Here is a 55,458-nt window from a genome sequence, read left to right on the forward strand (position 1 = left end):
GAAAGGCGCCACGCTCGGCACGGTTGACCCCGAATTCGAGCACCGCGGCCCAGCGAGGTGCCACCATTTCCATGAACGCCATTTCGGGCTTGCCCGCACCACCGCACATGTATTCGACGCCGTCGGCCACCCGAATCGGCGGATTGGTCAATGCGTGCGCCGAGGTCAGCGTGCCCAGGAGCGTTGCGCCCCCCACCGCCAGGACCGCCAAGGGCCGGGCAAACCGGAATGTGTTCATTGCTGGATTCCTGCTCAGAAGAAGTGCGAAAGAAGGCCGATGCATTCTGCTTAGCAAGAGTCGGGCAAGGTATGGCGTTTACGTGGGGGTGTTACAGCTTAAGTCGTGGAAATGACAGTGAAATGGCGGCGGGGTGACGCGAAGGTCGCCGGCGCCGCCTCGGCGCCCGCGTCATCACATCGGCTTGACTTCAAGCTCGTTGTCGACCGAACTGACACCGCTCACGGCCTTGGCAATCTGCGTCGCGCGGTCCTTGGCTGCGCTCGTGGGAGCCGGCCCCTGGAGGCGAACCACGCCGTCCTTGGTGTCGACGTCGATCTTGATGGCGCTCAGATCCGCGTCCTTGGCCAGGCCGGCCGACACGCGGGCCGTGATGGCGGCGTCGTCGACCGCGTTCTTGGCGTCTGCGGCGCCCTGCTTCATCGACGACTCGCCCGCGGCGGTCGACGAAGCGATCTTCTCGCGCGCTTCGCCGCCGAGTTCCTTGGCCTTGGCCATCGTCTCGGTGCCGGCCTGTTCGGTGCGGGCGAGCGCCGCATCGACCTTCTGCCCGGCGGTCTGGTTCTTGTCGCCGCAGGCGGCAAGCGTCAGCGCGGCGCCGGCTGCAATCGCTGCGAGCCAGATGCGCGACGGGCGGGTGGATACGTTGGAATGAATGGAACGGGTCATGGCAAACCTCTCTGTCTCAAAGATTTGCACATTAGCGGCCCCGCACGGATGCGCTGGCCGACGGCGTTGACGATGGCTGTCGGACGCCGGCTTGCGCGGGTGCCATGCGTTGACGCACGGCATCCGCGCTGCGGTCACACGTCGATGTTCGCCGCCCGCAGTGCGTTCTGCTCGATGAACTCGCGCCGCGGTTCGACCTCGTCGCCCATCAGCATCGTGAACACGCGGTCGGCTTCAATGGCGTCGTCGATCTGCACGCGCAGCAAGCGGCGAACGTTCGGGTCCATCGTGGTTTCCCAGAGCTGTTCCGGGTTCATCTCGCCCAGTCCCTTGTAGCGCTGGCGCGAGGTGGTGCGCTCGGCTTCGCCGATCAGCCACTTCATCGCCACACGGAAATCGGCAACCTTCTCTTCCTTCGCGCGTTCGCCTTCGCCGCGCTTCACCACGGCGCCGTCGCCGAGCAGCCCGCGGAAGGTGTCGGCGGCGGTGGCCAGCGCCGCGTAGTCGGCGCCATGGACGAAGTCCTGCGTGATCACGCTGCTCTTGATGTTGCCGTGATGGCGGCGGCTGATGCGCAGGATCGGCTTGTCGGTGCGCACGTCGAACTCGCTCGCGACCTCGGCGGGTGCACCGGTGTCGTTGAGTTCGCGCAGCTTGGCCTGCAACGCCACGGCCGAGGCTTCGGCGCTCTCGGTGGTGTCGAGGTCGAGCGACACGCCATCGGCGATCGCGCGCAGCGCGGCGGCGTCCAGGAACACGCCGAGACGTGCGATCACGGCCTGCGCCAGCTGGTGCTTGCGCGCCAGTTCGGCCAGCGTGTCGCCGGAGAGCGTAGTCGGGTTGGCGCCGCCGGTCTCGATGCTGGCGTCCTTCAGTGCGACCTTGAGCAGGAAGGCGTCGAGCGCGGGGCCGTCCTTCAGGTATTGCTCTTCCTTGCCGACCTTGACCTTGTACAGCGGCGGCTGCGCGATGTAGATGTGGCCACGCTCGACCAGCTCCGGCATCTGCCGGTAGAAGAAGGTCAGCAGCAGCGTGCGGATGTGGGCGCCGTCGACGTCGGCGTCGGTCATGATGATGATGCGGTGGTAGCGCAGCTTGGCGACGTTGAAGTCGTCCGCCCCGCCGCCCGCGGTGGTCGCGCCGGCGCGACCGATGCCGGTGCCCAGCGCGGTGATCATCACGAGGATTTCGTTGCTGGTCAGCAGCTTCTCGTAGCGGGCCTTCTCGACGTTCAGGATCTTGCCGCGCAGCGGCAGGATGGCCTGGAACTTCCGGTCGCGGCCCTGCTTGGCGGAGCCGCCGGCGGAGTCACCTTCCACCAGGTAGACCTCGCACAGCGCAGGGTCCTTTTCCTGGCAGTCGGCCAGTTTGCCGGGCAGGCCCATGCCGTCGAGTACGCCCTTGCGGCGCGTCATCTCGCGGGCCTTGCGCGCGGCTTCGCGCGCACGGGCGGCTTCGATGATCTTGCCGCAGATGATCTTGGCGTCGGCGGGACGTTCCTGCAGGTAGTCGCCGAGCAGGCGGCCGACGATGTCTTCCACCGGGGCGCGCACTTCGCTCGACACCAGCTTGTCCTTGGTCTGGCTGGAGAACTTGGGCTCGGGCACCTTCACGCTCAGCACGCAGCACAGGCCTTCGCGCATGTCGTCGCCGGTGACCTCGACCTTGGCCTTCTTGGCCAGCTCGTTCTCTTCGATGTACTTGTTGATGACGCGCGTCATCGCGGCGCGCAGGCCGGTCAGGTGGGTGCCGCCGTCACGCTGGGGAATGTTGTTGGTGAAGCACAGCACCTGCTCGCTGTAGGCGCTGTTCCACTGCATCGCCACTTCGACGCCGATGTGCGTGCCCGGGATGCCGCCATAGGTGTCTGCGGGCTTCTCGCCGGCCGCGTAGAACACGTTGGGATGCAGGATCGTCTTGCCCTTGTTGATGAACTCGACGAAGCCCTTCACGCCGCCGGCGCCCGAGAAGTCGTCTTCCTTGCCGCTGCGCTCGTCCTTCAGGCGGATGCGCACGCCGTTGTTCAGGAAGCTCAGCTCGCGCAGGCGCTTGGACAGGATCTCGTAATGGAAGTCCGAGTTCTCCTTGAAGATCTCGGTGTCGGGCAGGAAGTGGACTTCGGTGCCGCGCTTGTCGGTGTCGCCGACGATCTTCATCGGCGAGACTTCGATGCCGTTGACCTGGTCGAGCAGACGGTTCTGCACGAAGCCGCGGCTGAATTCGAGTTCGTGGATCTTGCCTTCGCGGCGCACGATCAGGCGCAGCTTGACGCTCAGCGCGTTCACGCAGGACACGCCCACGCCGTGCAGCCCGCCGGACACCTTGTAGCTGTTCTGGTTGAACTTGCCGCCTGCGTGCAGTTCGGTCAGCGCGATCTCAGCCGCCGAGCGCTTGGGCTCGTGCTTGTCGTCCATCTTCACGCCGGTCGGAATGCCGCGGCCGTTGTCGGTCACCGAAATGGAGTTGTCGGTGTGGATGGTCACGACGATGTCGTCGCAGTAGCCGGCCAGCGCCTCGTCGATCGAGTTGTCGACCACTTCGAACACGAGGTGGTGCAGCCCGGTGCCGTCGGAGGTGTCGCCGATATACATGCCGGGGCGCTTGCGCACGGCTTCCAGGCCTTCGAGGATGGTGATCGAGCCTTCGCCGTACGAGGTATCCGGCGGCGTGACTTCAATCGGAATCGCGCTCTCGATTTCGGGCGTGTAGACCGGTTCGGTGTGCGGGGCTTCCGGCTTGTTTTCTTCGCTCATTGGGGACACATCCTCTCTGGGGAAACTGGTTTTCTGGGTCTCTTGAAAGACCCAACCCGCGGCGGCCGCGGGTTGTGGGTGCAAAAGCTGTTCGGGACCGCGCTCTAGATCCGCATCGGCATGACGACGTACTTGAAGTCGGCGTTGTCGGGAATGGTCAGCAGCGCCGAGCTGTTGGCGTCGGCCAGATCGAGCTTGACCATGTCCTGGCTCATGTTCGACAGTGCGTCGATCAGGTAGGTCACGTTGAAGCCGATCTCGATCGCGTCGCCGCCGTAGTCGATGTCGAGTTCGTCCTGCGCTTCTTCCTGCTCGGCGTTGTTCGACGCCACGCGCAGCGTGCCCGGCTCGATGTTCAGGCGCACGCCCTTGAACTTCTCGCTGGTCAGGATCGCGGTGCGCTGCAAGCTGGCCAGCAGCGTTGCGCGGCCCAGCGTCACGCTGTTCTTGTGGTTCTTCGGAATCACGCGGTTGTAGTCGGGGAACTTGCCTTCGACCAGCTTGGTGACGAACTCCATGCCGCCGAAACTGAACTTGGCCTGGTTGTTCGCGAACTGCATCTCGATCGCGCCTTCGGCATCGGACAGCAGGCGCTGCATTTCGATCACCGTCTTGCGCGGCAGGATGACTTCCTGGCGCGGCACTTCGACGTCGAGCGTGGCCGATGCGAAGGCCAGCCGGTGGCCGTCGGTCGCGACGAGGCTCAACTGCTTGCCTTCGGCGACGAACAGGATGCCGTTCAGGTAGTAGCGGATATCGTGCACCGCCATCGCGAAGGACACCTGGCCGAGCAGGTCCTTCAGCGTCTTCTGCGGCACGCTGAACACCGGGCCGAAGTTCGCGGCTTCCTGCACCAGCGGAAAGTCTTCCGCGGGCAGCGACTGCAGCGTGAAACGGCTCTTGCCGCCCTTGAGCACCAGCTTGCTCGCGCTCGATTCGAGGCTCACGGTCTGGTCCGCCGGCATGGTGCGCAGGATGTCGATCAGCTTGCGCGCGCCGATGGTCGTCGTGAAGTTGCCTTCGTCGCCGCCGAGCTCGGCCACCGTGCGGATCTGGATCTCCAGGTCGCTCGTGGTCAGCTGCAGCTGGCCGCCGGTCTTGCGGATCAGCACGTTGGCCAGGATCGGCAGCGTGTGGCGCCGCTCCACGATGCCGGCAACGGATTGCAGCGCGGCCAGGACTTTGTCTTGTGTTGCCTTCAGGACGATCATGTCTTACCTCTCTCGTTTATCGCTTCGATTCTTGGCCACCGCCGGCCCGGGTCGGACCGCACGTGTTATCCCTTCAGCGTCTGCTCGAGCACGTGCAGCTGCTGGTTGAGTTCGCTCATCTGCTGGCGCTCACCGGAAATCTTGCGCACGGCGTGCAGAACGGTCGTGTGGTCGCGCCCGCCGAACAGTTCGCCGATCTCGGGCAGGCTCTTCTGCGTGAGTTCCTTGGCGAGGTACATGGCAATCTGGCGCGGCCGCGCGATGCTCGCCGGACGCTTCTTCGAATACATGTCGGCGACCTTGATCTTGTAATAGTCGGCCACCGTTTTCTGGATGTTTTCCACCGAGATCTGCCGGTTCTGGATCGACAGCAGATCGCGCAGCGCCTCGCGCGCCAGGGCGATCGAGATCTCTTTCTGGTTGAAGCGCGAGTACGCGAGGATCTTGCGCAGCGCACCTTCGAGTTCGCGCACGTTGGAGCGCACGTTCTTCGCCACGAAGAACGCGACTTCTTCCGGCATTTCGGCCGATTCGGCACGCGCCTTGTTGATCAGGATGGCCACGCGCATCTCGAGCTCGGGCGGCTCGATGGCAACCGTCAGGCCCGAATCGAAGCGTGACACCAGACGTTCGTGGATGTCGGCCAGACCCTTCGGATAGGTGTCGCTCGTCATCACGATGTGTGATTTTTTCGCGAGCAGCGCCTCGAAGGCATTGAAGAATTCTTCCTGCGTGCGGTCCTTGTTGGCGAAGAACTGGACGTCGTCGATCAGCAGCAGGTCGAGCGAGTGGTAGCGGTCCTTGAACTCGTCGAAAGTCTTGCGCTGGTAGGCCTTGACCACATCCGACACGAACTGCTCGGCATGGATGTAGAGAACTTTGGAATCGGGCCGGTCGGCCAGCAGCCGGTTGCCCACCGCGTGCATCAGATGGGTCTTGCCCAGGCCGACGCCACCGTAGATGAACAACGGGTTGTAAAGGTGCCCCGGCATGCCCGAGACATGCATGGCTGCAGCGCGCGCCATGCGGTTGGCGGTGCCCTCCACGAGCGTGTCGAATGTCAAGCCGGAATTGAGCCGGTTCTTGAAGCCGGCGGCCGATTGCTCTTCGCCCGGACCGGCCACGTCGCGTGGCACATCGGTGTCGACCATCACCGTCATCGGTGAAGGTCTGACGGGGATATCCCGCGGAGCGAGCGCTAACTCGACGATGACCGGCTGGCCATACATCTTCTCCGCCATCGCCGCGATCTTGCTCGCATACTGGGCGCGGATCCAATCGAGCTTGAAGCGGTTGGCGACGAACACCGTCATCCGCGAGAGGTCGTCTGCAACCTGTGCTGTCAGGGGTTTGATCCAGGTGTTGAACTGCTGTTCGGACAGCTCCTGTGCGAGCTGGTCGACACAGGCCTGCCAGAGGCTGTCGCCGATGCCTTCACCCGCCATGGGTGCGCGGAAAAGAGATGTGTCCCTCGGCCATTTGTAGTTGTCGTGTTGTGGATAGTCGCGGCTGCAATGCCTCGGCGATTCTAACTTGTCAAAACCTTATCCACACCGCTGCGTGTGCCCGGCGAAGGGGCATGGAATGCCCTGCAAATCCGCTCCAGTTTGATCGAAGCCACAAATGTTGCGATAATCGCGGGTTTCCCTGAAAACCTTCTTTGTGTGTTTCGGGGGCTCTCCTTCCAGAATCTCTCTGGACACTCGGAAATCTCATCATGAAACGCACTTACCAAGCATCCAAAGTCCGCCGCGCCCGCACCCACGGTTTTCTCGTTCGCATGAAGACCCGCGGTGGTCGCGCTGTGATCAACGCACGCCGCGCCAAGGGCCGCAAGCGCCTCGCTGTCTGACGACAGACGGCAGCCGCAGCTCGAAGTCGCCGCAAGAGCCAACCCTTTCGGACGGCGTGCAGCGGTCGGCTTCCATGCAGCGGCTCAAGACCCGCGCGCAGTTCCAGGCCGTACTCGCAGGTGCCACCGTTGCCCGGACAGCGCACTTTGCATTGCACCGTTGCGCGTTGGAGGCAGCGGCCGGTGCTGAGCCCTTGTTCGGCGCGCGCGAGGTCTGGCTGGGCGCCATGGTGCCCAAGCGCTGGGCTCGCCGTGCGGTCACGCGCAATGCCATCAAACGACAGATCTATGCCATGAGCGCCGCGCCGGAGGTTTCGCTTCCGCTTGCAGCGCACGTGGTGCGCCTGCGCTCGGGCTTCGACCGCAAGGAATTCGTGAGCGCGACCTCCGACAAACTCAAATCCGCCGTGCGCCGCGAGCTCCAGCAACTGCTGGCGCGCGCGGCGTCGGTACGCACATGATCCGGCAAGTGCTGATCGGTCTCGTGAAGGCCTACCGGTTGCTGCTGAGCCCATGGCTCGGGCAATCGTGCCGCTTCGAACCGACCTGTTCGGCGTACTCGATCGAGGCGCTTGAACGCCATGGCGCAGCCGTCGGCAGCTACCTCACTTTGAAACGCATCGCCCGTTGCCAGCCCTGGTGCGAGGGCGGCCACGACCCGGTCCCGCCGAAGCGGCCGCGCGGGACGAACAAGGCGATGTTTTCCTCTCTCTTTTCCGACAAGAAGTCTTCTTCATGAACGATATTCGCCGCACCATCCTGCTGGTGATCTTTGGTTTCTCGCTGGTGCTTCTGTGGGACCAGTGGCAGGTCCACAACGGAAACAAACCCACATTCCTGCCGTCGGCCAAGACCGCCGCCGCGCCAGCGCCTGCCGCCAGCGCACCAGGGGCCGCGGGCGCATTGCCGGCGGCTGCGACCGGGGCAACTGGCAATTCCGCTGCGGTACCGACGCAGGCTGCAGCCGCTCCGGGCGAGAAGATCGCCGTCACGACCGATCTGTTCAAGGCCGTGATCGACGGCCAGGGCGGCACGCTGTCGGAGCTGCAGTTGCGCGAATACGTCGACCAGACCAACAACGGTGGCCTGGTCGAATGGTTCCATACGCTCATCGGCCAGGCGCCGACGCCGAACGTCGTCAAGCCTGTCATGCTGATGGAAGACGGCTCGCCGGCCACGCTGTACGTGGCGCAGACCGGCCTGCTGAACACCGTTGATACGGGTGACCGCTTTCCGAATCATCTGACGCCCATGAAGTCGACGGCCGGCCCGCGTGAGCTGGCAGACGGCCAGAACACGCTGGAAGTGTCTTTCGAGTCGCAACCCGTCGGCGGCCTGAAGTACGTCAAGACCTACCTGTTCACGCGCGGCGACTATTCGATCCGCGTCAAGCACCAGGTCGTGAACGTGAGCGACCAGCCGCGCGACGCGCAGCTCTACCTGCAGCTGGTGCGCCACGGTACGGTTGCGTCCAGCACGATGTTCGGCACCAATACCTTCACCGGTCCGGCGGTCTACACCGAAGAGAAGAAGTTCCACAAGGTCGCGTTCACCGACATCGCCAAGAACAAGGTCGAGCTGCCGCCTGCGGCCAACAACGGCTGGGTGGCAATGGTGCAGCATTACTTCGTGTCGGCCTGGCTGCTCAATGCGCCGGGCAGCGAAGCCTACAAGCGCGAATTCCGCGTGGCCGATCTCGGCAACAACCTCTATTCGGTCGCGATGGTCGTGCCGCTGTCGACCCTGGCACCCGGCGCCAGCAAGACGATCGACAGCAGCCTGTTCGCCGGCCCCGAGGAAGAAAAGAAGCTCGAGGCATTGGCGCCGGGCCTCGACCTGGTGAAGGACTACGGCATCTTCGCGATCATCTCGAAGCCGCTCTACTGGCTGCTCAACCAATTGCACGGCCTGCTGGGCAACTGGGGCTGGTCGATCGTCGCGCTGGTGGTGCTGCTGAAGGCTGCGTTCTACTGGCTCAATGCCAAGGCCTACGCCAGCATGGCGAAGATGAAGGCGATCAATCCGAAGATCACCGAGATGCGCGCGCGCCTGAAGGACAAGCCACAGGAAATGCAGCAGGAGATGATGCGGATCTACAAGGAGGAAAAGGTCAACCCGATGGGTGGCTGCTTCCCGATCGTGATCCAGATCCCGGTGTTCATCGCGCTCTATTGGGTGCTGCTGTCGTCGGTCGAGATGCGTCATGCGCCCTGGATCGGCTGGATCCATGACCTGTCGGCACCGGACCCCTGGTTCATCCTGCCCGTGGTCATGACGGCGACTTCGCTGTTCCAGACCTGGCTCAATCCGACGCCGCCGGATCCGATGCAGGCCAAGCTGATGTGGATCATGCCGCTGGCCTTCAGCGTGATGTTCATCTTCTTCCCGGCCGGCCTGGTGCTGTACTGGATCACGAACAACACGCTGTCGATCGCACAGCAGTGGTTCATCAACAAGCGCCTCGGCGTCATCGGGAAGTAGTCTCCCGACAAAGGGGGCAGACCCCGTCTCCGAAGGGCCGCCGACGCGGCCCTTTTTCATGGGCCTCTGAAACAATAGCCACCATGCTTGCACGCACTTCCGACCCGATCGTCGCCATTGCCACAGCGCCCGGACGGGGCGCGATCGGCATCGTTCGCGTGTCCGGCCGGAACCTCGCACCATTGGTCGAGGCGCTCTGTGCGCGACCTCTCAGGCCGCGTGAGGCGACATACCTGCCGTTCCGCGATGCGGCGGGCGAGCCCGTCGACCACGGCCTGGCCATCCACTTCCCCGGCCCGAACTCCTTCACAGGGGAGGATGTGCTCGAACTTCAGGCGCACGGCGGCATGGTCGTCTTGCAGTTGCTGATGGCGCGTTGCCTCGAAGCCGCAGCTACCGCCGATCTGGCGACCGGTCGGCCGCTGCTCGACGGCCTGCGGGTCGCCGAGCCTGGCGAGTTCAGCCAGCGCGCCTTCCTCAACGGCAAGATCGACCTGGCGCAGGCCGAGGCGATCGCCGACCTGATCGATGCCAGCACCGAGGCCGCCGCGCGCAGTGCGGGCCGTTCGCTGTCCGGTGCGTTTTCGCGCGAGATCCATGTGCTGCGCGACGCGTTGATCCATCTGCGCATGTTGGTCGAGGCCACGCTCGACTTTCCGGAAGAGGAGATCGACTTCCTGCAGAAAGCCGATGCGGCCGGCCAACTGGCCGCGCTGGAGGCGCAGGTCGTGGCCGTGCAGCAGCGCGCGCGCCAGGGCGCGTTGTTGCGCGAGGGCATCAAGGTAGTGATCGCCGGGCAGCCGAACGCAGGCAAGAGCTCGTTGCTGAACGCGCTGGCGGGTGCCGAACTGGCCATCGTCAGCCCGGTCGCCGGCACTACACGCGACGTGGTGTCGCAGACCATCCAGATCCAGGGCGTGCCGTTGCATGTCGCGGACACCGCTGGCCTGCGCGACAGCACCGACGAGGTCGAGCAGATCGGCGTGGCGCGTGCCTGGGGCCAGATCGAGGGTGCCGACGCCGTGCTCTTCCTGCACGACCTCACGCGGGCCGATGCGGCCGACTACGCCGCCGATGACGCGGAGATCCTGCGAACCCTGCAGCGCAAGCTGCCCGCGTCCGTGCCGGTGCTCGATGTCTGGAACAAGCAGGACGCCGCCCCCGAAGCGGCGGCGCGCCCCGGCATCGCGCTGTCGGCGCGTACCGGTGCCGGTGTCGAGGACCTGCGGCAGCGTCTGCTCGAACTTGCAGGCTGGCAGGCGGTGCCCGAGGGGCTGTACCTGGCGCGCGAGCGCCATGTTCAGGCGCTCACGCGGGTGGCGCGGCACTTGACGCTCGCTGGAGCCCATCTCGCCAGCCGCGCGCAGGCACTCGACCTGCTTGCCGAGGAGCTTCGGCTCGCGCAGAACGCACTCAACGAGATCACCGGCGAGTTCGGTTCCGACGATCTGCTGGGCGTGATCTTTTCGCGCTTCTGCATCGGCAAGTAGCTGCCACGCTTCGGCCGGTTCAACCTTTTTGCAGCTTGTCGATGGCCCGCGCCAGCCCGTCAGGCTTGCCGGACAGCACCAGCGTGTCGCCCTCGTGCAGCACGAGCGCGCCATTCGGCTCCGCGGCGCTGCCGTCCTTGCGTCGCAGGCTGGCCACGCGCACGCCGATCGCATCCAGCGCGAGCTGTGCGAGCGGCTGATCGATTGCGCGAGCGCCTGCGTTCAACGTGAAGGTGTTGAGCCGTGCATGGTCGAGCTCGTCGACCTTGTCGTCGTCGGCGCCGTGGAAGTAGCCGCGCAGCAGGTTGTAGCGCGCATCGCGCAGGTCCTGCACCACGCGGATCACGCGGCGCATCGGCACGCCGACCAGCGCGAGCGCATGGCTTGCCAGCATCAGCGAACCCTCGATCGCCTCGGGAACGACCTCGGTCGCGCCGGCAGCCTGCAGCTTCTCGAGATCGAGGTCGTCCTGCGTGCGCACGATCACCGGCACCTGCGGTGCATGGGCACGCGTGTGGGCCAGCACCTTGAGCGCCCCGGGCACGTCGAGGTAGGTCACGACCACCGCACTCGCGCGCGCCAGGCCGGCGGCCATCAGCGCCTGCAGGCGCGCCGCGTCGCCGAACACGACCGAGTCGCCGGCGGCCGCGGCCTGCCGCACGCGGTCGGGGTCGAGGTCCAGCGCCATGTACGGAATGCCTTCGCGCTCGAGGATGCGCGCCAGGTTCTGGCCGCAGCGGCCGTAGCCGCAGATGATCACGTGCTTCGAGGTGTTGATCGTCTTGCGCGCGATGGTCGTCATCTGCAGCGATTGCTGCATCCAGTCGCTCGCCACCAGTTTGCGCACGATCGCGTTGCTGTACATGATGATGAAGGGCGTGGCCAGCATCGACAGCACCATCGAGGCGAGTACCGGATTGGCAAGCCAGGGCGGCAGGAGGCTGCGGTCCTGCGCGAGCGTCAGCAGCACGAAGCCGAATTCGCCGGCCTGCGCCAGATAGAGGCCGGTGCGCAGCGACACGCCGGTGGTTGCGCCCAGTCCGCGTGAAAGCAGCATCACCAGCAGCAGCTTGAAGGCCAGCGGCAGCACCAGCAGCAGCGCCACCAGTGCCCAGCGTTCGATCACGATATGCCAGTCGAGCGACATGCCGATGGTGATGAAGAACAGCCCAAGCAGCACGTCGTGGAAAGGCCGGATGTCGGTTTCCACCTGGTGCTTGTATTCGGTCTCCGACACCAGCATGCCGGCGATGAAGGCGCCGAGCGCGAGGCTCAGGCCGGCCAGCTCTGTCATCCACGCAAGCCCCAGCGTGACCAGCAGCAGGTTGAGCATGAACAGCTCTTCGCTGCGGCGACGCGCGACCAGCGTGAGCCACCAGCGCATCACGCGTGGACCGCCATAGAGCAGCACGCCGACGAGGAAGGCCGCCTTCAGCAACGCAATCGACAGCGCCTTGAACAGCGCCTCGGGCGGCGCACCCAGTGCGGGAATGATCACCAGCAACGGAACCACTGCCAGATCCTGGAACAGCAGCACACCCATCACGCGCTTGCCATGCTCGCTCTCGAGTTCGAGCCTTTCGGACATCAGCTTGACCACGATGGCCGTGCTGCTCATCGTGAGCGCGCCCGACAGCGCCAATGCGGTCTGCCAGCCCAGGCGCCAGGCCGGTGGCAGCTGCGTGGCGACGATCAGCGCGGCGGCGGTGGCGATGCCCATCGTCAGCAGCACCTGAAGCAGGCCGAGCCCGAACACGTGGCGCCGCATCGCCCGCAGCTTCGGCAGGCTGAACTCGAGTCCGATCACGAACATCAGGAAGACCACGCCGAATTCGCCCAGGTGGCGAATGCCCTCGCTGTTGTCGGCCAGCGCCAGCGCATGCGGTCCGATCAGCACGCCGGCCGAGAGATAACCCAGCATCGGCGGCAGCTTCAGCAGCCGGCAGGCCACCACCCCGATCACCGCGGCCAGCAGGTACAACAGCGTGAGATCAAGGGAAGACATGACCCGATGCTAGCAAGGGTCTTCATTCGGCGGGAAAGGGGCTTTCCGGGCGCGCGACGGCGGGGTGTGGGGGCATCGGTGCGACCGATAAAATCCCTGCGATGAGTTCCCGCCCTCCCCTGGCCTTCACGGCCGATCCCGACAAAGCGCTTGCGCGGGCCCGCCTGACCTTCGACATCGAAGCCGAAGCGGTGCTGGGCCTGAAATCGCGTGTCGGCCCCAGCTTCGTCGAAGCCGTGCAGAAGATCCTCGACGTGCGCGGACGCGTGGTGGTCATGGGCATGGGCAAGAGCGGCCACGTGGGGCGCAAGATCGCGGCCACGCTGGCCTCGACCGGCACGCCCGCGATGTTCGTGCACCCGGCAGAAGCCAGCCACGGCGACCTCGGGATGATCAAGTCGGTCGACCTCGTGCTGGCGATTTCCAACAGCGGCGAAGTCGAGGAACTCACCACCATCCTGCCGGTCGTCAAGCGCCAGGGCGTGCCGCTGATCGCGATGACGGGTCGCGCCGAGTCGACGCTCGCCCGCCATGCCGACATCGTGCTGGACAGCGGCGTCGAGAAGGAAGCCTGTCCGCTCAACCTCGCGCCCACGGCCAGCACCACCGCGCAGATCGCGCTGGGTGACGCGTTGGCCGTGGCCCTGCTCGACGCGCGCGGCTTCGGCACCGAAGACTTCGCACGGTCCCATCCCGGTGGCGCGCTGGGCCGCAAACTGCTGACCCACGTCAGCGACCTGATGCGCACCGGCGACGCGGTGCCGCGCGTCGTGCCGTCGGCCGGCTTCAGCGAGCTGATGCGCGAGATGAGCAACAAGGGACTGGGCGCGGCGGCGGTGGTCGACGACGGCGGGCGGCCGATCGGCATCTTCACCGACGGTGACCTGCGCCGCCTGATCGAGACCGGCGCCGATCTGCGCGCCCTGACTGCGGCCGATGCGATGCACCGCGCACCGCGCACGCTGCGCGCCGATGCCCTGGGCGTCGAGGCGGCAGAGTTGATGGAAGAGCATCGCATCACCAGTCTGTTGGTGGTCGATGCCGATGGCTTGTTGATCGGCGCCATCACCATCAACGACCTGATGCGTGCAAAGGTCATCTGATGCCGATGACCTTTGCACCCGAAACGCTGCTTGCCGCCCAGGATGTGCGCGTCGCTTTCTTCGACGTCGACGGCGTGCTGACCGACGGCGGCGTGTATTTCAGCGAGCACGGCGAAACGCTCAAGCGCTTCAGCATCCTCGATGGCTATGGACTCAAGCTCTTGCGCACGGCCGGGATCGTGCCGGCCGTGATCACCGGGCGCGACTCCAAACCTCTGCGTGTACGTCTCGAGGCGCTCGGAATCGAACATGTGCGCTACGGCACGGAGAACAAGCTGCCCGCGGCCGAGGCGATGCTCGCATCGCTCGGGCTGAACTGGACCCAGGCCGCCGCCATTGGTGACGACTGGCCTGATCTGCCGATCTTGCTGCGGGTCGGTTTCGCCGCAGCACCGGCCAACGCGCACGCCGAGGTGCGCGCCGTGGCCCGCCACGTGACGACTGCACGCGGCGGCGAAGGTGCCGCGCGCGAATTCTGCGACCTGCTGCTCACGGCAGGCGGCCATTACCGTCGCCTGCTGGACGTGGCGCGAGGCATGGCTTCATGAGTCGGCCCGTTGGCGCGTTGCTGCGCAAGGGTTTCGACCGTGTCACGATCTATCTGCCGATCATTCTGACCTTCGCGTTGGCTCTGGGCACCTATTGGCTGGTCCGAAATGCCCCGAGGCTGCTCGAAGCTTCGGCACCAGCGGCGCCGGTGCATGAGCCCGATTTCTTCATGCGGGGCTTCGTCGTCAAGAATTTTCTGCCTACGGGCGTATTGCGCAGCGAGCTGTTCGGCAAGGAAGGCCGCCATTTTCCGGACACCGACACCTTGGAGGTCGACCAGGTCAGGTTGCGCGCGGTTTCGGACGAAGGGCTGGTCACGCACGCGACGGCCGATCGTGGCCTGTCGAACGGCGATGGCAGCGAATTGCAGCTGTTCGGCAACGCGGTGATCGTGCGCGACGCTGCGACCTCGTCAAGCGGCCGGCCGGTCCCACGGCTCGAATTTCGCGGTGAATTCCTGCACGTTTTTGTCGATACCGAGCGTGTGACTTCGCACTTGCCCGTGGCGCTAAAGCGTGGTGATGATCAATTCACCGCAGACAAGCTCGACTATGACAATCTCACTGGCGTGGCGAATCTGCAAGGGCGCGTGCGCGGCTTGCTGATGCCTGCGCCAGGGGCCGCTGCGACTCCGCCGCGCGCCAAACGCTGACGGGAGATTCCGACGATGCGGCCTCTGGTTTTCATCACGGGTGCGTCCAGCGGAATTGGCCAGGCCCTTGCCCAACGATTCCACCAGGCGGGTTACAGCCTGGCGTTGGTCGCCCGTCGCACCGCCGACATGGAGGCATGGGCAACTGAGCGCGGGATCGATCCTGCCGATTACCGGATCTACGGCGCCGATGTGGCGCAGATCGACAGCATCGTTGCGGCCGGAAAGGCATGCATCGCGCAGCAGGGCGTACCGGACGTCGTGGTGGCGAATGCCGGCATCAGCATCGGCATCGATACCGCCGAGCGCGCAGATCTCGATGTGCTGGCACAGACACTCACGGTCAACAACGTGGGTTTGGCCGCTACCTTTCATCCCTTCATCGACGCGATGGTGGCGCGCGGTAGCGGACGGCTTGTCGGCATCGGCAGCGTTGCCGCCATCCGCGGCTTGCCGGGCCACGGCGCCTATTGCGCCAGCAAGGCAGGCGTTGTCGCCTATTGCGAGAGCCTGCGTGGCGAATTGAGGAGTCAAGGCATTCGGGTCGTGACGATCTGCCCTGGCTACATCGACACGCCGCTGACGCGCGGCAACCGCTACAGCATGCCTTTTCTGATGAAAGCCGATGACTTTGCAGACAAGGCATTCGATGTCATCGAATCCGGCATCAGCTACCGCGTGATCCCGTGGCAGATGGGCGTTATCGCGAAACTGATGCGCATGCTGCCCAACGCCCTGTTCGACAAAGCTGTCTCGGGGCGCGGCCGCAAGAAGCGAAAAGGCGAATGACAAAAGGCTCCCGCAGGAGCCTTTCATCGTGTCTTGAGGATCAGGTCGACGGATCAGTAGCCGCTGTTGCCACCACCACCGTAGCCACCGCCGCCGCCGCTGCGACCACCGCCACCGCCGCGAGGACCGGCTCCGTACGGGCTGCGGAAACCACCGTCACCGCCGCCGCCACCGCTGCGACCACCACCACCGCCGCCGCCATAACCGCCGCCACCACCACCGCCGTAGCCGCCACCACCGCCGCTGCGACCACCGCCGCCGCCGCCGTAACCGCCGCCACCACCACCGTAACCACCACCACCGCCGCCGAAACCGCCACCACCGCTGCGCGGCGGACGAGCTTCCATCGGACGCGCTTCGTTCACAACAACGCTGCGGCCGCCGAGCGGCTGGCCATTCATGCCATTGATGGCGGCTTGCGCCTCGGCATCACTGCCCATCTCGACGAAGCCGAAGCCCTTCGAGCGGCCGGTGTCGCGTTCCATCATGACTTTTGCGCTGGTCACCAGACCGAACTGGCCAAAAGCCTGTTCGAGGTCGCCATCGCGCACGGAATACGGCAGATTGCCGACGTACAGTTTGTTGCCCATCAAGGGACTCCTAATAAACACACCAAGAAAAGCGATGGAGTCCCGAGAGCACCACCCAAACCGCTGAGCGCGCGAAACTAGCCGATCACCGAACTTGCCTCCCCCCATGGAAAAATTTGAATGGAGGCTCGTGCATTATGGGTGAAATATTTCTGGTGCAAACGGGAATTTTCCTCATGGTCGGCGCGTTTTGAAAATTAGTGTAAGCCGACGATGTTCTCGAATCAGGGTAAACACTGGCTAGAATCCGCGGGTCATTGGGGAGTAGCCGCCTTCCATCTTGAGAAGGGTGTGCGTCAACAGACTTGATCGGCCTCGTGCCGGACATGGCTCACACGGTTCGACTTGGCGAGACCTTTGATCATGCAGCTTCGGATAAATGGCCGAAGGCGCTGCATGGTCAATTGCGTCATGTCCTTCGGCCCAAAGGATCCCCACGTCATGGAAGCTTTTCTCGTCGCCACCGGCATCGTCGCGCTGGCGGAAATGGGTGACAAGACCCAACTGCTCGCGCTCATCCTCGCTGCGCGTTTTCGAAAACCCTGGCCGATCGTCCTCGGCATCTTTGTCTCGACGCTCGTCAACCATGCGTTGGCCGGTGCGGTCGGCAGTTGGGTTACGCATGTGCTTGGCCCGGTGGCGTTGCGCTGGATCCTCGGTGGCTCTTTCATCGCGATGGCGGTCTGGATGCTGATTCCCGACAAGCTGGACGAGGAAGACTCGCCGAAGTCCTCGCAGTTCGGCGTGTTCGGCACGACCGTGATCGCCTTCTTCCTGGCAGAGATGGGCGACAAGACCCAGATCGCCACGGTGATGCTCGCCGCCCGCTTCGTCGGCGACTACGTCTGGGTCGTCGCCGGCACCACGCTGGGCATGATGCTGGCGAATGCACCCGTCGTCTGGCTGGGCGACAAGCTCGTGAAGCGCGTGCCCATCAAGCTGGTTCACGGCATCTCCGCCGTGATCTTCCTGGTGCTTGGCGTCATCATGATCATCGGCCTGTAATCCAACGGCCGCCCCCATAGCCCCCTCATAGTCAGTCCCTCCTCCCTGCCTCCTTCCAGAAACACGGCGGAGCCGGCTTTGCCGGGCCGCTCGTGTTGCCTCCGGCAGGGGGTGGCGAGAGCGACACGAAGTGCGCGAAGCCTGGGGAGAGCCAAGTGACATGAAGCCTGGGGGATATACTTGCTCTGCGCCGATTTGCTACAGCTTGCGGGCGCTTTATAAATCCAGCTAAAGACAGAAGCCGACCCGGCTCGTTTTTGGCGAGGCCGGGTTTTTGCTGTCCATGTCTTTCGAAGTCCTTCCCCAATCGATGTCCTTCGCCGGCCCGCTGCCGTTGCGAAGCGGCGCCTCGCTCAGCGACTACACGCTGGCCTACGAGACCTACGGTACGTTGAATGCCGACCGCAGCAATGCGGTGCTCGTCTGTCACGCGCTCAATGCGTCGCATCACGTGGCCGGCGTCTATGCAGGCCAGCCAAAGTCCGAGGGGTGGTGGGACAACATGATCGGGCCGGGCAAGCCGGTCGACACCAACCGCTTCTTCGTCATCGGCATCAACAACCTCGGCTCCTGTTTCGGTTCCACCGGTCCGATGCACACGAACCCTGCGACTGGCCGTGTGTACGGCGCCGATTTCCCCGTGGTCACGGTCGAGGATTGGGTCGACGCGCAGGCCGCACTGCTCGATGCGCTGGGCATCGACACCTTGGCCGTGATGGGTGGCAGCCTGGGCGGCATGCAGGCCTTGTCCTGGACGCTGCAATACCCGGCGCGCGTGCGGCACGCGGTGGTCGTCGCGAGCGCGCCGAACCTCACTGCGGAGAACATCGCCTTCAACGAGGTTGCCCGGCGCGCCATCGTGACCGATCCGGATTTCAACGGTGGCCACTTCTACGAGCACGGCGTGATCCCGAAACGCGGCCTGCGCATCGCACGGATGATCGGCCACATCACCTACCTCAGCGACGACGTCATGAACGCCAAGTTCGGCCGTGCGCTGCGCAGTGCGGTCGAAGGCGAACTGGCCGGCACCGACTACCGCTATTCGACGCAGGAGATCGAGTTCCAGATCGAAAGCTACCTGCGCTACCAGGGCGACAAGTTCAGCGAATATTTCGACGCCAACACCTACCTGTTGATCACCCGCGCGCTCGACTACTTCGATCCGGCGCGCGTCCATGGTGGTGACCTCACGGCCGCATTTGCACGGGCCCAGGCGAAGTTCCTGCTTGTCAGCTTCACCACCGACTGGCGTTTCTCGCCCGCGCGCAGCCGGGAGCTGGTCAAGGCGCTGCTCGACAACCGCCGCAGCGTGAGTTACGCCGAAATCGACGCGCCGCACGGGCACGATGCCTTCCTGCTCGACGATGTGCGCTACATGGGCGTGGTGCGCTCCTATTTCGACCGCATCGCCGCGGAGCTGTGACATGAGCGACCTCGACACCCAACGACTCATCGCCAACCTCGTGCCGCATGGCGCCCGCGTGCTCGATCTGGGCTGCGGCGACGGTGCGCTGCTGGATCTCCTTCAGCGCGAGCGCGGCTGCACCGGCTACGGCGTCGAGATCGCCGACGGCAACGTGCTGCAATGCATCCGCCGCGGCGTCGACGTGATCCAGCTGAACCTCGATGAAGGCCTGGCGATGTTCGACGACGCCAGCTTCGACGTCGTGCTGCAGATCGACACGCTGCAGCATCTGCGCAATGCCGAGATCATGCTGCGCGAGACCGCGCGCGTCGGTCGTGCCGGCATCGTCGCGTTCCCCAATTTCGCGCACTGGCCGAACCGGCTGAGCATTGCGCGCGGCCGCATGCCGGTCACGCGGCGGCTGCCTTACCAGTGGTACGACACGCCCAATATCCGCGTCGGCACCTTCCGGGATTTCGGTGCGCTGGCCGAGAAGAACCGGCTGCGCGTGATCGACGCGTTCGGCCTGCAGGAAGGCCATGAAGTGCGCTGGCTGCCCAACCTGCGCGCCTCGACGGCGGTCTTCAAATTCGAGCGCGCCTGAGCCGCCGCCGATGCCGCGATGGCGCTGACCCTGGCCGAGCCCGCGCACAGCGAGCTCGTGATCAAGAAGAGCCGCTTCATCGGCTGCGTGCAGCCGGTGGCCGATCGCGCGGCGGCACTCGCCGTCGTGGCGGGTCTTCGCGCCGAACATCCTTCGGCCGCGCACGTCTGCTGGGCGCTGATGGCCGGTGGCCAGTCCGCTGCCAACGATGACGGCGAGCCCGGCGGAACCGCCGGTCGCCCCATGCTGGAGGTATTGCGGCATCAGGAGCTCGAAGGCGTCCTGGCCACCGTGGTGCGCTACTTCGGCGGCGTAAAGCTCGGCGCGGGTGGCCTGGTGCGCGCCTACACCGATGCGGTTGCGCAGGCGCTGATCGGCGCACGCAAGCTCCCGCTGCAGCGCCTGCGAACCCTGGTCTGCAGCGTGCCCTATGCGATGGAGGGCATGCTGCGGCGCGAGATCACCGCAGCGGGCGCGACGCTCGGCGAGGTTGCGCACGGCAGTCTGGTGCAGACCGTGTTCACCGTCATCGAGGCCGATGCCGATGCGCTGCGGCGTCGCATCGACGATGCGAGCCAGGGCCGTGCGGTCTGGGCCGACCCGGCACTGGCCGAACGCTGACGGTGTGTCGCCGGGCCGTGTCAGGCCAGCGGCTGGCCGCAGCGCCTGCAGAAGTTCGCGTCCGGTGCATGGTCGCCGATACCGCAGGCCGCGCATGACGCCACGGCCGTGGCGCCCATTGCATCGGCCAGCAGGCCGCGGCCGATCGATGCCTGCGCCGCGTCGTCCGATGACGGCAACGCCCGCCCGTCCCGTCCATGGCGCACCATTTCGGCAGACACGATGCCGGTCGGCACGGCCAGCACGCCCCAGCCCAGCAGCATCATCACGGAGGCGATGCCGCGCCCGATGTCGGTCTTGGGCACCAGGTCGCCGAAGCCGACCGTGGTCATGGTCGAGATCGCCCAGTACACGGCGACGGGGATGCTGGTAAAGCCGTACTGCGGACCCTCGACCACGTACATCAGCGTGCCGAGCACCAGCACCACCATGAATACGAAGCCCACGAACACCATGATCTTTCGGCGGCTCGCCGCCAGCGCGGTCGCGAGCGCGCGGTACTCGGCTGCATAGTGCGACATCTTGAAGATGCGGAACACGCGCAGCAGCCGCAGAATCCGCACGTCGATCAGCACCGACAGCGCGGGCATGAGGATCGCGAGATAGGTCGGCAGCAGCGCGAGCAGGTCGATCACGCCATAGAAGCTGCGTGCATAGCGCGCTGGCCGGCCCAGGCACGCAAGCCGCGCGATGTATTCCAGCGTGAAGATGGTGGTGAAGCCCCATTCGAACCAGGTGAACACGTGGCCCCAGCGGGCACGGATGGACTGCACGCTGTCGAGAACCACGACGGTGACGCTCAGCAGGATCACGGCGATCAGCAGCAGGTCGAATAGGCGACCCGCACGGGTCTCGGATTCGAAGATCACCGAATACAGGCGAAGGCGCCAGCCGTGCGTCGGCTTGCCGAAGCTCGGATCGAGTCCGGCGCCGGGTGGTGTGGAGGCAGGATGCGGTGCCTGAGGCTTGGGCATGGGAGGAAAACCGGAAGGCGATGAATGCAACATGGAAGCGCCTGCATTGTTGTCCGACGGCGCCGACAACATCGCGAGCGATTTGCTTACTACTCTTGCGCAATGAAGCGGCAGACGACCCTGTTGCCTCCTACGATAGGCCCTTTGCAGAGGAGCAGCCCATTGGCTTCACAGTCCCCCTTCTTCGGTAAGCGCACCAGCGACGTCGACACCCTTCCTTCCCGCACGACCCCCCTGGGTGGCACGAGCACTGGCTCACCGGTGCCTTCGGCTCATTCATTGAATGGCGGCGGCAGCCCATTGACCGCTGCGCCTGCTGCAGCGGCGCCCGCCAAGGAGAGCGGCAGCAAGCTCACCGTCGGTCCCAACATCAAGCTCAAGGGTGTGGAGATCACCGATTGCGACACGCTCGTGGTCGAAGGCACGGTCGAGGCCACGATGGACTCGCGTGTGATCCAGATCTCGGAACAGGGCGCTTTCAAGGGTTCGGCCGACATCGACATCGCCGAGATTCGCGGCATGTTCGACGGCAACCTGACGGTGCGCGACAAGCTGGTCATCCACTCGACCGGCAAGGTCACGGGCAAGATCCGCTACGGGAAGATCGTGATCGAAGAAGGCGGCCAGCTTTCCGGCGAGATCAGCTTCGGCACCTCGCCCGCGTCTGCCGCCAAGCCGACGCCGCTGCCCGAAGCCTGAGCGACGGGCGGGCTCACAGCCGCGTGAGCAGCGCCTGCGCCGCAGCAGGCGCTTTTTCCTTCGCGCCATTGATGAAGAAAACGAAGACGTCACGCCGCGATGCCGCGGGGTCGCCGTTGCTCTCGACACGCGGCAGTGCATCGGGCGCATGGCCCGCCGCCCAGGACTTGGCGGCTGCGGCCCAGCCGTCGAGCGCCTTCGGCGCATAGCCGTTCTTCAGTTTCGCGCTGCTGGCCATCAGCCGCGCATAGGCGAAGTCGCCGGTCAGGTCGGCGAAGGACGGAAACTTGTCCGAGTCGGTGAACACCGTCGCCACGCCGTAGCGGCGTGCAAGCGCCAGGTACTCGGGCGTCTTGAAGCTGTCGTGCCGCACGTCCACCACGTGGCGCAGCGGACGGCTGCCCTCCTTCTTCGGCAGCAGCGCGAGGAAGGCTTCGAAATCCTCCGCGTCGAACACCTTCGTCGGCATGAACTGCCAGACGATCGGCCCCAGCTTGCCCTGGAGTTCAGCGATGCCGCTGCCGACGAAGCGCGAGATCGAATCGCCTGCCGTGGCGAGCAGCTTGCGATTGGTCGCGAAGCGCGAGGCCTTGAGCGAGAACACGAAATCGTCGGGCGTCTCGTCGTGCCACTTGCGGAAGCTCTCGGGCTTCATCGTGCTGTAGTAGGTGCCGTTGACCTCGATGGCCGTCACCTGCCGGCTCGCGTGGTACAGCTCCTGTTTTTGCGGCAGGCCGGCTGGGTAGAAGTTGTCGCGCCACGGCTCGTAGGTCCAGCCGCCGATGCCGACGCGGATGTTCGTCGCGGATTGGCTCACATCGTTCTCCGGTTTTAGGTCCGTTCACTCTACGCGGCAGCGTGTGCGGGCGCAAAATGCTTTTTCCCCTCGTTTCCACCCATGCCATCCAGCGGAGATTGCCGATGAACGCCCCCCTGCACCGCGAGATTCCTGCGGGCTTGCTCGACGCCGAGCGCGCCCTGTCCGATGTCACCAAGCAATGGGACACCGACATCGTCAGGCAACTGACCGACTACATCGCGATCCCCGCCAAGTCGCCGGGTTTCGACAAGGACTGGTCGGCGAACGGCTATCTCGAGACGGTGCTGCGCAATGCGGCGCAGTGGGTCGAGGCGCAGAAGGTCGAGGGCCTGAAGCTCGAGATCGTTCGGCTCGAAGGCCGCACGCCGGTGCTGTTCTTCGAAGTGCCGGCCACCGGCACCACCATGACCGACACCGTGCTGATGTACGGCCACCTCGACAAGCAGCCCGAGTTCACCGGCTGGCGCAACGACCTCGGTCCGTGGACGCCCAAGTACCAGGACGGCCTGCTCTACGGCCGCGGCGGCGCCGACGATGGCTACGCGGTGTACGCGAGCATCGCGTCGCTGCAGGCGATCAAGGCGCAGGGCGTGGCGCATCCGCGCATCGTCGGCATCATCGAGACCTGCGAGGAAAGCGGCTCCTACGACCTGCTGCCCTATGTCAATGCGCTGCGTCCGCGGCTGGGCGAGGTCGCGCTGGTGATCTGCCTCGACTCCGGCGCCGGCAACTACGACCAGCTCTGGCTCACGACCTCGCTGCGCGGCCTGGCCGGCGGCACGCTCAAGGTCGAGGTGCTGACCGAAGGCATCCATTCCGGCGATGCGTCCGGGCTCGTGCCGTCGAGCTTCCGGATCATGCGGCAGGTCCTCGACCGGCTTGAGGACAGCAAGACAGGCCGTCTTCTGCCGGCGAGCTTCCATTGCGAAGTCCCGGCCGATCGATTGGTACAGGCCAAGGCCACCGCAGCGATCCTCGGCGACGAGTTGTTCAAGCGCTTTCCATGGGCGCACTATGACTGCGACGGCGCGACCGCTTTCGCGTTGCCGACCACCACCGACCCCGTCGAGGCGCTGCTCGCCCGCACCTGGAAGCCGACCCTGTCGGTGACGGGCGCCGAAGGCTTTCCGGCGCTCAAGGACGCCGGCAACGTGCTGCGGCCGTACACGGCCTTCAAGCTGTCGCTGCGGTTGCCGCCGCTGGTCGACGCCGACAAGGCCGTGCAGGAACTCAAGCATCTGCTCGAAGACAACGCGCCGTACCAGGCCAAGGTCACCTTCGACGGCGGTGGCGGCGCCACGGGCTGGAACGCGCCGACCATCACGCCCTGGTTCGAACGTGCGCTCAACGCCGCGTCGCAGGCGCATTTCGGTGCACCCTGTGGCTACATCGGCCAGGGCGGCACGATCCCGCTGATGAACATGCTGAGCGAAGGCTTCCCGACCGCCCAGATGATGGTCTGTGGCGTGCTGGGACCGAAGAGCAATGCCCATGGTCCCAACGAATTCCTGCACGTGCCCTATGCAAAGAAACTCACGGCGGCGGTCGCCGAAGTGATCGCGGCGCTGCCCGTGGCGCAATCCATGGCGAAACAGGAGCCGGTCGCGGCCTGAACAGGTCGACGGCTGCATCCTGCGCGTCACGAATCCTCGTGGCGTTGCAGGCGCCGGGTGCAAAAAAAAGCGCCCCGCAGGGCGCTCGCGGCCATGGGGCCGAGGCTGGTGCCGGCGCGTATCGTCTGAAGAGATCGATGCGCCGACCTTGTCGCTTTTCCTTGTTCTCGCCGCAGCGGTGCTCGTGTGTGACAGAACGGCAATTCTGCGTGTCGAGGGACGACCGGCGTGTGGGCCGGGGCCGCATTCGTGTCAATGCGTGTGCAAAATTACCGCTTTGCACCCACGTTGCGCTTGACGAGTACCGGCGTACTCACGCCGTCGACGCCCACCAGGCCGAGCACCGTCACCAGTGAGTTCTGCGCGCCCTTCCAGGCGTCGGTCAGGTCGATCCATTCGGACAAGGCGTGGAAGCCGCCCGTCTTGCCACCGCCGCCGATGATGATGGCCGGGATGCCCAGCGACATCGGCACGTTGGCATCGGTGCTGGCGCCCGACAAGAGCGTCTTCTGGCCGAATGCCGCGTTGGCGCGCGTCGCGGCTTCGACGATCACCGAATCGGAGGGCGTGCGACCGCCCGGGCGGTCGCCGATCAGCTTGGTCGTCACGCTCAGCGTGTCGACGCCCCAGCGCTTGTTCTCCTCGGCCACGCCGGCATCGATCGCGGCGAGGATCTGCTTTTCGGTCTCCAGCAGCGGGCCCATTTCGTCGGAACGGATGTCGACAGCCATGCGCGCGTCGGGCGCGATCGTGTTCACCGATGTGCCGCCGCCTACCGTGCCGACCGTGAAGGTGGTCTTGGGAAAGGTCGGCGTGCGGATGTCGCCGATCTTGGCGATCGCGCGGCCCATGCCGTGGATCGCACTCGGCACCTGGCCGAAAGCGCCGTAGCTGTGGCCGCCCGGCCCCTTGAAAGTCACTTCGTAGCGGTGGCTTGCCGTGCCGAGTACCAGCACCGCTCCCTGGGGCGCGGGTTCGATGCCGACCATACCGTCGATTTCGGGATGCTCGGCGAACAACCGCTTCATGCCGCGCAGGTTGCCGAGTTCTTCTTCGCCGACGTTGCCCACGAACAGCAGGTCACCGGTCGTGCGGATCTGGCGATCGTTCAGTACCTTGAGCCACGACAGCAGCACGGCCAGGCCGCGCGTGTCGTCGGAGATACCCGGCGCGTAGAGCTTGCCATCGCGTTCCTTGATCTTCACGTCGGTACCGGCCGGGAACACGGTGTCCAGGTGCGCGGAGATCAGCAGCGTCGGGCCGTTGCCCGTGCCCTTGCGCAGTCCGACGACATTGCCTTCGGCGTCGATCTTCGCGTCGGGCAAGCCCAGCGCTTTCATGCGCGCCAGGAAGGCTTCGGCGCGTGCCTGTTCCTTGAAGGGCGGTGCCTCGATCTCGGTGAGCAGGCGCAGGTCTTCGATCGAGCGCGTGTGGTCGGCCTTCACGGCTTCAAGCAGTTCGGCGATGGCCGGTGCCGCCATCAACTGCGCGTAGGCCTGATCGACTTCCGGCCGCACCTGTACCGGCGTCGGCGCCACTGCGTTGCTGCCCTGAGCCTGTGCGATGCCCGCGCTGCACAGCGCGGCAAGAACGAGGGGAGCGAGGGGAGCGAGGGGAGCGAGGCAGGGACGGAAGGAGCGATGCATGGTGATGGAGGCGGTTCGGGACAAAGACAACCAGCTATTCTTTCGCTTTTCGATGACGCTCGCTCTTGTTTAATCTGGTGAGCATTCAGTTTTTCTTACATGCGACGCCATATTCCCACCACCCGCGCACTGCTGGTCTTCGACGCTGTCGCACGCCACCACGGCGTCGGCAAGGCAGCGGAGGCGCTGTGCCTCACCCACAGCGCCGTCAGCCAGCAACTGCGCCTGCTGGAGGCTCAACTGGGCGTGCGGCTGGTGCAGCGGACCGCGCGCGGATCGGGCCTCACCGATGCCGGTCGCCGGTATCACGCGCAGATCGCTGCCGACCTGCTGCGGCTCGAGAACCACACGCTCGAGGCGATGGCCCAGCGGCCCGATGGCGTGCGCTTGCTGGTGGGCGCCGTTCCGGCATTCGCCGAGCGCTGGCTGGCGCCGCGTCTGCCGGCTTTTCTTGCGCTGCAGCCGTCCTGCAGCCTGCATCTGCAGGTCTTCCCGACGCAGGTCTACATGGAGGAGCCGGCGTTCGACGTCGGCATTCAATACGACGACGCGGTCTGGCCGCATGCGGTGACGGAGCCGCTGATGGACGAACGCTGCGTCGCCGTGTGTGCGCCCACCACGCAGGGGCGAGAACTGATGGCGAACGGAGATTTCTGCCAGGCCAGTCTCCTGCAGTTGAGTTCCCGCCTCGGCGACTGGGAGGATTGGATGGCGCAAGCCGGCATTGACAAGAAGCCGGCCAATACCGTGGCGGGCCATCGTTTCGACCTGTTCTCGATGCTGGTCGAGGCCGTGCGCGCCGACCTCGGCATCGGATTGGTGCCGCGCTATGTGGTGGCACGCGAACTCGCCGCCGGCGAGCTGGTTCTCGCCCACGCGCACGTCGGTGTCGGCCCGCGTGGCTACAGCGTTTTCGTTGCGCCGCACAAGGCGCAGGATCCGATGACGATGACCTTCGTGCGATGGCTGCACGCCGCCGTGGACGCCATCTAGTCGCTATTTATCTTCGACAGGCGCATTCCTGTTGGTGGTGGTGCCCGCAACGTGTGGGGTGCGTGCGGAGGACATATGGGATGCCACTACGGCTTTCGCGCTTTGCAGCGTGCCGTCGATAACTTTCTTTGACGTCTCCATGCGTTCCGCCAGAACCAGGTCCATTGACTTGCTCTGCAGGACTTCGAGCTGTTTCTGTACACCCTTGGCCGCGGCGACGAAGGCCACGTAATCGGATAAGAATTTCGCGGCTTCCTCGTCGCTAGGTGCCCGGCGGATGTGCGTGGCGCTTTCCAAAGCGCGCCCAGCGCATATCCGTTGCCTATTCAGGAGCAAGTCACCCGCCTTCTGAGTGTCAAAAGGTTGTGCGTCGGGTGAAAAGACCTCGGGATGCTCCTCGACAACGTTGAACTCCGGTTGGGTCAGTTCCTTCTTGAGTGAAGCGACGCTTTGCTCGATTTCAGCGATCAACTTCTTGGTCTGCAGCAGTTCCGTCTTGACGACCCGATGGGCCTTCGCAAAAGTTCGGTTCATCTTGTCCGTTTCTTCAGGCGTCAAGTCCTCTTCAGCCGGTAGCTTCAGGCGAGTGAGGGCCGCTTTGGCATCCCCAAGGGACGCGACAGTGTCAGCGAACGAATTTTCAAAAGAGCCCAGTTGTTTCAGCGAATCAATCAGGCCCAGGTCAACGGAAAGGCCGTTCCGGAGGTAATGCGCCGCATCGGATGCCTTCTTGGCAATGGCCAGCGCATTCTCCAAGGCGTCGGCAAGCGGTGAGCCGGGCTGCACGATGACAACCGGCGTGGCAGTTGTGCTGGGCTGCGCGCTGCGGACACGCCCCGCTTTTTCTGCGTCCTCCTTGTCATGCTGTTTAAGGTGAAACGTCCTTGCCGCAACCAATGGGGTTGCGAGGCCTTCTGCTAAGTGTCTCCCCAGTCCCTGCGTTCGGCTCAGCTTTTGTTCCGGGAGCAGCGAAGGTCCCGAGAACATCGCAGCTCGTTGCGCGGTAGATGGATCGCGATGGCCAGGATTGCGATTGCCATTCACCCAGTCGCGGAAGAATTGACCGAGGCTTCTGTGTGCGTGCCGCGGTGGATCGGCTCCGGCTTCGACTGTCGACCTCGGCTCCCCACCTTGATTCACATCGTGAACCAGAGATGCATCCGTGGTCGCCGTTACCGGCTTGTCTGCACCAATATTTCCCATTGCCATGATGGCCTCGCGATCATGAGAGCCGTCCGACTGGCGGCGAAGACCGGAGTTTTGCGATCCTGTGCTCCGTAGAGAGCCAGACAAGCGAAGCCCCGACCGTCATCACGAAGGCCTTCGAGCCTCCGGCGCATTTCCGCGCATTGAAGTCGTTCGCGCAGAACAGGCTTTCTGCCTGCCTGCCCGGCATCGCGGAGTGGTGGCGTGTCGCTCCGCAGCCGCGGCTTGGTGCCCTAGGCGGCGAGCATCACCAGCGCTGCCAGCGCGGCCGTTTCGGCGCGCAGGACGCGATGGCCCAGCGTCAGCGGCACGAAGCCGGCGCCTAGCGCCAAAGACTCTTCCTGCGCACTGAGTCCGCCTTCGGGGCCGCTCAGCATGTATGCCGTGCGCAAGGCGCCGCTCGCCACCTCCGCGCAGGCACGCGTGCCCGGCGCGAGACTGAGCACGCCGCGAAGTTCGTCCGGGCTACTTTCCTGGGGAATCGTGGGCAGCCAGTCGGCCAGGGACCGCACGGCGTGAATCACCGGCACCCGGTTCTGGCCGCATTGCTCGCAGGCCGACACGGCAATTGCCTGCCAGTGTGCGACCTTCTTGTCGGCCCGCTCGCTGTTCAGGCGCAACACGCCATGCGCGGTGTGCAACGGCTGGATGCTGGCCACGCCGAGTTCCGTGGCTTTTTCGACCAGCCAGTCCATGCGGTCGTTGGCCGGCATGCCAACGGCCAAATGCACTGCACGGCCGGCCGTGCGTTCGACCGGATCGTGCGTGCCGACCTCGACGACCACCTCGCTGCGGCCCATGCGCACGACGGTTGCCGCGTATTCGCCGCCCGTCCCATCGAACAGCGTGAGCGCGTCGCCGGGTTGCAGCCGCAGCACCTGCACGTGGCGCGCGGCGCCCGCCGGCAGGGCCAGCGTGGCGCCTGCCGTCAGCGCAACGGAACAATGAAAGCGTGGCACTGGCCTAGACCCGGCCGTAGGCGAAGCCGGTCAGGGCCTGTGTGCCCTCGACTTCGTCGATCACACGCAGCAGGGGCGTGAGCTCGCTGTAGCGGCTGGCTGTCGCGCGGATGTACGCGATGAAGCGCGGCGTGTCCGGCAGGTAGCGCGGCTTGCCGTCGCGCAGCGTGATGCGCGCGAAGATGCCGGCGACCTTCAGGTGCCGCTGCAGCCCCATCCATTCGACAGCGCGATAGAAGGCGCCGAAGTCCTCGTCCACCGGCAGACCGGCCTTGCGCGCGCGCTCCCAATACCGGATCGTGATGTCGAGCACGAAATCTTCGTCCCAGCTCAGGAACGCATCGCGCATCAGGCAGGCGATGTCGTAGGTGATCGGCCCGTACACGGCATCCTGGAAATCCAGCACGCCGAGCCGGCCGTCTGCACCCAGCATCAGGTTGCGCGGCATGAAGTCGCGGTGCACGTACACGCTGGCGACCGACAGGTTGCTGTCGACGATCGCCTTGAAGCTGCGCGCCAACCGCTCCTTCAACTGGCCCTCGATGGCCATGCCGCGGTGCCGGCCGATGTACCACTCGGGGAACAGCGTGAGTTCGCGTTCGAGCAGGGCTCGGTCGTAAGGCGGCAGCACGCCGGGCTGCGACGACAACTGCCAGCGGATCAGCATGTCGATCGCCTGATCGAAATAGGGCCGCGCAGCCTCGGGTCTGGCCGGGTCCAGCGACTCGATCAGCGTCTGCAGGCCGAGATCGTCGAGCAGCATGAAGCCGCCGGCCTCATCCCAGTCGAGGACCTGCGGTGCATGCACGCCGGCCGCCTGCATCAGCTTTGCAATTTTTACAAATGGAGCGCTGTCTTCCTTGTCGGGCGGCGCGTCCATGACGATGCGGTTCATGCCCGGCGTGGTCGTGTCCACGCGGAAGTAGCGCCGGAAACTGGCGTCGGCCGAAGCCATTCGGAGCGTGTCGGGCAGCAAGCCGTGGGCTGGCGCGACCCGGGAAAGCCATTCGTTGAAAGCGGCGGAACGGCCGGGCTCGTCCCAGACGATGGGCGAGGCAGCGCCTGCGGGCGGGATCGAGGGTGCGGTCATGGATAATCGATTCTACAAATCCGCTCGTTGCGGACCTTCGCCGACCGCTGCCGCATGGCATCGTTCCCTTGACGATCCGAGACGTCCTTATCCATGCCTGAACTGAAATGCGCCCGCGTTCGGCACTTCGTGCCTCTGCCATCGATCGATGGTTCTTCGGCACTGCTGCACACCGTGGGGCGGACCGTCGAATGAGCGTTCCCCTGTGGCGTCGAGGCCGCCCGCCGCTGCCGCTGGCCGTACTTGCGCTCGCCCTGCTGAATGTGCACGCCGCCTCTGCGCAGGAGGTCTGGATCGACGCCCCGTTGACTCTCAAGCGCACGCCGGAGATACCTGAAGCCATTCCCGAGGCCGAACGCACGCTGCGTCCCAGCCTGGTCGACGGCGACAAGATTTCGGGCCGTCCCGACCTGGAAACCGTGGTCGAAGGCAATGCGTCCCTGCGCCGCGGCGAAACCGTCATCCACGCTGATCGGCTCGAGTACTACCAACCCGACGATCTGGCCAAGGCCACCGGCAATGTGCGCGTCAACCAGGCGGGCAATGTCTACGAAGGGCCGGAGCTGCAACTCAAAGTGGAAACCTTCGAAGGTTTCTTCAACAACGTTCGCTACAAGTTCCTGGCCACGGGCGGCCATGGGGACGCGGATCGGATCGATTTCGTCGACAACAATGTTTCGGTGGCGCGGCGCGTCACCTACACGACCTGCCGTCGCGAGGACTTCCCGGGCTGGATGCCCGCCTGGCTGCTCACCGCAGCCACGATGACGACCGACACCGAGGAGAACGTCGGCGTTGCGACGGACGCGCGGCTGAGCTTCATGGGTGTGAGCACGCCAGCGCTGCCTTCGTTGAGCTTTCCCCTGGGCAACGATCGCAAGAGCGGTCTGCTGCCGCCGGTGTTCGGCATCGACAGCGTGAATGGTGTCGAGCTGCTTCAGCCCTACTACTGGAACATTGCACCGAACCGCGACGCGACCTTCTATCCGACCGTGATGAGCAAGCGTGGCGTGAACCTCGGCAATGAGTTCCGCTACCTGGAGAACACGTACAGCGGCACCATCCGTGCAGACTACATGCCGACCGACACGCTGCGCAGCCGTGAGCGCTGGGGCATCTGGGCGCAGCACAACCAGAGCTTCGACCCGAAGCCTTTCGGCCTGGACGCGCTGAGTGCCGGGATCAACATCAACCGGGTAAGCGACGACGACTACTGGCGCGACTTTTCTCGCACGCCCTCGCTGACCGGGCGCCTGCTCACCAGCGAAGCGGCACTCAACTGGAGCAAGGGCGACTGGAGCGGTACGGCGCGTGCGCTGTCCTATCAGACGCTGCAGTACTCGCTGTCGCCGATCACACCGCCCTACGACCGCATGCCGCAGGTCACGGCGAACTACAACAAGTACGACTGGAACGGTTTCGACATCTCGGGCGGCATCGACTACACCCGCTTCCGGGCCGATCCTGCCTACGCACCGTTGCTCAATGGCCTGCGCCAGCCGGACGCCGAGCGGATGCTCGGCACGCTGCAGATCAGCCGGCCCTGGCTGACGCCGGCGAGCTTCGTGATTCCCAAGGTCATGCTGCACGCGACCTCCTACCAGTTCGATGCGCCACTGGCCAACGGCGCCAGTTCGGCCAGCAAGGTCGTGCCGACATTCAGCCTCGACAGCGGCCTGGTGTTCGAGCGCGACGCGAACTTCTTCGGCCGCGCTTTCCGCCAGACGCTGGAGCCTCGCGCCTTCTACACCTACACGCCGTTCCGTGACCAGAGCCAGATTCCGGTCTATGACACGGCGGCCAATGACTTCAACTTCGCCACCATCTATACCGAGAACGCGTTCTCCGGCAATGACCGGATCGCGGACAGCAATCTCCTGACGCTCGGCGTGAGTACGCGGCTGATCGACCCCGACAGCGGCGCGGAAGCGGCGCGCTTCGGTGTGGCCCAGCGCATCCGCTTCAAGGACCAGAACGTCGTGCTGCCGGGTGGTACGCCCGTCACCGACCGGTTGAGCGACGTGCTGCTGGGCGCGCAGGTCAATTGGACCGAGCAATGGAGTGCGGACAGCACGGTCCAATACAACCCCGATGAGCGCAAGTCGACGCGCAACACCATCACGGCGCGCTACAAGCCGGGTCCTTACCGCACCATTTCCGCGGGCTATCGCTACCAGGCGCCAACGACGCCGACGGCCACCGACGGGAGCAAGTCGCTCGACGTCAACTGGCAATGGCCGATCAACGATCTGTGGGGCGACAAGGGAAAGAATCTCGGTCCTGGACTCGGCGAAGGCGGCGGGCGCTGGTATGCGGTGGGACGTCTGAACTACAGCCTGCAGGATCGCGCGCTCACCGATGGCGTGATCGGCGTCGAATACGATGGCTGCTGCTGGATTGGCCGCGTGGTGCTGGAACGTATTACGACGGGACAGGTCACAGCCAATACCCGGATCATGTTCCAGATCGAGTTCGTCGGGTTCGCGAGCGTTGGCTCGAGCCCGATGCGCAGCCTGGCGCAGAACATCCAGCGTTACGAGCCCCTGCGCCAACCGGGCCAAGGGCCGAGCCGCTTCACCAATTACGACTGAGTTTCCATGACCTTTCTGCGTTCCTCCCTGACGGTTGCCTGCGTGGCTGCGCTGTCCTGCGCCGCCACTGCACAGGGGCTGCGTCCGCCGGGCGCCGCCTCCGCCGGCATCACGGACATCATGCGGTCGCCGCGTTTCGCGGCGCCATCGGCGTCGAGCACGCCGGCGGCGCCGGCCGGCCCGGCCGTTCAGCGTCCTGCGGAATTCATCGTGGCATTGGTCAATTCAGAGCCGATCACGAACACGGAGGTGATCACGCGCGTGGAGCGCCTCCTGCGCGAGAACCCCGATGCCGGCCGCATGCCGCGCAACGAGCTCACGCATCTGGTGCTCGAACGCCTGATCAACGAGCGGGCGCAGCTTCAGGTGGCCCGCGAGAACGGCATCCGCGTGGACGACTTGACGGTGGACCAGGCAGAGGAGTCGATCGCTCGCCAGAACCAGTTCAGCGTGGCGGAATTGCGCCGTCGCGTCAGCGCCGAAGGGTTGTCGCAACAGGAGTTCCGCTCGGATGTGCGCAACCAGCTGCTGTTGACGCGGGTGCGGGAGCGCGAGGTCGATTCGCGGGTGAAGATCAGCGACGTGGAAGTCGACCAGTTCATCCTCGACCAACGCAGTGGCACGAATGCCGCGGCGCCTCAGCAGCTGAATCTTGCGCAGGTTCTGATTGGCGTGCCCGAGAACGCCACGGAGGCACAGATCGCGGCGCTGCAGCAGAAAGCGCAGCAGGTTTCGCAGCGCGCTCGCTCCGGCGAAGACTTCAGCAAGCTCGTGCGCGAGTTTTCGGATGCACCGGACAAGGCAAGCGGCGGTGTGCTCGGCTTGCGCAGTGTCGATCGCTATCCGCCGCTGTTCGTCGATGCGACCCAGTCGGTTGCCGTGAACGGTGTGGCGGGTCCCATCCGTTCGGAGGCGGGCTTCCATGTGCTCAAGGTGCTGGCCAAGGGGGATACGGGTGCTGCCGACGGCGTCGTTGTCCAGACGCAGGCGCGCCATATCCTGTTGCGCACGGGCACCGACGCCAAACGCACGACGGAGCAGGCCGTCGCCGAACTCGCCGAGTTCAAGCGACGCATCCAGGCCGGCAACGCGGATTTCGCTTCGCTGGCACGCGACAACTCGCAGGATGCGAGCGCCAAGAGCGGCGGTGATCTGGGCTGGACGCGTGCCGGCCAGTTCGTGCCCGAGTTCGAGGAAGTACTCGACCGACTCGCGCCAGGGCAGATCAGCGATCCGGTGGTGTCCCGCTTCGGTGTGCACCTGATCCAGGTGACGGCCCGCCGTGAAACCAAGCTCAGCCAGTCCGAGCAGCGCGAGGCCGCGCGCGCGGTGTTGCGCGAGAAGAAGGCGGCGGAGAGCTACGACACATGGGTGCAGGAAGTACGGGCACGCGCCTACGTCGAATACCGCGACCCACCGCAGTCCTGAGCATGCAGATGCCTCACCGGGTCGCTGCCGCGCACACGATGTGCGGAGGCCGGCCATGAAACACGTGGCGCGCAAGCGCTTCGGCCAGCATTTCCTGTCGGACGGCGGCATCATCGATGCGATCGTGAACGAGATCGCACCGAAGCCCGGTGATGCCATGGTCGAGATCGGCCCCGGGCTCGCCGCGCTGACACAGCCGCTCGTCGAACGGCTGGGGCATCTCACCGTGATCGAGCTGGACCGTGACCTTGCGCAGCGCCTGCGCGCTCATGGTCAGCTCGAGGTGGTGGAATCCGACGTTCTGAAGGTTGACTTTGCCGTGCTGGCCGCCAGGCTCGCACCGCCGCCGGCGGCGCCGATCCGCGTGGTGGGCAATCTGCCTTACAACATCTCCACGCCCATCCTCTTCCATCTGCTGGGTTACGCGCACTTGATCGCCGACCAGCATTTCATGTTGCAGAAGGAAGTGATCGACCGCATGGTCGCAAGTCCTGCAACCTCCGATTACAGCCGGCTCAGCGTGATGCTCCAGTGGCGTTACGAGATGGCCAATGTGCTGTTCGTGCCGCCGGAGAGTTTCGACCCGCCGCCGCGCGTCGACAGCGCCGTCGTCCGGATGGTGCCGTTCGCCGAGCCACCCACGGTCGATCCCGCGCTGTTGGGCGAGATCGTGCAGGTGGCCTTCAGCCAGCGTCGCAAGATTCTTCGCCATACCTTGGGCAAATGGCTCGACGTGCATGGGTTCGCAGGCGACTTCGACATCCAGCGTCGTGCGGAAGAAGTGCCGGTATCTGAATACGTGGCCCTGGCGCAGGCGCCGCTGCAGCCCGTTTGACTTGACGAGGTGGCGGCTGGGGCCCTGCCATGGGCGAGACAAATAAAAAAGCCCGTCAACGACGGGCTTTTTCAAGGACGACGATTGCTATCAGGCTGCTGCGAGCCAATAGCCGGCATTGAAAGGGCTGCTCATGCGCAGCGCCAGCGGCGAGACGTCGACCAATTTGTCGGTCGGCATCTTTTCCGCGGAGGGATCGTTCACCGGAAGCTCGATGCCCGAAAGCTTCGAGCCTTGTTGTGCCTCATTCGCCCGTTCTGCTTGGCAAGTGTGTGCAGAACGGGCTACAGAAAAGAATAGAAGCACCTGAACGGTATCTTCCTGTCTCCCCAGTAGTCAGCTGCGTCGCGGAAGATATCGAGCAATTGTTCGCGCGCTTCCTTGTCGAACTTCGAATTGGCGGGAATTTGCTCGAGCACCACGATGAAGCCCGGTTGCGGGCCCGATTTGTGCAAGGGATCCGTCATGCAGTCGTACAGCGCATCGAAATTCTTCCCGAAATGCGCCGGGAAGGTGAACTGCTGTGCGATCAAGTCCAGTACGTCCTGCTTGGTCAATGCGTTGGCCAGATTGGCGTAGAGAAAATGCTGCCCGGCTGCATTGGCTGCTTCTTGCAGATCGTTCACTCGGAACGCTCGAATCGACTGCACGATATTGGGGCGCACTCCACGAAGGGATAAAGTCATCTCCGCTGGTCTTTCCATGGTTGTCGTCATTTCTTTTCCGGGACACTGTAGGGCCCCGATCCCATTCAATTCATCGCTCACGGAACAATCCGTTTGAAGCTTGCGTAGTGATCTGCCGTGTACCAGCAAGCCGCTGGTCTGGTTTTTTCACCTCCGCAGACAATGCGTCGTGCACCACGATTGCGTGAGCCCGGCGTATCGACGGTGTATTCGCGGTAATACCCACGTCGTTCAGATGGCAGGGATCGTTCGCGATTGCCGAATACCGTGCCGTCCTTGTCGTGCTTGAAAGGGCCGCCATTCAGAATGGCGCCGTAAGTTCGCTGACCCTGCACTGGCAAATCTGCCAATGCGATCGATTCCGTTGCCGATTGCCCGGATCTGGTTCCGAAAAAGTCTCGAGCCTGCGCCCCTGGAACCAGCGCCAGCAGCATCAAGCCGGTGAGCGCGAATCGGGACGCAAAAGACGTGATCGAGGCCATTGACGAGGCGATTAACGCCGTTGGGCACCAAAGAAAAGAGCAAGAGCGAATCTGGGGCAAACCTGGGGTTAACCCGCGAATCAAGCCCGCCAGTGTGCATCACGCGCGCGCAAATAGCAAGCGCCTGCTCAATCTTTGAGCAGGCGCACAAGCTTTGGGCTGTTTTGCGAAGTTAGCGACCGCTGTCGCTAGGGCGCCTATCGATCGGCGTTGGCATCCGCGACCGTGAGGGCGGTCATGTTCACGATGCGGCGTACGGTCGCGCTCGCCGTGAGGATATGCACAGGTTTGGCTGCACCGAGCAGCACTGGGCCGATGGCGATGTTTCCGCCTGCCGCCGTTTTGAGCAGGTTGTAGGAGATGTTGGCCGCATCCAGGTTGGGGAACACCAGCAGATTGGCGTCGCCTGCCAGTGCACTGTGCGGCATCACCGCGTCGCGCTGCTTGCCGTCGAGCGCCACATCGCCGTGCATCTCGCCATCCACTTCGAGCCAGGGCGCCTGCACGCGAAGCAGGTCCAGCGTGCGCCGCATCTTCACGGCGCTTGGCTGGTTGCTGGTGCCGAAGTTGGAGTGCGACAACAGCGCCACCTTGGGCTTCAGGCCGAAACGCATCATTTCTTCCGCCGCCATGGTCGTGATTTCGGTCAGTTCCTCCGGCGTCGGATCGTAATTGACGTGCGTATCGACGAGGAAGACCTGACGATCCGGCAGCAACAGGCCGTTCATGCAAGCGTAGATGGGCACATCTTGCGGCGTGCTCGCACAGCCGCCAGGCCGCTTGCCGATGACCTGATCGATGTAATGCAGATGGAGCACGGTGGTGCCCCAGGTGCCGCAGATCATCCCGTCGACCTCGCCCTTGTGCAGGAGCATCGAACCGATCAGCGTCAAGCGGCGACGCATTTCGATCTTGGCCGTCTGTATCGTCGTGCCCTTGCGCTCCGTCATGCGGTGGTAGGTCTGCCAGAAGTCGCGGTAGCGGTGGTCCTGCTCGACGTTGACGATGTCGTAATCCAGCTCTTCCTTCAGGCGCAAGCCGAACTTCTCGATCCGCGCGGCAATGACGGCCGGACGGCCGATCAGCGTCGGGCGAGCCAGGCCTTCGTCGACCACGATCTGGGCGGCGCGCAGCACGCGTTCTTCCTCGCCCTCGCAATAGGCCACGCGCTTCTTGGTCGCGCGCTTGGCGGCGTCGAAGATCGGCTTCATCGTCGTGCCGGAGGCATAGACGAAGCTTTGCAGCTTGTCGCGATATGCGTCCATGTCCGTGATGGGACGCATCGCCACACCGCTCTCGGCCGCGGCCTTGGCGACTGCGGGCGCGATCTTCATCATCAGCCGCGGATCGAAAGGCTTCGGAATCAGGTATTCGGGGCCGAACGTGAGCTTTTCACCGACGTAGGCCGCCGCTACGCGTTCGCTCTGTTCCGCCTGGGCCAATTCGGCGATCGCATGCACGGCCGCGACTTCCATTTCGTCCGTGATCGTGGTCGCGCCGCAGTCGAGCGCGCCGCGGAAGATGTAAGGGAAACACAGGACGTTGTTGACCTGGTTCGGGTAATCGGTGCGACCGGTGGCCATCACGACGTCATCGCGCACCGCATGCGCGTCTTCGGGCGAGATCTCCGGATTCGGGTTGGCCAGCGCGAAGATCACGGGCTTGGCCGCCATCTTCGCAACCATTGCCGGCTTGAGCACGCCGCCAGCCGACAAACCGAGGAACACATCGGCGCCTTCGATGACCTCGGACAGCGAGCGCGCCTCTGTTTTCTGCATGTATTGGCGCTTATCGTCGTCCATCAGCTCCGTGCGGCCTTCATAGACCACGCCGGCAAGATCGGTCACGAAGACGTTCTCGCGCTTCAAGCCGACCTTCAGCAGGAGATTCAGGCACGCCAGCGCAGCGGCACCGGCACCCGACGTGACGAGCTTCACTTCGCCGATGCTTTTCCCCACCACCTTCAAGCCGTTGAGCATCGCGGCGGCCACGGTGATCGCGGTGCCGTGCTGGTCGTCGTGGAACACCGGGATCTTCATGCGCTTGCGCAGTTCGCGCTCGACGTAGAAGCAGTCCGGTGCCTTGATGTCTTCGAGGTTGATGGCGCCGAAGGTCGGCTCCAGTGCTGCGATCACTTCGACCAGCTTGGCGGGGTCCTTCTCGGCGATCTCGATGTCGAACACGTCGACGCCGGCGAACTTCTTGAACAGGACGCCCTTGCCTTCCATCACCGGCTTGGATGCCAGCGGTCCGATGTCGCCGAGGCCGAGCACCGCGGTGCCGTTGGTGATGACCGCCACCAGATTGCCGCGCGCCGTGTACTTGAATGCGTTCGCCGGGTCCTTGACGATTTCCTCGCAGGGTGCCGCCACGCCAGGCGAATACGCCAGCGCGAGATCACGCTGGTTGACCATCTGCTTGGTCGCCGCGATGGCGATCTTCCCAGGCACCGGGAACTCGTGGTATTCGAGCGCGGCGCGGCGCAGTTCGGCACGTTTTTCTTCGATGCTGGGACCGGGGCTGGCCGGGGTGCTGGGACGGGACGAATCGGACATGGAAAGCGGACTCCTGCTGTCCCGGCGCATGCGAAAGACGCGTCGGCGACATCGTTGTAGGGCGCGCGATTGTAGACCTCGTCCTCGTCGATATAGAGCGCATGGCTGGCATCGGCGCTGCATCCGCCTGTGGCAATATGCGCCGGCTCAAGCCAACACCAGAGGAGACGCCATGGCGCTGATGGACTTCATCCGCAAGCAGTTCATAGACATCATCCAGTGGACCGAGACCGGCGATGGCACGCTGGCCTGGCGTTTTCCGATGGCGGAGATGGAAATCCAGAACGGCGCTTCGCTCACCGTGCGCGAGTCGCAGGTTGCCGTGTTCGTGAACGAGGGCCAGGTGGCCGACGTGTTCGGCCCCGGCATGTACAAGCTCACGACGCAGACGCTGCCGGTGCTGACTTACCTGAAGAACTGGGACAAGCTGTTCGAGTCGCCGTTCAAGAGCGACGTCTACTTCTTCAGCACGCGCCAGCAAGTCGACCAGAAGTGGGGAACGCCGCAGCCGATCACCATCCGCGACAAGGATTTCGGCGCCGTGCGACTGCGCGCCTTCGGCAACTACAGCTTTCGCATCGGCGACGCCAAGCAGTTCCACACCGAGATCTCCGGCACGCGCGACATCTACACGGTGGCCGACCTTGACGGCCAGTTGCGCGGGCTGGTGCTGCAGAACATCAGCAACGCGATCGCGTCCAGCGGCGTGCCCTTCCTCGACCTCGCCGCCAACCAGATCCAGTTCGCCCAGGCGCTGGCCGCGCAGCTGCAGCCCGAGTTCGCCAAGATCGGCATCCGGCTCGAGAACATCACGGTGCAGAACGTGTCGCTGCCCGAGGAGCTTCAGAAGGTCCTCGACCAGAAGATCGGCATGGGCATGGTCGGCAACGACATGGGCAAGTTCATGCAGTACCAGACCGCGCAGGCGATTCCGAAGTTCGCCGAAGGCGCGAGCCAGGGCGGCGGCGTGGCCGGCGATGCGATGGGCCTCGGCGCCGGCGTCGCGCTGGGCCAGGTGCTGGCGCAGAACCTCGCCCAGGGCCTGAACCCGAATGCCGCGGCCACCGCCGCCGTGGCGGCCGCGGCACCGGTGACCGAGATCAGCGCCAACGACGTCATGGCCACGCTCGAAAAGCTGGGCGATCTGAAGACGAAGGGCATCCTGACCCAGGAAGAGTTCGACGCCAAGAAGGCGGAGCTGCTCAAGAAGCTGGTCTGACGCGCGGGCATGGTCGAGTCCGCCCAGCGCGCATACCGCGCGCCGTGCCCAGGTTGCGGCGCGCCGGTTGAATTCAGATCGGCGCAGTCGGCCTTTGCCGTCTGCCCGTTCTGCCAGAGCACGGTCGTCCGGCAGGGCGACACGCTCACGCGCATCGGCAAGATGGCGGAGCTGTTCGACGACTTCAGCCCGCTGCAGCTGTTCGCTGCCGGACGCATCCAGGACAAGCCGTTCACGCTCGTCGGCCGGCTGCAATACAGCTACGCCGGCGGGCGCTGGACCGAGTGGATCGCGTCGCTCGACGGCGACCGCACCGGCATTCTGAGCGAGGACAACGGCGCCTTCATCTTCGCGCTGCCGCTGGAACTCGATCGCGAAGCGCCACCTGCCGACACCTTGCGCGTCGGCGCGGCCATCGCATTCAACGGCCAGAACTACACCGTCGCGTCCAACGAGCAGGTGACGCTCGCCTCGGCCCAGGGCGAGCTGCCGAAGCTGCCCGAACCGGGCAAGCCCTTTGCCGCGGTCGAATTGCGCAACGACCAGGGCCTGGTGCTGAGCCTCGACTACGCCAGCACGCCGCCTGTGGCCTACCTCGGCCGCGCCGTCGAGCTCGACGACCTGCAACTCACCGGCCTGCGCGACGCGCCCGCCAAGGAGGAGAAGGGCCGCAGCTTCAATTGCCCGAACTGCGGCGCGCCGGTCAAGGTCAAGCTGGACGACAGCAAGAGCATCGCCTGCGGCATGTGCCACAGCATCATCGATCTGACGCAGGGCATCGGTGGCGAGCTGAAGCATGCCGAGCAGGCGGAGTCGGTGCGTCCACTGATCGCGCTCGGCAGCGTCGGCCAGTTGCAGGGCGTGGCCTGGCAGGTGGTCGGTTTCCAGCATCGCACCGGCGTCGAACCCGGCGACGACGAGCGCTTCGGCTGGAGCGAATACCTGCTCTACAACCGCAAGCGCGGCTTCAGCTTCCTGGTGGACGCGGAAGACGGCTGGAGCATGGTCCGCCCGACCACCGGCGCGCCCACGCTCGACGAATCGGCCAAGACCGCGACCTATCTCGGCAAGGCCTACCAGCAGCAGTACGCCTACGACGCCGAGACGAGCTACGTGGCCGGCGAGTTCTACTGGCAGGTCGAGCGCGGACAGAAGACCTACAACCGCGACTTCGCGCGCGGCCCGGCGCTGCTGTCGATGGAGCGCTCCGCCAATGAGATCACCTGGTCGTCCGGCAGCAAGATCGACAGCGGCGCGGTGGCGTCGGCCTTCAGGCTCGACGACAACAAGAGCATATTTGCGCGCAGCGACGCCGCACCGCTGAGCGCCGCGTCGGGCATGGGCTGCGGCACGATCATCCTGATCCTCATCGTGATCGTCGTCGTCCTGCTCCTCATGAGCACGTGCAGCGGCCGTGGCGGCAGTGGCGGTGGCAGCAGCAGCGGTTCGTCGTCGAGCAGTTCCCGCAGTTCGGGCGGCTCGTACGGCGGGTATTCGAGTGGCGGCGGCCACAAGTGATGTGCATGAAACGAATGAAGACTGGAGGTCCCGATGGGATTTGAAACGTTGAGGCCCGGCATCCTGCTGGGGTCGCTGGTCTACGCGCTGATCGGCGTGGTGATCTTCTGGGTGTGCTTTCTGATCATCGACAAGATCACGCCCTACGACCTGTGGGGCGAGATCGTCGAGAAGCAGAACGTGGCGCTGGGTCTGGTGGTTGCGGCCATGTGCCTGGGCATCAGCCTCATCGTCGCCGCCGCGATCCATTGAGCTCGCCTGACGAGCGAAGCCCGCAGCCTGTCGAGATCGCGCTGCTCGCCAGCGTCTTCGTGGTCGCGGCCTGCGGGCTGGTCTACGAACTCAGCGCGGCGGCGCTCAGCTCCTATCTGCTGGGCGATTCGGTGCTGCAGTTCAGCACCATCATCGGCACCTACCTGTTCGCGATGGGCGTCGGCTCCTGGCTGTCGCGCTATTTCGAACGCCAGCTGCCGGCGCACTTTCTGCGCATCGAACTCCTCGTCGCATTGATCGGCGGTGCGCTGCCGGCGCTGCTGTTCATCGCCAACGCCTACATCCCGAGCGCCTTCCGGCTGCTGCTCTACGGGCTGGTGCTGATGGTCGGCACGCTGGTCGGGCTGGAGATTCCGCTCGTCATGCGCATCCTGCGGCGCAACGTGCGGCTGAAGGAGCTCGTGTCGCAGGTGCTGACCTTCGACTACCTCGGCGCGCTGGCCGTGTCGATCGCTTTTCCCCTGGTGCTGGTGCCACAGCTCGGGATGATCCGCACGGGCCTGCTGTTCGGCCTGATGAATGCGGCGGTCGCCGTCTGGGCACTGTGGCTGTTCCGGCATGAGATGCGGCGCATCGGCGCGCATGCCGCGGCCTGCGCGCTGTCGCTCATGGCGCTGGCCGCGGGCTTCGTTGGCGCGGAGCACATCACCACGCTGGCCGAGGACAAGTTCTACCAGGACCGCATCGTCTTCAGCGCGACCTCGCCCTACCAGCGCATCGTGGTCACGCGCGGACAGCTCGGGCACCGGCTCTTCCTGAACGGCAACCTGCAGTTCGCCGAGCGCGACGAATACCGCTACCACGAGGCGCTCGTGCACCCGGTGATGGCCGCGCACGGCGCGCCGAAGAAGGTCGCGGTGCTCGGCGGCGGCGACGGCATGGCGGTGCGCGAGATCCTCAAGTACCCGTCGGTCGAATCGGTCACGCTGGTCGAGCTCGATCCGAACATGACCAAGCTGTTCACCGACCACGAGACGCTGGCGGCACTCAACGGCCATTCGCTGTCCTCGCCGAAGGTGAAGATCGTCAACACCGATGCCTTCCAGTGGCTGCAGCAGACGGGCCCGGGCGCCGACGACGTGTTCGACGTGATCGTCGTCGACTTCCCCGATCCGACCAACTTCGCGATCGGCAAGCTCTACACCAACTCGTTCTATGCGCTGCTCGACAAGCGCCTGGCCGCGAGCGGCTATGCGGTGATCCAGACCACCTCGCCGCTGATCGCGCGCAAGAGCTTCTGGACGGTGGCGAGCACCATCGAGTCGGTCGGGCTCACCGCCACGCCGTACCACGTGCATGTGCCCAGCTTCGGCGAATGGGGCTTCGTGATCGCGAGCCATCGGCCGTATCGCCGTCCCGACGCGCTGCCGGCAGGCCTGCGCTTCCTGTCGCCGGCCACGCTGCCGCTGATGTTCGACTTTCCGCTCGACATGGCGCGTGTGCCGACGGAGGTGAACCGGCTGTCCAACCAGACGCTGGTGACCACCTACGAGCAGGAATGGGGCAAGGTCTCGGGCCACTGAGCATGAAGCGCCGCGCATTCCTGGGCGCCGCCAGCGCGCTCGCATTGGCCGGCTGCGACGCGCCGTTGCCAGCCATCGAGGGCGGCTTCACCGGCATCGACGTGGCGCGCGGGCATGCGTTGCGCGACGGCGCATGGCGCACGGCCGTGCCTGCCACGGTGCGACGCACGCGCGTCGTGATCGCCGGTGGCGGCGTCGCCGGGCTTGCGGCGGCGCGCGCGTTGCGGCTTGGCGGCATCGACGACTTCGCGCTGATCGAGCTCGAAGACGTCGCCGGCGGCAACAGCCGTGGTGGCGCGGTCGGCGGCATCGCCTGTCCGCTCGGTGCGCACTACCTGCCCGTGCCCGGCGACGACGCGCACGAGGTGCAGGACCTGCTGGAGGAATTCGGCTTGCGCCAGCGCGTTGCCGGCCGCTGGGAATACGACGAGCGCAACCTGTGCCACAGCCCGCAGGAACGCCTGTTCTTCCAGGGCGAGTGGCACGATGGCCTGCTGCCCGTCGATGGCGTGGGCGCCGCGACGCTCGCGCAATACCGCCGATTCAGCCAGCGTGTCGCCGAGCTGCAGCGCGACACGCGCTTCGTGATCCCCACGCTGCGCGCGCCGATCACGCCGACGCTGCTGGCACTCGATGCCCTGAATTTCGCCGCCTGGCTGGACCGCGAGGGCCTGGACGATCCGCATCTGCGCTGGTATCTCGACTACTGCTGCCGCGACGACTACGGCGCCGGCCTCGGCCACGTTTCCGCCTGGGCCGGCATCCACTATTTCGCCAGCCGCCACGGCTTCCATGCACCGGGCGACGAGAGCGCGGAACGCGACGCCGTGCTGACCTGGCCCGAAGGCAATGGCTGGCTGACCCGGCGCCTCGCGGCACCGCTCGGCGATCGCCTGCACACCGGTCAGGTGGTCGTGCGCATTGCCGAGACACGCAGCGGCGTCGAGGTCGACGTGTTCGACGTCGCATCGAAATCGCTGGTGCGCTGGCAGGCCGAGCGCTGCATCGTGGCGCTGCCGGTGTTCATCGCGGCGCGCGTCGTCGAGAACCCGCCGGCGCGGCTGGTGCACGCCGCCGCGCAGGTGCGCGACGCGCCCTGGCTGGTCGCCAACGTCCATGTGCGCGCACCGCTGGCCGACCGCCCCGGCCCGGCGCCGAGCTGGGACAACGTGATCTACGGCACCCGCGGCCTGGGCTATGTCGACGCGCGCCATCAGACGCTCGACCCGACACCGCGCGCCACCGTGCTCAGCTGGTACCGGCCGCTCGGACCGAGTGCCTACGACGTTGGCGATGGCCGCCGCCAGCTGCTCGATCGCCCATGGTCCGGCTGGCGAGACGAGCTGCTGGCCGAGCTGTCGGTGCCGCATCCGGACATCGCATCGTTGGCGACGCGCATCGACATCACGCGCTACGGCCATGCGATGGCGATGCCCGCGCCCGGCCTGCTCGCGGCATTGCGCGCGCCCGAGCGCGTGGCCGATGGGCGACTGTCATTCGCGCATGCGGACTGGTCGGGCTATTCGATCTTCGAGGAAGCCTTCACGCGCGGGCACCTGGCTGGTGCCGCCATCTGATCCTTCGTCGGCGGCTGACCCCGCGTGCTACCAGCTGCGCCGCACCGAGGTGCCGCCGCTCATGATCTGCCGGAGCATCGGGTTCTGAAGGAAGTCGTGCGGGAAGCCCATCGATATGGCGCTGACCGCATCGAGGCGGGCACGGTCTTCCGCGCTCAGCACCACGTCGAGTGCGCCGAGGTTGTCCTCGAACTGCGCCAGCGTGCGCGCACCGATGATCGGCAGCACCGACTGCGTGCCATGCAGCATGCCCCAGGCCAACGCGATCTGTGATGGCGAGCGCGACTGCTCGCGGGCGATCTGCTGCACCAGCTCGGCGATGTCCAGTCCGCGTTCCGACAGTGCGCCCGTGCTGCTGACCAGCGCCTTGCGCGTGCCGACGACGTCGGACGCCGTTTCCGCATGGCCGAGGTCGGCGTGCGTGTACTTGCCGCTCAGCACGCCGCCAGCCAGCGGCGACCAGGCCAGCACACCGAGTCCGAGTTCCTGCGCCATCGGCAGCAGCTCGCGTTCGACCGTGCGCTCGATCAGGCTGTATTCGATCTGCAGCGCCACCAGCGGCGCCCAGCCGCGCAGGTCGGCCAGCGTCTGCATGCGCGCGACCTGCCAGGCGGGCGTGTCGGAAATACCGGCGTAGAGCACCTTGCCGCTGCGCACCAGGTCGTCGAAGCCACGCATGATTTCCTCGACCGGCGCCAGCCCGTCCCAGACGTGCAGGTAGAGCAGGTCGATGTAGTCGGTGCCGAGCCGCTTCAGGCTGGCTTCGACCGAGCGCACCATGTTGCGGCGGTGGTTGCCGCCCGCGTTGGGGTTGCCGGGTTGCATGTTGAGCGAGTACTTGGTGGCGACCACCATCGACTCGCGCCGGTCCGCGATGAACTCGCCGACGAGCCGTTCGGCGCTGCCGCCGGTGTAGTTGTTGGCGGTGTCGATGAAGTTGCCGCCGCGTTCCACGTACAGGTCGAAGATGCGGCGCGCCTCGTCGGCGTCGGAGCCCCAGCCCCAATCCTTGCCGAAGGTCATGGTGCCGAGGGACATCGGGCTGACGCGCAGGCCGGAGCGGCCGAGGGTGAGGTAGTCGGTGAGTTGCATGGAATGGTCCTTCAGTGAGTGATCGGCAGCCCGGCCCCTTGCCGGGTCGGGCTGCCATTCGAAGGTTGGTGCTTCATTGCCGAAGAAAAGCGGCATCTGTCGGCATGCTTTGTGAAGCAGGATTTCATAATCGGCGGATGTCGCCCGACCTCCTGCCCGCCATTGCCGCCTTTGCCCGTGTCGCACATCACGCGAGCTTCACCCGGGCCGCGGCCGAGCTCGGTGTCTCGCCGTCCGCGCTGTCGCAGACCGTCCGCACTCTGGAGCGCCGGCTCGGTGTGCGTCTGCTGGACCGCACCACGCGGCGGGTCGGCGTCACCGAACTGGGGCAGCGTTTCCTGACATCGGCGCTGCCTGGCCTGGCGGCGCTCGACGGCGCCGTGGCCGGCCTGGACGAGACGCGCGACAAGCCGGCGGGCCTGCTGCGGCTGAACGTGTCGCGCACGGCGGCCGACATGTTGCTGTTGCCGCACATCGGCGACTTCATCGCCGCCTATCCAGACATCACGCTGGAGATCGCCTGCTCGAACAGCCTGATCGACCTCGTGGCCGGCGGTTTCGATGCGGGCATCCGCAATGGCGAGAGCCTGGCGCGCGACGTCATTGCCATCCCGTTCGGCGGCCCGCTTCGGCTGGCCACCTTCGCGGCGCCGGCTTATCTGGCGCGCCGCGCGCCGCCGGCGACACCGGCCGACCTGATCGAACACCGCTGCATCAATGCGCGCTTTGCGGACGGCAGCATCTATCGCTGGGAATACGCCGGGCCGGACGGGCGCGTGTTCAACGTCGAGACGAACTCCGCATTGATCACCAACGAGGCAGGCGTGTTGTTGACCGCCGTGCTCGCAGGCGCCGGCATCGGGTGCATGCCGGTGCAGATCGTGCAGCACGACTTCGACGCGGGCCGGCTGGTGCCGGTGCTGCGGGACTGGTGGCCGAGCCTGCCCGGCTTCCATCTCTATTACCCGAGCCGCGCGCAGATGCCGCGCAAGCTCCGGGCGTTCATCGACTTCCTGCAGCCGCGGCTGGTGCCTTAGGCCGTGGCGCCGCGCTCAGCGGCGCATCAGCGCATCAGCGCCTCGATCTCATCCCCATCCACCGGCACGCCGCGCGTGATCAGCTCGCAGCCGGTCGCGGTGACGATCGCGTCGTCCTCGATGCGGATGCCGATGTTGTGGAAGGCCTCAGGCACGCCTTCGCCCGGACGCACGTAGATGCCGGGCTCGATGGTCAGCACCATGCCGGGCTGCAGGATGCGGCTCGGCCGGTTCTTGATGATCTCGCCCGAGAGCGGGTCCTTGCGCTCGCTGATGTTGCCGACCTGCGTGGGCTCGACGTAGCTGCCGCAGTCGTGCACGTCCATGCCCAGCCAGTGGCTGGTGCGGTGCATGTAGAACGGGAAGTAGGCGCGTTGCTCGATCACGTCCTCGACGCTGCCGACCTTGTTCGCGTCGAGCAGGCCGAGGTCCAGCATGCCTTGCGCGAGCACCTTGACGGTCGCCTCGTGCGGGTCGTTGAAGCGGTTGCCGGCCTTGGTCGCGGCCACGGCGGCGTCCTGGCTGGCGAGCACCAGGTCGTACAGCGCGCGCTGCGGCCCGTTGAACCGGCCGTCGGCCGGGAAGGTGCGGGTGATGTCGCTGGCATAGCCGTCGAGCTCGCAGCCGGCGTCGATCAGCACCAGCTCGCCCTGGCGCACCGGCGCGGCATCGGCACGGTAGTGCAGCACGCAGGCGTTGGCGCCGGCCGCGACGATCGAGCCATACGCCGGGTACTGCGAGCCGCCCAGGCGGAACTCGTGCAGCAGCTCGGCGTCGAGGTGGTATTCGCGCACGTCCTTGCCTTCGCGCAGCATGCGCGCCGACAACTGCATGGCGCGGATGTGGGCGCGTGCGCTGATCTCCGAGGCGCGGCGCATCACGTCCTGCTCGTGCGCGTCTTTCACCAGGCGCATCTCGTCGAGCGGGCCGCACAGGTCGCGCTGCTCCTCGGGGCAGAGGGCGCCGAACCGCACGCGGGCGCGCACCGACTGCAGCCAGCCGTCGACCCGCGTCTCGAGTCCCTTGTGGGTCGCGAACGGATACCAGACCGTCGACTTGTTCTCCAGCAGCTTGGGCAGCTTGGCGTCGAGCTGGTCGACCGACAGCGCCTCGTCCACGCCGAGCGCGCCGGGTGCGGCGTCCGGGCCGAGCCGGTAGCCGTCCCAGATTTCGCGTTCGAGGTCCTTGGGTGCGCAGAACAGCGTGGCGGTGCCGTCGCCGGCCAGCAGCAGCCAGGCGTTGGGTTCGGTGAAGCCGGTCAGGTAATAGAAGTAGCTGTCGTGCCGGAAGAGGAAGTCGCTGTCCCGGTTGCGCTGGTGTTCGGGCGCGGTCGGGATGATCGCGATGCCGTCGCGGCCGAGTTGCGAGGCGAGACGGGCGCGGCGGCCGGCGTAGATCGTGGAGTCTGCTGTCATGGCGTGTTGAGTTGGGCGAGTCGTTCGGGCGTTCCCACATCGGTCCAGCGGCCCGTGTAGAGCTCGGCGCTGACTATTTCATTGTCCATCGCGGTCCGCAGCAGCGGGGCGAGTGGGGCTTTGGTTGCGCCGGGGTTGCCGGGCGGGATGGCGCACCAGGGCGGCGCGAACAAGGCGGCGCGGTAGAGGCCGATGGTGGAGAAGGTGTGGCGCGGCGCGGAGGCGTCCGTGGCCTGGTTCATCGCGAGGCCCTGCGGCGTCAGGCCGAAGTCGCCTTTCGGGTTGTGTGCCGGGTTCGGCACCAGCCACAGGTGCGCCAGCCGGCCGCTGGCCAGGAATCGTTCGACGGCATCGGGCGTGAAGCGGAAGTCCGGTGCGAACACATCGCCGGCCACCACCCAGAAAGCCTCGCCCAGCAGCGGCAGGGCGCGCACGATGCCGCCCGCGGTTTCCAGCGCGCCGCCGGCCTCGCGGCTCTCGTGCGAATAGGCGATGGTGCTTCGTCCGCCAGCGATCTCGGGGCTTTCGCCGAAACGTTCGGCCACCTGGTCGCCGAGCCAGCCGGTGTTGACCACCAGCTCGCGAAAGCCGCCGGCGGCCAGCGCTTCCATCGGCCATTGCATCAGCGGCTTGCCCCGCACGGCGAGCAGTGGTTTGGGTGTGGCGTCGGTCAGCGGCCGCATGCGGTCGCCCCGGCCGGCCGCGAGGATCATGGCTTTCATGCCCCACCGCCGATGCTGCCGCGCTGCAGCGCGTGGTGTTCGACCCGGCCCGGCATGAACACCGCTTCCAGCGCATCCATCACGGCCTTCGCCTTGGCCGAGTGGTCGGCGCCGAAGTTGCAGACGTACACGTCGATCGTCGCACCGCGCTGTTCCGGCCAGGTGTGGATGCACAGGTGGGATTCGGCGAGCAGCACGGTCGCCGTCACGCCGCCTGCATCGGCACCCGGTGCGGGTGCGAACGCGTGGACCAGCCGGCCGACGGCCTGCAGCCCTGCGGTTTCGACCGTCTTCGTGCACAGCGCGCCGAGCGCCTCGGCGTCGGTGAACCAGTGCGCTGCACCCTGGCAGTCGTGGAGGTCGGCGGTGAGGTGCAGGCCGTGCATGACGGCACTCTAGCAGCCGTGCAACGCCAGGGTGATCCACTGCGGCGGGCCGGGTCGTCGCCCTCCTCGTTAAAATGCGAGGCTCCCTCTAACCTGCTCCCCCTGAGAAAGCCACAGATGGCCAACCAAGCCTTGATGGCCAACGCGATTCGCGCGCTGGCAATGGATGCCGTTCAACTCGCGAACTCGGGTCATCCTGGCGCACCGATGGGGATGGCCGACATGGCCGTTGCCCTGTGGGGCGACCACCTCCGTTTCAATCCCGCCAACCCGAAATGGTTCGACCGTGACCGCTTCGTGCTGTCGAACGGCCATGCATCGATGATGCTGTACGCCGTGCTGCACCTGACCGGCTATGCGCTGTCGATCGACGACATCAAGCATTTCCGCCAGTTGCACAGCAAGACGCCGGGCCACCCCGAAATCGACGTCACGCCCGGCGTGGAAACCACCACCGGCCCGCTGGGCCAGGGCATCACCAACGCGGTCGGCTTCGCGCTGGCTGAAAAGTTGCTCGCCGCCGAGTTCAACCGCGCCGACCACGACATCGTCGACCACCACACCTACGCCTTCCTGGGCGACGGCTGCATGATGGAAGGCATCAGCCACGAAGCCATCGGCCTGGCCGGCGCCTGGCGCCTGGGCAAGCTGATCGCGCTGTACGACGACAACGGCATCAGCATCGACGGCCAGGTCAAGCCCTGGTTCATCGACAACACCGCAGAGCGCTTCCTGGCACACGGCTGGAACGTGATCGGCCCGGTCGACGGCAACGACGCCAAGGTGGTCTCCGCCGCCATCGCCGAGGCCAAGAAGGCGACCGGCAACAAGCCGACGCTGATCATCTGCAAGACGCAGATCGGCAAGGGCAGCCCGAACCGTGCCGGCACCGCCAAGGCGCACGGCGAGGCGCTTGGCGCCGAGGAAATCGCGCTGACCCGCACCGCGCTCGACTGGCCCTATGCGCCTTTCGAGATCCCGCAGGCCGTCTATGACGACTGGAGCGGCAAGGACACCGGCGCCAAGATCGAAGCCGCCTGGAACGAGAAGTTCGCGGCCTATGCCGCCGCCTTCCCTGAACTGGCCGAGGAATTCACGCGCCGCATGAAGGGCGAACTGCCCAAGGACTTCAACCAGGTCGCATTCGACACGGTCGTCTCGGCGCACACCAAGGCCGAAACCGTCGCCAGCCGCAAGGCCAGCCAGATCGCGCTCGAGTTCTTCACCGCCGCGCTGCCCGAAATGCTCGGCGGCAGCGCCGACCTGACCGGCTCGAACCTCACCAACACCAAGAGCACGCCCGCACTGCGCTTCGACGCGGCCACCGGCGACGTGGTGCTCGGCGTGCCGCCGCAGGCCGCGCAGCAAGGTGCGGAAGACGAGTCCAAGCCCAAGAGCTCGGCCGACAGCGCCCCGGCGCCGCACGGCGTGATCGGTCGCCACATCAACTACGGCGTGCGCGAGTTCGGCATGGCCGCCGTCATGAACGGCGTGGCGCTGCACGGCGGCTACATCCCCTACGGCGGCACCTTCCTGACCTTCAGCGACTACAGCCGCAACGCGATCCGCATGGCGGCGCTGATGAAGCACCGCGTGATCCACGTGTTCACGCACGACTCCATCGGCCTGGGCGAAGACGGCCCGACGCACCAGTCGATCGAGCACGCCGCGAGCCTGCGCCTGATCCCGAACCTGGACGTCTGGCGTCCGGGCGACACGGCCGAGACGGCCGTCGCCTGGGCCGTCGCGCTGCAGAACGCCACGCGGCCGACCGCACTGCTGCTGTCGCGCCAGAACCTGGCCTATGCGCCCAAGAAGGACCTGAGCGAGATCAGCAAGGGCGCCTACGTGTTGTCCGAGCCCGAACACGTCGGTCTGAAGGGCAAGAAGGCCCGCGCCGTGATCATCGCGACCGGCTCCGAAGTGCAGCTCGCACTGAAGGCGCAGGAACTGCTGGCCGCGAAGAAGATTGCGGTGCGCGTGGTGTCGATGCCCTCGACCACCACCTTCGACCGCCAGTCGGTCGCGTACAAGAAGAGCGTGCTGCCTGCGGGCGTGAAGCGCGTGGCGGTCGAGATGGGCGTGACCGACGGCTGGTGGAAGTACGGCGTCGACGCGGTCGTCGGCATCGACACCTTCGGCGAGTCGGCTCCGGCGCCGGTGCTGTTCAAGCATTTCGGATTCACCCCGGAAAACGTCGCTGCCACCGTCGAAGCAGCAATCAAGATTTCTTAACCTTAGGAGCAACGTCAGATGGCTATCAAACTCGGTATCAACGGCTTCGGCCGCATCGGTCGCAACGTGCTGCGCGCGGCGGTCCAGAACTTCAAGAACGACATCGAAATCGTCGCCATCAACGACTTGCTCGAGCCCGACTACCTGGCGTACATGCTGCAGTACGACTCGGTGCACGGCCGCTTCAAGGGTGAAGTCTCGGTCGACGGCAACACGCTGATCGTCAACGGCAAGCGCATTCGCCTCACGCAGGAACGCGACCCCGCGAACCTGAAGTGGAGCGAAGTCGGCGCCGACATCGTGCTCGAATCGACCGGCCTGTTCCTGACCAAGGAAACCTGCCAGAAGCACATCGACGCTGGCGCCAAGAAGGTCATCATGTCGGCGCCCTGCAAGGACGACACGCCGATGTTCGTCTATGGCGTGAACGACAAGAAGTACGCCGGCGAAGCCATCATCAGCAACGCCAGCTGCACGACCAACGCGCTGGCTCCGCTGGCCAAGGTGCTGAACGACAAGTGGGGCATCAAGCGCGGCCTGATGACCACGGTGCACGCTGCCACCGCAACGCAGAAGACCGTCGACGGCCCGTCCAACAAGGACTGGCGCGGCGGCCGCGGCATCCTGGAAAACATCATCCCGTCGTCGACCGGTGCCGCCAAGGCCGTGGGCGTGGTGATCCCCGAGCTGAACAAGAAGCTCACGGGCATGAGCTTCCGCGTGCCGACCTCCGACGTGTCGGTGGTCGACCTGGTGGTCGAGCTCGACAAGGAAGCCAGCTACAAGGAAATCTGCGCCGAGATGAAGCTGCAGTCCGAAGGCGCGCTGAAGGGCGTGCTGGGCTACACCGAAGACAAGGTCGTCGCGACCGACTTCCGTGGCGACCCGCGCACCTCGATCTTCGACGCCGAAGCCGGCATCGCGCTGGACAGCACCTTCGTCAAGCTGGTGAGCTGGTACGACAACGAATGGGGCTATTCGAACAAGTGCCTGGAGATGGTGCGGGTCGTCTCGAAGTAAGGCCGTTGTTCGACGCCATGCCAATGAGCTGAGCGTTGAGCGAGGTTGAAAGCAAAGGGAACGTGTTGATCACGTTCCCTTTTTTCATGGGTCAACTGAGCGACTGATGGGTATTCAGCGGGAGTCTCGATAACGATGGTAGTTGTACAGTTTGTCGTACAACTAAGGAGTTCCGCAATGGATGCGATCACGTACTCGGCCGCTCGCGCCAATCTGGCCAGCACCATGAATCGGGTTTGCAATGACCACGAGGCGCTCATCATCACGCGCAATGGTGAGCAGTCCGTGGTGATGCTGTCACTCGAAGACTTTCAAGCCATGGAAGAGACGGCATACCTGCTGCGCAATCCGGCGAATGCCAGGCGCCTGATGGCCGCTGCCGCGCAATTGAGCGCCGGGAACGGCGTCGAGCGCGAACTGTCCAAGTGAAGCTGATTTTTGCGGACGAGGCCTGGGAAGACTATCTTTACGGGCAGAAGCAGGACCGCAAGATGGTCGAACGCATCAACAAGTTGATTCGCGAGATCCAGCGCGAGCCGTTCGAGGGGATCGGCAAGCCGGAGCCGCTCAAGCACGCGCTGTCGGGCTTTTGGTCTCGCCGGATCACTGACGAGCATCGCGTGGTCTACAAAGTCGAAGGCGATGCGTTGCTGATTGCGCAGCTTCGATATCACTATTGAGGTGCCGACCTTGGAGATTGGCGGCGTTGCAACCTCGCTGAAGCGCGTTCGAGGGCTTTCCTTCTCAAGGCATCGTGCTCAAACCGGATCCAGCACATGAATCATCCGGCTGACCGTCAGCTCCTTCGTCTTCGCCGCATAAGCCGCCATGTGCGGCGCCGCTGCATGCGCCTGCAGGTCAGCGACAGATTCCCAGCGTTCGACCACCACGAAGGTGTCCGGTCCGAAACTGCCCTTCGAGGTCGGCATGCCCGCAGCGTCGACCGCAGCGCCGTATTCGATGCAACCCTTTTCAGCGAGCACCGCAGCGCGGTTGGCATTGAAAGCTTCCAGGACCTGGGCGCGCAGGCCGGGCTTGGCGGTGATGATGGCGATGACGTGAATCATGAAACGGGCTCCTTGTTAGAGCCATCGAATCTACAGCGACGTGGACCGGCCCGCTGACGCCTTCGTGTCCGCAGCCTCGCCGCCTCACCCCATCGCGCCGGGCTCCATGAACACCAGCTCCCAGAGATGGCCGTCCAGGTCCTGGAAACCGTGCTGGTACATGAAGCCGTGATCCTTCGGCGGGTTGGGCGTGCTGCCGCCCGCGGCCACCGCCTTCGCTGCCATGTCTTCGACCGCGGCACGGCTTTCGCGCGACAGGCACAGCAGTACTTCGGTGCTCTTGTGCGCGTCGCTGATCGGCTTCGGCGTGAAGGTCTGGAAGAAGCGCTCGACCAGCAGCATCACGAAGATGCCATCGGCCACGATCATGCAGGTCGCATCGGCGTTGGTGAAGCGCGGGTCGAAGCTGAAACCCAGGTGGGTGAAGAAGGCCACGGTGCGGTCGAGGTCCTTGACCGGCAGGTTCACGAAGATCTGTGTGCTCATGGGATGGGGCTCCTGGATGTCGAAACAGCTGGGCGGACGAGGGCTGCGGTGCTAAATTGTGTACGCCGTACACAATATCTTGGCAGGGAGAATGTCCGCTGTCCACCTTGAATTCGATGACCGAAACGACTGCCACGTCCGCGCTGCCCCCGAAGGCTCCAGCACGCACCACCTACCGCCACGGTGACCTGCGTCGTGCGTTGCTCGAGGCCGGCATCGCGCTCGCGCGCAGCGGCGGGCCCGACGCGGTCGTCCTGCGGGAAGCGACGCGGCAGGCCGGCGTGGTGCCCAACGCGGCCTATCGCCACTTCGGCAGCCGCGATGAACTGCTGAAGGCGGTGCGCGCCGCAGCGCTGTCGGCGTCGGCGGCCGCGATGGAAGCCGAGCTCGCCAGCGTGCCGGCCGGCCTGTCGGCAGGCGATGCGGCGCGGGCGCGGCTGCGGGCGATCGGCACCGGCTACCTGCGCTTCGCCCAGGCCGAGACCGGCCTGTTCCGCACCGCGTATTCGGCGTCCGACGACTTCGGCAATCCGGTCGCCGATCCGGCGCGCGCCGGGCCGAGCGGGCTCAATCCTTTTCAGCTGCTGGGTGCGTCGCTCGACCAGATGGTGGCCGCCGGACTGCTGCCGCCGGAACGCCGCCCGGGCGCCGAGTTCCTGGCCTGGTCGGCGGTGCACGGGCTCGCGATGCTGGTGCTCGACGGGCCGCTCGGCGGGGTGCTCGGCACGCAGATGCAGGCGGTCGGCCAGCGGCTGCTCGACATGGTCGAGCGCGGGGTCTAGGTTCGCTGCCAGCTAAGCGGCCGTAGCGGCACGCGGCCTCGGCAGCCAGCGGAACGCCGCGGTGCCGGCGACGAGGAGGGCGGCGATGGTGAGCAGCACCGCGAGGAACGGGTCGATGCCATGCGCCGTGGCGACCGAGGCGACGACGCCGGTGAACCACTGCATCACCGCCACGCCGAGGAACATCGCCATGGTGAAGACGGCCATCGCGCGGCCGGTCATCGCGACCGGGTAGGCCGCCTTCACGTCGGCGTACTGCAGCACGATGTACCCCGACAGCAGGCCGACGGCGACCGAGCCGATGGTGTCGAACGCCGCGCCCGGGTTGAAAGCCATCGCCGCGAACAGCGCTGCGACGAGCAGGGTGAAACCGATGATCCAGCGGCGCCGAGCGGCGCCCGGATCGAGCCGGCCGAACACCATCGGCCCGAACATGCCGACCACCGACACGGCAATCGCCACGTTGCCGCTTTCCACCAGCGAGAAGCCGTGCCGCTCGACCAGCAGCG

The 55,458-nt window shown here is 65.5% G+C and carries 53 protein-coding genes and 1 riboswitch (2 of these 54 running past the window's edge); of the genes, 30 read left to right on the forward strand and 23 right to left on the reverse strand.

Going from position 1 to position 55,458, the window contains the following annotated elements; translation table 11 throughout:
- From AC07PZ_RS06220 to dnaA, 5 genes are all read right to left on the reverse strand, one after another.
- Window positions 1-211 carry the 5' portion of a hypothetical protein gene (locus tag AC07PZ_RS06220; RefSeq protein ID WP_495294175.1) on the reverse strand. It extends 347 nt beyond the left edge of the window, so only the first 211 of its 558 coding nucleotides appear in the window; its start codon is at window positions 209-211; its stop codon lies off the left edge, out of view.
- A 201-nt stretch (window positions 212-412) separates the two neighbouring features.
- A complete protein-coding gene (locus tag AC07PZ_RS06225) occupies window positions 413-907 on the reverse strand; it encodes a BON domain-containing protein (RefSeq protein ID WP_495294176.1) in 495 nt (164 codons plus the stop codon).
- A 134-nt stretch (window positions 908-1,041) separates the two neighbouring features.
- Entirely contained in the window at window positions 1,042-3,660 is a 2,619-nt protein-coding gene (gyrB, locus tag AC07PZ_RS06230) for a DNA topoisomerase (ATP-hydrolyzing) subunit B (protein ID WP_495294177.1), read from the reverse strand.
- 104 nt (window positions 3,661-3,764) lie between these two features.
- Window positions 3,765-4,871, reverse strand: coding sequence for a DNA polymerase III subunit beta (gene dnaN / locus AC07PZ_RS06235; RefSeq protein ID WP_495294178.1), 1,107 nt, complete (start codon window positions 4,869-4,871; stop codon window positions 3,765-3,767).
- Between the two features lie 65 nt (window positions 4,872-4,936).
- On the reverse strand, window positions 4,937-6,316 hold the full coding sequence (dnaA, locus tag AC07PZ_RS06240) for a chromosomal replication initiator protein DnaA (RefSeq protein WP_495294179.1): 1,380 nt from the start codon (window positions 6,314-6,316) through the stop codon (window positions 4,937-4,939).
- Window positions 6,317-6,588: 272 nt separating this feature from the next.
- On the opposite strand from dnaA, the gene rpmH reads away from it, so the two are divergent.
- From rpmH to mnmE, 5 genes are all read left to right on the forward strand, one after another.
- Window positions 6,589-6,723, forward strand: a complete 135-nt coding sequence (gene rpmH, locus AC07PZ_RS06245; protein ID WP_007834827.1) for a 50S ribosomal protein L34 — start codon at window positions 6,589-6,591, stop codon at window positions 6,721-6,723.
- A gap of 74 nt (window positions 6,724-6,797) precedes the next feature.
- On the forward strand, window positions 6,798-7,184 hold the full coding sequence (locus AC07PZ_RS06250; RefSeq protein WP_495294180.1) for a ribonuclease P protein component: 387 nt from the start codon (window positions 6,798-6,800) through the stop codon (window positions 7,182-7,184).
- Entirely contained in the window at window positions 7,181-7,462 is a 282-nt protein-coding gene (gene yidD, locus AC07PZ_RS06255) for a membrane protein insertion efficiency factor YidD (RefSeq protein ID WP_495294181.1), read from the forward strand. Before AC07PZ_RS06250 ends, yidD begins: the two co-directional genes overlap by 4 nt.
- Window positions 7,459-9,204, forward strand: coding sequence for a membrane protein insertase YidC (yidC, locus tag AC07PZ_RS06260; RefSeq protein WP_495294182.1), 1,746 nt, complete (start codon window positions 7,459-7,461; stop codon window positions 9,202-9,204). The genes yidD and yidC overlap by 4 nt, the downstream gene beginning before the upstream one ends.
- An 83-nt stretch (window positions 9,205-9,287) precedes the next feature.
- On the forward strand, window positions 9,288-10,694 hold the full coding sequence (gene mnmE, locus AC07PZ_RS06265) for a tRNA uridine-5-carboxymethylaminomethyl(34) synthesis GTPase MnmE (protein WP_495294183.1): 1,407 nt from the start codon (window positions 9,288-9,290) through the stop codon (window positions 10,692-10,694).
- Window positions 10,695-10,713: 19 nt separating this feature from the next.
- Here the strand turns inward: mnmE and AC07PZ_RS06270 are convergent, their stop codons facing one another.
- Window positions 10,714-12,699: a monovalent cation:proton antiporter family protein gene (locus AC07PZ_RS06270; RefSeq protein WP_495294184.1), complete on the reverse strand. Its 1,986-nt coding sequence runs from the start codon at window positions 12,697-12,699 to the stop codon at window positions 10,714-10,716.
- A 101-nt stretch (window positions 12,700-12,800) separates the two neighbouring features.
- On the opposite strand from AC07PZ_RS06270, the gene AC07PZ_RS06275 reads away from it, so the two are divergent.
- The 4 genes from AC07PZ_RS06275 to AC07PZ_RS06290 are packed head-to-tail and all read left to right on the forward strand — an operon-like array spanning window position 12,801 to window position 15,792.
- Window positions 12,801-13,802, forward strand: coding sequence for a KpsF/GutQ family sugar-phosphate isomerase (locus tag AC07PZ_RS06275; protein ID WP_495294185.1), 1,002 nt, complete (start codon window positions 12,801-12,803; stop codon window positions 13,800-13,802).
- A complete protein-coding gene (locus tag AC07PZ_RS06280) occupies window positions 13,802-14,350 on the forward strand; it encodes a KdsC family phosphatase (RefSeq protein ID WP_495294186.1) in 549 nt (182 codons plus the stop codon). Before AC07PZ_RS06275 ends, AC07PZ_RS06280 begins: the two co-directional genes overlap by 1 nt.
- Entirely contained in the window at window positions 14,347-15,003 is a 657-nt protein-coding gene (gene lptC, locus AC07PZ_RS06285) for an LPS export ABC transporter periplasmic protein LptC (RefSeq protein ID WP_495294187.1), read from the forward strand. Before AC07PZ_RS06280 ends, lptC begins: the two co-directional genes overlap by 4 nt.
- 15 nt (window positions 15,004-15,018) lie before the next feature.
- Window positions 15,019-15,792, forward strand: coding sequence for an SDR family oxidoreductase (locus tag AC07PZ_RS06290; protein ID WP_495294188.1), 774 nt, complete (start codon window positions 15,019-15,021; stop codon window positions 15,790-15,792).
- Between the two features lie 53 nt (window positions 15,793-15,845).
- Here AC07PZ_RS06290 and rbp read toward each other — a convergent pair whose 3' ends face one another.
- Window positions 15,846-16,382 (reverse strand): RNA-binding regulator, encoded by a 537-nt coding sequence (rbp, locus tag AC07PZ_RS06295; protein ID WP_495294189.1) that lies wholly within the window; start codon window positions 16,380-16,382, stop codon window positions 15,846-15,848.
- 247 nt (window positions 16,383-16,629) lie between these two features.
- Window positions 16,630-16,816: riboswitch (yybP-ykoY riboswitch) on the forward strand.
- Between the two features lie 7 nt (window positions 16,817-16,823).
- On the opposite strand from rbp, the gene AC07PZ_RS06300 reads away from it, so the two are divergent.
- The 4 genes from AC07PZ_RS06300 to AC07PZ_RS06315 all read left to right on the forward strand — a co-directional run bounded on the left by AC07PZ_RS06300 (window position 16,824) and on the right by AC07PZ_RS06315 (window position 20,020).
- Complete coding sequence (locus AC07PZ_RS06300) at window positions 16,824-17,387, forward strand: TMEM165/GDT1 family protein (RefSeq protein ID WP_495294190.1); 564 nt, start codon at window positions 16,824-16,826, stop codon at window positions 17,385-17,387.
- A 283-nt stretch (window positions 17,388-17,670) separates the two neighbouring features.
- Window positions 17,671-18,813: a homoserine O-succinyltransferase MetX gene (gene metX / locus AC07PZ_RS06305; protein ID WP_495294191.1), complete on the forward strand. Its 1,143-nt coding sequence runs from the start codon at window positions 17,671-17,673 to the stop codon at window positions 18,811-18,813.
- A gap of 1 nt (window position 18,814) precedes the next feature.
- Entirely contained in the window at window positions 18,815-19,399 is a 585-nt protein-coding gene (gene metW, locus AC07PZ_RS06310; protein ID WP_495294192.1) for a methionine biosynthesis protein MetW, read from the forward strand.
- 18 nt (window positions 19,400-19,417) lie between these two features.
- Window positions 19,418-20,020, forward strand: a complete 603-nt coding sequence (locus AC07PZ_RS06315) for an IMPACT family protein (protein WP_495294193.1) — start codon at window positions 19,418-19,420, stop codon at window positions 20,018-20,020.
- A gap of 20 nt (window positions 20,021-20,040) precedes the next feature.
- Here the strand turns inward: AC07PZ_RS06315 and AC07PZ_RS06320 are convergent, their stop codons facing one another.
- The gene (locus AC07PZ_RS06320; protein ID WP_495294194.1) at window positions 20,041-20,994 is read right to left on the reverse strand and encodes an ion transporter; all 954 of its coding nucleotides are present in this window, start codon (window positions 20,992-20,994) and stop codon (window positions 20,041-20,043) included.
- Window positions 20,995-21,156: 162 nt separating this feature from the next.
- Here AC07PZ_RS06320 and AC07PZ_RS06325 point away from each other — a divergent pair, with 162 nt between their 5' ends.
- Window positions 21,157-21,693, forward strand: coding sequence for a bactofilin family protein (locus tag AC07PZ_RS06325; protein WP_495294195.1), 537 nt, complete (start codon window positions 21,157-21,159; stop codon window positions 21,691-21,693).
- A gap of 13 nt (window positions 21,694-21,706) precedes the next feature.
- Here AC07PZ_RS06325 and AC07PZ_RS06330 read toward each other — a convergent pair whose 3' ends face one another.
- Complete coding sequence (locus AC07PZ_RS06330) at window positions 21,707-22,510, reverse strand: DUF72 domain-containing protein (protein WP_495294196.1); 804 nt, start codon at window positions 22,508-22,510, stop codon at window positions 21,707-21,709.
- Between the two features lie 104 nt (window positions 22,511-22,614).
- Here AC07PZ_RS06330 and AC07PZ_RS06335 point away from each other — a divergent pair, with 104 nt between their 5' ends.
- A complete protein-coding gene (locus AC07PZ_RS06335) occupies window positions 22,615-24,126 on the forward strand; it encodes a M20 family metallopeptidase (protein WP_495294197.1) in 1,512 nt (503 codons plus the stop codon).
- Between the two features lie 269 nt (window positions 24,127-24,395).
- Here AC07PZ_RS06335 and AC07PZ_RS06340 read toward each other — a convergent pair whose 3' ends face one another.
- Window positions 24,396-25,772, reverse strand: a complete 1,377-nt coding sequence (locus tag AC07PZ_RS06340) for a M20/M25/M40 family metallo-hydrolase (RefSeq protein ID WP_495294198.1) — start codon at window positions 25,770-25,772, stop codon at window positions 24,396-24,398.
- A 99-nt stretch (window positions 25,773-25,871) separates the two neighbouring features.
- Here AC07PZ_RS06340 and AC07PZ_RS06345 point away from each other — a divergent pair, with 99 nt between their 5' ends.
- Window positions 25,872-26,765 carry a LysR substrate-binding domain-containing protein gene (locus tag AC07PZ_RS06345; protein WP_495294199.1) on the forward strand — a complete coding sequence of 298 codons (894 nt, stop codon included), beginning with the start codon at window positions 25,872-25,874 and terminating at the stop codon, window positions 26,763-26,765.
- Between the two features lie 3 nt (window positions 26,766-26,768).
- On the opposite strand, the gene AC07PZ_RS06350 is transcribed toward AC07PZ_RS06345, so the two are convergent.
- The 3 genes from AC07PZ_RS06350 to AC07PZ_RS06360 all read right to left on the reverse strand — a co-directional run bounded on the left by AC07PZ_RS06350 (window position 26,769) and on the right by AC07PZ_RS06360 (window position 30,020).
- A complete protein-coding gene (locus AC07PZ_RS06350) occupies window positions 26,769-27,974 on the reverse strand; it encodes a hypothetical protein (protein WP_495294200.1) in 1,206 nt (401 codons plus the stop codon).
- Window positions 27,975-28,204: 230 nt separating this feature from the next.
- Entirely contained in the window at window positions 28,205-28,930 is a 726-nt protein-coding gene (locus AC07PZ_RS06355) for a 16S rRNA (uracil(1498)-N(3))-methyltransferase (protein WP_495294201.1), read from the reverse strand.
- 4 nt (window positions 28,931-28,934) lie between these two features.
- Entirely contained in the window at window positions 28,935-30,020 is a 1,086-nt protein-coding gene (locus AC07PZ_RS06360; RefSeq protein WP_495294202.1) for an aminoglycoside phosphotransferase family protein, read from the reverse strand.
- Between the two features lie 191 nt (window positions 30,021-30,211).
- Between AC07PZ_RS06360 and AC07PZ_RS06365 the strand changes: the two genes are divergently transcribed.
- The 3 genes from AC07PZ_RS06365 to rsmA are packed head-to-tail and all read left to right on the forward strand — an operon-like array spanning window position 30,212 to window position 34,874.
- A complete protein-coding gene (locus AC07PZ_RS06365) occupies window positions 30,212-32,611 on the forward strand; it encodes an LPS-assembly protein LptD (RefSeq protein WP_495294203.1) in 2,400 nt (799 codons plus the stop codon).
- Between the two features lie 6 nt (window positions 32,612-32,617).
- Window positions 32,618-34,039: a peptidylprolyl isomerase gene (locus AC07PZ_RS06370; RefSeq protein WP_495294204.1), complete on the forward strand. Its 1,422-nt coding sequence runs from the start codon at window positions 32,618-32,620 to the stop codon at window positions 34,037-34,039.
- Between the two features lie 55 nt (window positions 34,040-34,094).
- Window positions 34,095-34,874 (forward strand): 16S rRNA (adenine(1518)-N(6)/adenine(1519)-N(6))-dimethyltransferase RsmA, encoded by a 780-nt coding sequence (rsmA, locus tag AC07PZ_RS06375; protein WP_495294205.1) that lies wholly within the window; start codon window positions 34,095-34,097, stop codon window positions 34,872-34,874.
- A gap of 284 nt (window positions 34,875-35,158) precedes the next feature.
- On the opposite strand, the gene AC07PZ_RS06380 is transcribed toward rsmA, so the two are convergent.
- The 3 genes from AC07PZ_RS06380 to AC07PZ_RS06390 form a co-directional block, all read right to left on the reverse strand.
- Window positions 35,159-35,590 carry a barstar family protein gene (locus AC07PZ_RS06380; RefSeq protein WP_495294206.1) on the reverse strand — a complete coding sequence of 144 codons (432 nt, stop codon included), beginning with the start codon at window positions 35,588-35,590 and terminating at the stop codon, window positions 35,159-35,161.
- Window positions 35,591-35,637: 47 nt separating this feature from the next.
- Window positions 35,638-36,042 (reverse strand): guanyl-specific ribonuclease, encoded by a 405-nt coding sequence (locus AC07PZ_RS06385; RefSeq protein WP_495294207.1) that lies wholly within the window; start codon window positions 36,040-36,042, stop codon window positions 35,638-35,640.
- Window positions 36,043-36,239: 197 nt separating this feature from the next.
- Window positions 36,240-38,597 carry an NADP-dependent malic enzyme gene (locus tag AC07PZ_RS06390; protein WP_495294208.1) on the reverse strand — a complete coding sequence of 786 codons (2,358 nt, stop codon included), beginning with the start codon at window positions 38,595-38,597 and terminating at the stop codon, window positions 36,240-36,242.
- A 172-nt stretch (window positions 38,598-38,769) separates the two neighbouring features.
- On the opposite strand from AC07PZ_RS06390, the gene AC07PZ_RS06395 reads away from it, so the two are divergent.
- The 5 genes from AC07PZ_RS06395 to AC07PZ_RS06415 are packed head-to-tail and all read left to right on the forward strand — an operon-like array spanning window position 38,770 to window position 44,707.
- Window positions 38,770-39,816, forward strand: a complete 1,047-nt coding sequence (locus AC07PZ_RS06395) for an SPFH domain-containing protein (protein WP_495294209.1) — start codon at window positions 38,770-38,772, stop codon at window positions 39,814-39,816.
- Window positions 39,817-39,825: 9 nt separating this feature from the next.
- Window positions 39,826-41,334 carry a DUF4178 domain-containing protein gene (locus AC07PZ_RS06400; RefSeq protein WP_495294210.1) on the forward strand — a complete coding sequence of 503 codons (1,509 nt, stop codon included), beginning with the start codon at window positions 39,826-39,828 and terminating at the stop codon, window positions 41,332-41,334.
- Between the two features lie 33 nt (window positions 41,335-41,367).
- On the forward strand, window positions 41,368-41,586 hold the full coding sequence (locus tag AC07PZ_RS06405; RefSeq protein WP_495294211.1) for a DUF350 domain-containing protein: 219 nt from the start codon (window positions 41,368-41,370) through the stop codon (window positions 41,584-41,586).
- Window positions 41,583-43,130: a polyamine aminopropyltransferase gene (locus tag AC07PZ_RS06410; protein ID WP_495294212.1), complete on the forward strand. Its 1,548-nt coding sequence runs from the start codon at window positions 41,583-41,585 to the stop codon at window positions 43,128-43,130. Before AC07PZ_RS06405 ends, AC07PZ_RS06410 begins: the two co-directional genes overlap by 4 nt.
- A 2-nt stretch (window positions 43,131-43,132) precedes the next feature.
- The gene (locus AC07PZ_RS06415) at window positions 43,133-44,707 is read left to right on the forward strand and encodes an FAD-dependent oxidoreductase (protein WP_495294213.1); all 1,575 of its coding nucleotides are present in this window, start codon (window positions 43,133-43,135) and stop codon (window positions 44,705-44,707) included.
- A gap of 27 nt (window positions 44,708-44,734) precedes the next feature.
- Here AC07PZ_RS06415 and AC07PZ_RS06420 read toward each other — a convergent pair whose 3' ends face one another.
- Window positions 44,735-45,799: an aldo/keto reductase gene (locus AC07PZ_RS06420; protein ID WP_495294214.1), complete on the reverse strand. Its 1,065-nt coding sequence runs from the start codon at window positions 45,797-45,799 to the stop codon at window positions 44,735-44,737.
- Between the two features lie 137 nt (window positions 45,800-45,936).
- On the opposite strand from AC07PZ_RS06420, the gene AC07PZ_RS06425 reads away from it, so the two are divergent.
- Complete coding sequence (locus AC07PZ_RS06425; protein WP_495294215.1) at window positions 45,937-46,836, forward strand: LysR family transcriptional regulator; 900 nt, start codon at window positions 45,937-45,939, stop codon at window positions 46,834-46,836.
- A 26-nt stretch (window positions 46,837-46,862) separates the two neighbouring features.
- Here the strand turns inward: AC07PZ_RS06425 and AC07PZ_RS06430 are convergent, their stop codons facing one another.
- From AC07PZ_RS06430 to speD, 3 genes are read right to left on the reverse strand one after another with little or no spacing between them, the layout of a single operon-like run.
- Entirely contained in the window at window positions 46,863-48,251 is a 1,389-nt protein-coding gene (locus AC07PZ_RS06430) for an aminopeptidase P N-terminal domain-containing protein (protein WP_495294216.1), read from the reverse strand.
- On the reverse strand, window positions 48,248-48,964 hold the full coding sequence (locus AC07PZ_RS06435; RefSeq protein WP_495294551.1) for a nucleotidyltransferase family protein: 717 nt from the start codon (window positions 48,962-48,964) through the stop codon (window positions 48,248-48,250). Before AC07PZ_RS06435 ends, AC07PZ_RS06430 begins: the two co-directional genes overlap by 4 nt.
- A 5-nt stretch (window positions 48,965-48,969) precedes the next feature.
- Window positions 48,970-49,359: an adenosylmethionine decarboxylase gene (gene speD / locus AC07PZ_RS06440; protein ID WP_495294217.1), complete on the reverse strand. Its 390-nt coding sequence runs from the start codon at window positions 49,357-49,359 to the stop codon at window positions 48,970-48,972.
- Between the two features lie 117 nt (window positions 49,360-49,476).
- On the opposite strand from speD, the gene AC07PZ_RS06445 reads away from it, so the two are divergent.
- From AC07PZ_RS06445 to AC07PZ_RS06460, 4 genes are all read left to right on the forward strand, one after another.
- Entirely contained in the window at window positions 49,477-51,594 is a 2,118-nt protein-coding gene (locus AC07PZ_RS06445; protein WP_495294218.1) for a transketolase family protein, read from the forward strand.
- An 18-nt stretch (window positions 51,595-51,612) separates the two neighbouring features.
- Window positions 51,613-52,614 carry a type I glyceraldehyde-3-phosphate dehydrogenase gene (gene gap, locus AC07PZ_RS06450; protein ID WP_495294219.1) on the forward strand — a complete coding sequence of 334 codons (1,002 nt, stop codon included), beginning with the start codon at window positions 51,613-51,615 and terminating at the stop codon, window positions 52,612-52,614.
- 177 nt (window positions 52,615-52,791) lie between these two features.
- Window positions 52,792-53,043 (forward strand): type II toxin-antitoxin system Phd/YefM family antitoxin, encoded by a 252-nt coding sequence (locus AC07PZ_RS06455; RefSeq protein WP_495294220.1) that lies wholly within the window; start codon window positions 52,792-52,794, stop codon window positions 53,041-53,043.
- Window positions 53,040-53,294 carry a Txe/YoeB family addiction module toxin gene (locus AC07PZ_RS06460; RefSeq protein ID WP_495294221.1) on the forward strand — a complete coding sequence of 85 codons (255 nt, stop codon included), beginning with the start codon at window positions 53,040-53,042 and terminating at the stop codon, window positions 53,292-53,294. Before AC07PZ_RS06455 ends, AC07PZ_RS06460 begins: the two co-directional genes overlap by 4 nt.
- Window positions 53,295-53,372: 78 nt before the next feature.
- Here the strand turns inward: AC07PZ_RS06460 and AC07PZ_RS06465 are convergent, their stop codons facing one another.
- Complete coding sequence (locus AC07PZ_RS06465) at window positions 53,373-53,681, reverse strand: putative quinol monooxygenase (RefSeq protein WP_495294222.1); 309 nt, start codon at window positions 53,679-53,681, stop codon at window positions 53,373-53,375.
- A gap of 84 nt (window positions 53,682-53,765) precedes the next feature.
- Window positions 53,766-54,167, reverse strand: coding sequence for a VOC family protein (locus AC07PZ_RS06470; RefSeq protein WP_495294223.1), 402 nt, complete (start codon window positions 54,165-54,167; stop codon window positions 53,766-53,768).
- A 116-nt stretch (window positions 54,168-54,283) separates the two neighbouring features.
- Between AC07PZ_RS06470 and AC07PZ_RS06475 the strand changes: the two genes are divergently transcribed.
- Window positions 54,284-54,949 (forward strand): TetR/AcrR family transcriptional regulator, encoded by a 666-nt coding sequence (locus AC07PZ_RS06475; RefSeq protein ID WP_495294224.1) that lies wholly within the window; start codon window positions 54,284-54,286, stop codon window positions 54,947-54,949.
- Window positions 54,950-54,961: 12 nt separating this feature from the next.
- Here the strand turns inward: AC07PZ_RS06475 and AC07PZ_RS06480 are convergent, their stop codons facing one another.
- Window positions 54,962-55,458, reverse strand: the final stretch of a protein-coding gene (locus AC07PZ_RS06480) for an MFS transporter (protein WP_495294225.1). Its footprint extends 748 nt past the window's final position; only the last 497 of its 1,245 coding nucleotides appear in the window; its start codon lies off the right edge, out of view; it ends in the stop codon at window positions 54,962-54,964.

It is taken from the genome of Variovorax sp. GW821-FHT10B04, from assembly GCF_059415645.1.

What these genes read in the sequence shown, in the direction of transcription:
- AC07PZ_RS06225 (WP_495294176.1), bottom strand. Translation starts at nt 907, where the DNA reads ATGACCCGTTCCATTCATTCCAACGTATCCACCCGCCCGTCGCGCATC.
- gyrB (WP_495294177.1), bottom strand. Translation starts at nt 3,660, where the DNA reads ATGAGCGAAGAAAACAAGCCGGAAGCCCCGCACACCGAACCGGTCTAC.
- dnaN (WP_495294178.1), bottom strand. Translation starts at nt 4,871, where the DNA reads ATGATCGTCCTGAAGGCAACACAAGACAAAGTCCTGGCCGCGCTGCAA.
- dnaA (WP_495294179.1), bottom strand. Translation starts at nt 6,316, where the DNA reads ATGGCGGGTGAAGGCATCGGCGACAGCCTCTGGCAGGCCTGTGTCGAC.
- rpmH (WP_007834827.1), top strand. Translation starts at nt 6,589, where the DNA reads ATGAAACGCACTTACCAAGCATCCAAAGTCCGCCGCGCCCGCACCCAC.
- AC07PZ_RS06250 (WP_495294180.1), top strand. Translation starts at nt 6,798, where the DNA reads ATGCAGCGGCTCAAGACCCGCGCGCAGTTCCAGGCCGTACTCGCAGGT.
- yidD (WP_495294181.1), top strand. Translation starts at nt 7,181, where the DNA reads ATGATCCGGCAAGTGCTGATCGGTCTCGTGAAGGCCTACCGGTTGCTG.
- yidC (WP_495294182.1), top strand. Translation starts at nt 7,459, where the DNA reads ATGAACGATATTCGCCGCACCATCCTGCTGGTGATCTTTGGTTTCTCG.
- mnmE (WP_495294183.1), top strand. Translation starts at nt 9,288, where the DNA reads ATGCTTGCACGCACTTCCGACCCGATCGTCGCCATTGCCACAGCGCCC.
- AC07PZ_RS06270 (WP_495294184.1), bottom strand. Translation starts at nt 12,699, where the DNA reads ATGTCTTCCCTTGATCTCACGCTGTTGTACCTGCTGGCCGCGGTGATC.
- AC07PZ_RS06275 (WP_495294185.1), top strand. Translation starts at nt 12,801, where the DNA reads ATGAGTTCCCGCCCTCCCCTGGCCTTCACGGCCGATCCCGACAAAGCG.
- AC07PZ_RS06280 (WP_495294186.1), top strand. Translation starts at nt 13,802, where the DNA reads ATGCCGATGACCTTTGCACCCGAAACGCTGCTTGCCGCCCAGGATGTG.
- lptC (WP_495294187.1), top strand. Translation starts at nt 14,347, where the DNA reads ATGAGTCGGCCCGTTGGCGCGTTGCTGCGCAAGGGTTTCGACCGTGTC.
- AC07PZ_RS06290 (WP_495294188.1), top strand. Translation starts at nt 15,019, where the DNA reads ATGCGGCCTCTGGTTTTCATCACGGGTGCGTCCAGCGGAATTGGCCAG.
- rbp (WP_495294189.1), bottom strand. Translation starts at nt 16,382, where the DNA reads ATGGGCAACAAACTGTACGTCGGCAATCTGCCGTATTCCGTGCGCGAT.
- AC07PZ_RS06300 (WP_495294190.1), top strand. Translation starts at nt 16,824, where the DNA reads ATGGAAGCTTTTCTCGTCGCCACCGGCATCGTCGCGCTGGCGGAAATG.
- metX (WP_495294191.1), top strand. Translation starts at nt 17,671, where the DNA reads ATGTCTTTCGAAGTCCTTCCCCAATCGATGTCCTTCGCCGGCCCGCTG.
- metW (WP_495294192.1), top strand. Translation starts at nt 18,815, where the DNA reads ATGAGCGACCTCGACACCCAACGACTCATCGCCAACCTCGTGCCGCAT.
- AC07PZ_RS06315 (WP_495294193.1), top strand. Translation starts at nt 19,418, where the DNA reads ATGGCGCTGACCCTGGCCGAGCCCGCGCACAGCGAGCTCGTGATCAAG.
- AC07PZ_RS06320 (WP_495294194.1), bottom strand. Translation starts at nt 20,994, where the DNA reads ATGCCCAAGCCTCAGGCACCGCATCCTGCCTCCACACCACCCGGCGCC.
- AC07PZ_RS06335 (WP_495294197.1), top strand. Translation starts at nt 22,615, where the DNA reads ATGAACGCCCCCCTGCACCGCGAGATTCCTGCGGGCTTGCTCGACGCC.
- AC07PZ_RS06340 (WP_495294198.1), bottom strand. Translation starts at nt 25,772, where the DNA reads ATGCATCGCTCCTTCCGTCCCTGCCTCGCTCCCCTCGCTCCCCTCGCT.
- AC07PZ_RS06345 (WP_495294199.1), top strand. Translation starts at nt 25,872, where the DNA reads ATGCGACGCCATATTCCCACCACCCGCGCACTGCTGGTCTTCGACGCT.
- AC07PZ_RS06350 (WP_495294200.1), bottom strand. Translation starts at nt 27,974, where the DNA reads ATGGCAATGGGAAATATTGGTGCAGACAAGCCGGTAACGGCGACCACG.
- AC07PZ_RS06360 (WP_495294202.1), bottom strand. Translation starts at nt 30,020, where the DNA reads ATGACCGCACCCTCGATCCCGCCCGCAGGCGCTGCCTCGCCCATCGTC.
- AC07PZ_RS06365 (WP_495294203.1), top strand. Translation starts at nt 30,212, where the DNA reads ATGAGCGTTCCCCTGTGGCGTCGAGGCCGCCCGCCGCTGCCGCTGGCC.
- AC07PZ_RS06370 (WP_495294204.1), top strand. Translation starts at nt 32,618, where the DNA reads ATGACCTTTCTGCGTTCCTCCCTGACGGTTGCCTGCGTGGCTGCGCTG.
- rsmA (WP_495294205.1), top strand. Translation starts at nt 34,095, where the DNA reads ATGAAACACGTGGCGCGCAAGCGCTTCGGCCAGCATTTCCTGTCGGAC.
- AC07PZ_RS06380 (WP_495294206.1), bottom strand. Translation starts at nt 35,590, where the DNA reads ATGACGACAACCATGGAAAGACCAGCGGAGATGACTTTATCCCTTCGT.
- AC07PZ_RS06385 (WP_495294207.1), bottom strand. Translation starts at nt 36,042, where the DNA reads ATGGCCTCGATCACGTCTTTTGCGTCCCGATTCGCGCTCACCGGCTTG.
- AC07PZ_RS06390 (WP_495294208.1), bottom strand. Translation starts at nt 38,597, where the DNA reads ATGTCCGATTCGTCCCGTCCCAGCACCCCGGCCAGCCCCGGTCCCAGC.
- AC07PZ_RS06395 (WP_495294209.1), top strand. Translation starts at nt 38,770, where the DNA reads ATGGCGCTGATGGACTTCATCCGCAAGCAGTTCATAGACATCATCCAG.
- AC07PZ_RS06400 (WP_495294210.1), top strand. Translation starts at nt 39,826, where the DNA reads ATGGTCGAGTCCGCCCAGCGCGCATACCGCGCGCCGTGCCCAGGTTGC.
- AC07PZ_RS06405 (WP_495294211.1), top strand. Translation starts at nt 41,368, where the DNA reads ATGGGATTTGAAACGTTGAGGCCCGGCATCCTGCTGGGGTCGCTGGTC.
- AC07PZ_RS06415 (WP_495294213.1), top strand. Translation starts at nt 43,133, where the DNA reads ATGAAGCGCCGCGCATTCCTGGGCGCCGCCAGCGCGCTCGCATTGGCC.
- AC07PZ_RS06420 (WP_495294214.1), bottom strand. Translation starts at nt 45,799, where the DNA reads ATGCAACTCACCGACTACCTCACCCTCGGCCGCTCCGGCCTGCGCGTC.
- AC07PZ_RS06425 (WP_495294215.1), top strand. Translation starts at nt 45,937, where the DNA reads ATGTCGCCCGACCTCCTGCCCGCCATTGCCGCCTTTGCCCGTGTCGCA.
- AC07PZ_RS06430 (WP_495294216.1), bottom strand. Translation starts at nt 48,251, where the DNA reads ATGACAGCAGACTCCACGATCTACGCCGGCCGCCGCGCCCGTCTCGCC.
- AC07PZ_RS06435 (WP_495294551.1), bottom strand. Translation starts at nt 48,964, where the DNA reads ATGATCCTCGCGGCCGGCCGGGGCGACCGCATGCGGCCGCTGACCGAC.
- speD (WP_495294217.1), bottom strand. Translation starts at nt 49,359, where the DNA reads ATGCACGGCCTGCACCTCACCGCCGACCTCCACGACTGCCAGGGTGCA.
- AC07PZ_RS06445 (WP_495294218.1), top strand. Translation starts at nt 49,477, where the DNA reads ATGGCCAACCAAGCCTTGATGGCCAACGCGATTCGCGCGCTGGCAATG.
- gap (WP_495294219.1), top strand. Translation starts at nt 51,613, where the DNA reads ATGGCTATCAAACTCGGTATCAACGGCTTCGGCCGCATCGGTCGCAAC.
- AC07PZ_RS06455 (WP_495294220.1), top strand. Translation starts at nt 52,792, where the DNA reads ATGGATGCGATCACGTACTCGGCCGCTCGCGCCAATCTGGCCAGCACC.
- AC07PZ_RS06465 (WP_495294222.1), bottom strand. Translation starts at nt 53,681, where the DNA reads ATGATTCACGTCATCGCCATCATCACCGCCAAGCCCGGCCTGCGCGCC.
- AC07PZ_RS06470 (WP_495294223.1), bottom strand. Translation starts at nt 54,167, where the DNA reads ATGAGCACACAGATCTTCGTGAACCTGCCGGTCAAGGACCTCGACCGC.
- AC07PZ_RS06475 (WP_495294224.1), top strand. Translation starts at nt 54,284, where the DNA reads ATGACCGAAACGACTGCCACGTCCGCGCTGCCCCCGAAGGCTCCAGCA.